Genomic DNA, 57,067 nt, shown 5'->3' on the forward strand with positions numbered 1-57,067 from the left:
TCTTCTGGTGGATCCGTCTTGTGCCAGTGCCCCCCGCGCTGACCGGATCGACCCCCATCGTGCTCGCCCGGCCACGACTTGCCCGGACAATTTTCTTTTCTGCTGTCTGTACTTTGCCGACCTTTTCTTCCAGTCAACAAACCAGCAAGGCCTACAATTTGACACCAAGTCAGTATCCGAGCAAAATTTCACGAATATTTTTTGCAATAATTTTCATATTTTGCTATTGCGGTCGCTCCACCTCAGGTACTTATCCGGACCCTGGACGCAGGCCATGCAAGGCTGCGCGAGCAACAGCGTGCGGATTCACGTTTACAGTGCCGCCCTGATCCATGCCCGACCCTTCAGACCTCTCAGGTGGCCTGCCGATGCGCTCCAAGTCCCGCACTTCCCTGTCCCGATCTTCCTCGGCCACGCTGACACCCTGGCTGCTGCTGTCGCTGCTGGTGATCGCCGCCGACCAGGCCACCAAATGGTGGATCCTGCAGCGCTTCCAGCTGGGTGACGGACAGGTCATCACCAGCTTCTTCAACCTGGTGCGGGTCCACAACACGGGAGCCGCCTTTTCGTTCCTGGCCCAGGCCTCTGGCTGGCAACGCTGGTTCTTCATCGGTCTGGGCATCGCTGCCTCGGTCATGTTCATCTGGATGATCAAGAACCATGCCGAGCAGCGCCTGTTCAGCTTCAGCGTCGCGATGCTGCTCGGAGGGGCCATCGGCAATGTCATCGACCGGGGCTGGCACGGCTACGTGGTCGACTTCCTGCAATTCCACTGGGGCTGGCTCGCCCCGGTCTTTCCCGGCGGCTATTTTCCGTCGTTCAACATCGCGGACTGCGCCATCACGGCCGGTGCGATCGGGCTGATCCTGGACGAGCTGTTGCGGGTGCGCCGCAGTTGACCGGTGCAGGCGGGCAGTTCGGGTGATGTCCCGATGGCGGCAAGGCCCGCAGGCTCCTATCGTCGGTCATCGAATCAGGAGTGCGCCCCGACATGAGCCCGACCCACCCTGCCGCGGACGACACGCTCCCCGACGACGCCACACCCACCCCACCCGCCGCCAGCGATGCGCCGCCGATCCGGCTGCGCCATGTCGGCTTCGGCGACCCGCTGCGCTGGCTGCTGCGGGGTCTGCACGACTACCTGGCCCACCCCGCCATCAGCCTGTTCTATGGCGTGTGCTTCATGGCCATGGGCTGGACGCTGATGAAGGTCTACGAAAACGCCCCGGCCTACACGATGGCGCTGTCCGCCGGGTTCCTGCTGATGGGGCCGTTCCTCTGCATGGGGCTCTACCAGATGTCGATGCGGCTGGAGCGCGGCGAGGTGCCCGACTTCGGCGACTCGCTGACCGCCTGGGACACCCGGACCGGCCAGATGGCCATCTTCGGCTTCGTGCTGCTGGTGCTGGAGATGCTCTGGGGGCGGGCCGCGATGGTGATCTTTGCCGTGAGCTTCGACGGCATGCCGGACCTGAAAGGCTCGCTGCTGGCCCTGCTCGATCCGGAGAACATCGGCTTCATCGTCACCTACCTCGGAGTGGGCGCCATCTTCGCCGGGCTGATCTTCTCGGTCAGCGTGGTGAGCATCCCGATGATGCTGGACCGCCAGGTGGACGCCATCACGGCCGGGCTGACCAGCCTGCGCCTGGTGCTGAACCAGCCGGTCGTGATGGTCTGGTGGGGGGTGCTGATCTCTGGGCTGACGGTCGTGGCGATGCTGCCGTGGTTCCTCGGACTGCTGCTGATCGGCCCGGTGGTCGGACATGCCAGCTGGCATGCCTACCGCGCCACCGTCATCGACGAAGCCAGCAGCGAGGCCGACAGCTCGGCCTGACACGGCGGTTCGCGGCACAGTTCACAGCGTCAGCACGGTGCAGCCAGTCGTGGCACGCGCTTCCAGATCCCGGTGGGCCTGTGCGACCTGCGCCAGCGGATAGCGCTGCGTGATCGGAATCCTCACCTCGCCGGAGCCGACCATCGCAAAAAGCTCCTCCGCCAGCGCCTGGGTGCCTTCGCGGGTGGCGATGTGGGTGAACAACGTCGGACGCGTGACATAGAGCGAGCCCTTGGCGCCGAGCACCCCGAGGTTGACCGGCGGAATCGGCCCGGACGCATTGCCGTAGGTCGCCAGCAGGCCGAACGGAGAGAGACAGTCCAGCGAGCCCTCGAAGGTGTCCTTTCCGATGGAGTCGTAGACGACCTTCACGCCACGCCCTTCGGTGATCTCGCGCACGCGGGCGGGGAAGTTCTCGCTGCGGTAGTTGATGGCGTGGGTGGCGCCGTGCTGCAGCGCGAGCAGGCACTTGTCGGGACTGCCGGCCGTGGCGATCAGGTTCAGGCCCATCGCGCGCGCCCACTGGCAAGCGATCAGCCCCACCCCGCCAGCGGCCGCATGGAACAGCACGAAGTCCCCCGCCTGCAGCCCGCCCTGCGGCTGCGTGCGGCGCAGCAGGTAGGCGGCGGTCATGCCCTTGAGCATCATCGCGGCCCCCGTCTCGTCGTCGATGCCGTCCGGCAGCTGGACGACACATTTCGCCGGCATCACCCGGACCTCGCAGTAGCTGCCCGGCGGCTGGCTGGCGTAGGCCACACGGTTGCCGGCCTGCAGATGCGTGACCCCGGCGCCCACCTGCTCGACCACGCCGGACGCTTCCATGCCGAGCGACAGCGGCAGCGTGTTCGGGTACAGGCCCGTGCGCTGGTAGACGTCGATGAAGTTCAGCCCGATGGCATGGTGGCGGATGCGGACTTCGCCCGGGCCGGGGTCGCCGACAGGCAGGTCGACAAGCTGCATCACGTCGGGGCCGCCGAAGGCGGAGATCTGGATGGCGAGGGGCATGGTGGAGTTCTCCTGTCAGTCCGGAAAGGGAGTGTGCAGCTTAAGGGATCGCCCCGCCCAAGGTGACCTTGGTCATGGTCCCGGGGGGAAATCGACGGCTATCCTCGATTGCATGTCGAACGCCAGCGAAGTCCTCCGCCGTGCCGCCCTGCAGCGACTGCTGAACGCCGCGCTGGCCGGTCCGGTCACGCTGGCCGCCTTGTCCGGCTGTGCACTGGGAGGGGCCATGGGCGGCAAGACCGCGGAGGCACCGCGCAAGCCGCTGCTGGCGGGGCTGCTGACGCCAGATCCGACCCTGCTGAACCTGCAGATCACCACCACCGCCGACGCCAACCCGGACGCCCGCCGCCGCGCCTCGCCGCTGGTGCTGCGCGTCTACGAGCTGTCCGGTCATGCGCTGTTCGACACGGCCGATTTCCTCGCGCTGTTCGAGCGCGACCGCGAGACGCTCGGCCCCGAGATGCTCGGCAAGCAAGAGTGGGTGATGCCGCCCGGCACGGTGCGGGTGCTCGACAAGACGCTCGCGCCCGAGGTCCGCCACCTGGGCATCGTCGCCGGCTACCGTGACCTGGAGCGGGCACGCTGGCGGCTGGTGGTGCCAGTGAAGGCGCAGATGCGCAACGCCGTGCGCGTGCGGGCCGACGCCCGGGCCGTCACGCTCGATCCGGCGGACGCCGGCGCCGCCCGATGAGCTGGCGCAACAAGGTGGTCTGGTCGCAGGGCATGTTCCTGCTGCCACACCATTTCCAGCAGGAGGCACGCTACCTGGAGCAGGTGATCGACAGCCGCGTGCGCGCCACGCAGTCCTTCGCCTGGGGCTACGGCGCGCTGGAGATCGACGAGGGCATGCTCGCGCAAGGCAAGCTCGGCATCGCCCGCGCCATCGGCGTGCTGCCCGACGGCACGCCGTTCTCGATCCCGCAGTGCGACCCGCCGCCACCGCCGCTGGACATCCCCGCCGACCTGAAGAACGAGGTCATTCACCTGACGCTGGCGCTGGCGCGGCGCGATGGCCCCGACGAAGTCGACCAGGGCCACAGTGCCGCGCCGGAGCTGGCCCGCTACACCGCGCTGACCGAGGCGCTGCGCGACAACACCGACGGCGCGGCCGAGCCCGAAGAGGTGCAGACCGGCCAGTTGCGGCTCAAGCTGCTACGCAGCCGCGACCTGACTGGCGCGCACACGGCGATGTCGGTCGCGCTGGTGCAGGACCGCACGCCCGAAGCCCTCGTGCGGCTCGACCGCGGCCACATCCCGCCCGCCTGGACACTCGACGCCAGCGCGCCGCTGCCCGCCGACCTGCGACTGGTGCACACGCTGGTGCGCCAGCGCGCCCAGGCGATGGCGCGCGACATGGGCCAGCTCAGCCACGGCACGTCCGAGATCTCCGCCTTCCTGATGCTGCAACTGCTCAACCGCCATGAGCCGCTGTGGCGCCAGATCGCCGAGGCGCCGACCGTCCATCCGCGCGCGCTGTTCGAGCTGGCACTGTCGCTGGCCGGCGAGCTGGCGACCTTCACCACCACCGGCCGCCGACCGCCCGACTTCCCGCTCTACCGCCACGACGACCTGCGCGGCTGCTTCACGCCGGTGTGGGACGCGCTGCGCACGATGCTGGCCTTCGAGCACGAACGGCTCGCGCAGCAGATCCCGCTCGTTGACCGCGGCCACAACGTCCACACCGCTGTGGTGCCCAGCCCGGAGCTGGTCCGCAGCGCGGCCTTCGTGCTGGCCGTGAACGCACAACTGCCGGCCGAGCAGCTGCGCCTGCGCTTCCCGGCGCAGAGCAAGGTGGGGCCGGCCGAACGCATCCGGCAGCTCGTCAACAGCAACCTGCCCGGCCTCGGGCTGCGCAGCCTGCCGACCGTGCCGCGGGAGCTGCCTTTCCACGCCGGCTTCCACTACTTCGATCTGGAGCGCAGCGGCGAGCTGTGGCAGACCTTTGCCCAGAGCGGCAACCTCGCGCTCTTCATCGCGGGCGAGTTCCCCGGGCTGGAGCTGGAACTGTGGGCGATCCGCTCGCCCGGCTGAGCTGAGCCAAGCACCCCCTGGAGGCTGCGATGACCGACCCGCGATCCGACGACCCATTCGCCACCGCCCCGGACGACCGGACGTTCATGATGCCCACGCCGGGCGCCCGGAACCGCTCCGCCGCGTCGGCCAACCCGCCGCCGAGCGCTGCGGGGCGCCCATTGCCGGAAGTCGCCCGCGACCTGCCACCACCCGAGACCGGGCTGAACCCGCTGCTCGCGCTGGCGAACCCGCTGCTGTGCATGGCGCCGCGGCTGCGCATGACCGCGCACGTCGCCGACCCGCAAGCTCTCAAGGACAGCCTCGCCCAGGCCATCCGCGACTTCGAGCAGCGCGCCCGCGCCCAGGGGCTGGCGCAGGAGCGGGTGCTGGCGGCACGCTACATCCTCTGCACCGTGCTCGACGAGGCCGCCGCCGGCACGCCGTGGGGCAGCGGCGGCGTCTGGGGCAAGCAAAACCTGCTGGTGACCTTCCACAACGAAGGCTTCGGCGGCGACAAGGTCTTCCAGCTCATGGCCAAGCTCGCGCAGGATCCGGCGACCAACCGCGACCTGCTGGAAATGGTCTACGCCGCGCTCAACCTCGGCTTCGAGGGCCGCTACCGCGTCATCGAGGGTGGTCAGGCGCAGCTCGAAGCCGTGCGCGACCGGCTGGCGCAGATCCTGAAGACCGCCCGCGGCGACCACGCCGCAGCACTCGCCCAGCACTGGCCCGTCCAGGCGCAGCGCAGCCGCCCGCTGCTGAGCTGGCTGCCGCTGTGGGTGACCGGGGCGCTGGCGATGCTCGCGCTGCTGGCGGTGTACCTGGGGCTGGCGTTCAGCCTCGGCGCGGCGTCGGACCCGGTGTTCGCGCGCATCGTGGCGCTGCGCCCGCCCGCGCCGGCGCCGACCCAGGTGGTCGTGGCCGCGCCCGCGGCACAGCCACGGCTCGCGGGCTTCCTGCAGCCCGACATCCAGGCCGGTCTGGTGGCCGTGCGCGACCTGGCGGACCGCAGCGTCGTCGTGCTGCGCGGCGAGGGTCTGTTCGACAGCGGCAGCGCAACGCTCAGCGCCGACCGCGAGGCCCTGATCCAGCGCATCGCCGAGGCGCTGGCCCGCGTCCCCGGCACCGTCGTCGTCACCGGCCACACCGACAACGTGCAGAGCCGCTCGCTGCAGTTCCCCTCGAACTGGCACCTCTCGGAAGCGCGGGCCGCCAGCGTGCGCACGCTGCTGCAGAACGACGGCGTGCCCGCCGAGCGCCTGCAGGCCCGCGGCAAGGGCGAGGCCGAGCCGGTCGCGCCCAACGACTCCGCCGCCAACCGCGCCCGCAACCGCCGGGTGGAAATCGAACTGCTGCTCACCAGCGCCAAGGCGGGGGGCTGACGCCATGAAAAAACTGCTGTCGTGGATCTTCCATCCCTGGCTGATGGCGGCCCTCGGGCTGCTGGCGCTGTCGGCGCTGGTCTGGTGGGTCGGGCCGATGGTGGCCATCGCGGGCCGGGAGCCGCTGGCGTCCGAGACGGTGCGCGCGGTGGTGATCGCCGCGCTGGTCGGCGGCTACCTGGCAGTAAAGCTGGCGGCGGCATGGCGCACGCGGCAGGCCAACAGCGCCGTGGTCGACCAACTGCTGCGCCCCGCCCCCGCCAGCGCCCAGGCCCCGCAGGAGCCCGCCGAGGTCAAGCTGCTGCGCGAGCGTTTCGAGCAAGGGTTGCAGACGCTGCGCCAGACCCGCTTCGACGGTGGCACCGCCAAGTCCAGCGCGGCGGGGAGCGTGTGGGACCAGCTCTCGGCCCGGGTTTCCAAGCGTTACCTCTACCAGTTGCCCTGGTACCTCTTCATCGGCGCGCCAGGCTCGGGCAAGACCACTGCGCTGCTCAACGCCGGCCTGCGCTTCCCGCTCGCCGGGCAGCTCGGCCAGACCCAGGCGCGCGGCGTGGCCGGCATCGCCGGCACGCGCAACTGCGACTGGTGGTTCACCGACGAGGCCGTGCTGATCGACACCGCCGGCCGCTACACCACGCAGGACAGCGACCGCGACGCCGACAAGACCGCCTGGGACGGTTTCATGGGCCTGCTCAAGTCGAGCCGGCCGCGCCAGCCGATCAACGGCGCCCTCGTCACCGTCTCGGTCAGCGACCTGCTCACCCGCAGCGCGGCCGACCGGGCGCGCGAGGCCGGCGCGGTGCGGGCACGGGTGCAGGAGCTGCACCAGCAGCTCGGCGTGCGCTTTCCCGTCTACCTGCTGGTGACCAAGTGCGACCTGCTGGCCGGGTTCATGGACTACCTCGGCACGCTCGACAAGGAGCAGCGCGCCACCCCCTGGGGCTTCACCTTCCCGCTCGATGCCCAGCAGCGCAGCGACCTCTCCGGCTTCCTCACCGAGTTCGACCTGCTGGAGCAGCGCCTGACCGACGGCCTGATCGACCGGCTGCAGCCCGAGCGCGACCTCGGCCGCCGTGCCCGCATCTACGCCTTCCCGCAGCAGTTCAACGCGCTGCGCCAGGTGCTCAAGGAGTTCGTGGATGAGGTGTTCGCGCCCTCGCCGTTCGAGGAGCATCCACTGCTGCGCGGCGTCTACTTCATCAGCGGCACCCAGGAAGGCACACCACTGGACCGCATGCTCGGCGGCCTGACGCGCAACCTGCAGCTCGACCGCGCCGCCATGCCGCCCAACCAGGCCAGCGGCAAGAGCTTCTTCCTAGAGCGGCTGCTGCGCGAGGTGGTGTTTGCCGAAAGCGCGCTCGGCGGCACCAACCTGAAATGGGAGCGCAGCCGCCACGCGCTGGCCCTGGCCGGCTATGTCGGCATCGGCCTGCTGTGTCTGATGGCGCTCGGCCTGTGGCTGCGCAGCCACCAGCTCAACCGCGACACCGTGGCCGCCGTCGACCAGCGCACCGAGGCCCTGCGCCTGGCGCTGCAGAGCGACCCGGCGCGGCTGTCGTCGGACGTGGTGGCGCTGCTGCCGCTGCTCGACCAGACACGGGCGCTGGTCGGACAGGAAGGCTCGCCGTGGGCCGCCCGCTTCGGGCTGGACCAGCGCCCCAAGCTCGCCGACGCCGCGCAGCAGACCTACGAGCGCATGCTGCAGGAGGCGCTGCTGCCCCGCATCGCGCTGCGGGTCGAGGAGCAGGTCGCCGGCAGCATGGACAACGCCGACGTGCAGTACGACGCGCTCAAGACCGCCGTGATGCTGCACGACCCAGCGCACTTCCAGTCGGACTGGATCCGCGCCTACCTGCGGGCCGACTGGGCCGCCAACCTGCCGCGCGAGGTCACCGCCGAACAGCGCACCAGCCTGCTCGCCCACCTTGATGCGCTGCTGGCCCGCGGCGCCGTCAGCTCGCCGATCAAGGCCAACGCGGCGCTGATCGCCCAGGCGCGCGCCCGGCTGACGCCGACACCGCTGGCCAACCGCGTCTACAACCGGCTGCAGCGCGTGCAGCTCGGCGCGGACATCCCCGACTTCACCGCCGTGCGCGCGGGCGGGCCGTCCACGCCGCTGGTCTTCACCCGCGCCAGCGGCAAGCCGCTCACCGAAGGCGTGCCGGGCTTCTACACCTACGAGGGCTACCACAAGGCGTTCAGCGGCGTGGTGAAGGACGCGACGTCGGAACTCGCCGCCGAGGAGACCTGGGTGCTCGGCGTGCAGGACAGCGCGCGGGCGGCGACGCTGAAGGATCCGCTGGCCGCCAGCCGGCTGGTGGACGATGTGCGGCGGGTCTACCTGACGGACTACACCAGCCGCTGGAGTGCGTTCATCGACGACCTGCGCATGCTGCCGACCGACAACCTGTCGAAGGCGGTGCAGATGTCCAAGGTGCTGACCGCACCCGACTCTCCGCTCAAGCCGCTGCTGCGCGAGATCGTGCGCCACACGACGCTGACGCCCTCGGCGAACCCGAACGCCTCGGTGATCGACCAGGCGGAAAAACGCCTGACGACGCTGGCGAAGGAGAAGGTGCTCGCCCCGATCCTGGGGGATGCGCAGGCCGCGTCGGTCGCGCGTGGCGACTCGCTGGAGAAGACGCTGGTCGATGACCGGTTCACCGCACTGCGCCTGCTGATGGCCTCGCCCGACGGCAAGGGGCCGGCGCCGATCGATGGCACGGTGGCCCTCATCAACGACCTTTACACCCAGCTCAACGCCACCGAAACCGCCGTGCAGGGTGGTAACGCGCCCCCGCCGTCCGACGTGCCGAACCGCGCCAAGGCGGAGGCGGGCCGGCTGCCGCCGCCGATGAAGGCATTGCTGCAGAGCCTGTCGGTCAGCGGCACGAAGGCCGCGCTGGACGCGACCCGCGGCAACCTGAGCCAGGCGGTGCGCTCGGAGATCACCACGTTCTGCCAGCAGGCCACCGCCGGGCGCTACCCCTTCGACCGGGGCAGCGCCCGCGACGTGACGCAGGACGACTTCGCCCGGCTGTTCGCGCCCGGCGGGCTGATGGACCAGTTCGTGCAGAAGAACCTGCTGACCTTCGTGGACACGACGACACGGCCGTGGAGCTTCCGCAAGGTGGACGGCACGAGCATGGGCGGCGGCCTGAGCGCGGGCGCGCTGCTGCAGTTCCAGCATGCGGCCGAGATCCGCGATGCGTTTTTCCGCGCCGGCGGGACGACGCCGTCGGTGAAGCTCGATTTCAAGCCGCTGGAGATGGACGCGACCATCACGCAGTTCCTGCTCGACGTGGACGGACAGACCGTCAAGTACGCCCACGGCCCGGCCATCCCCGGCACGGTGCAGTGGCCCGGGCCACGGGGCAATGCGCTGGTGCGGGTGGCGCTCAGCCCGGTGGCGAGCACGGGTACCTCGGGCCTGACGACCGAAGGGCCGTGGGCGCTGTTCCGGCTGTTCGACCGGCTGCAGCTCACCCCCGGCAACGGCCCCGAGCGCTTCACCGCCACCTTCAACCTCGACGGCCGCAAGGCCGTGTTCGAGGTCACCTCCAGCAGCGTGCAGAACCCGCTGCGGCTGGCGGCGCTGCGCAGCTTCTCGTGTCCGACGGGGCTGTGAACATGGCGGCCCCGGGCGAGGCCGTGGTCTGCGGCTGGTACGGCAAGCTGCCGGCGGTGGGCGACTTCGCCACGCGACGGCTGACGCCGGCGATGGTGGCGCGCTGCGACGCCTGGCTCAGTTCAGGGCTCGCCGCCAGCCAGCGCGAACTCGGCGACGGGTGGCTGGACCTGTACCTGACCGCGCCGATCTGGCGGTTTGCGTGGGGGCCGGGGCTCGCGGGCGACGAGGCCTGGCTGGGTGTGCTGATGCCGAGCGTGGACCGGGTCGGGCGCTACTTTCCGCTGCTGCTGGCCGCGCCCTGCCCGGTCGAATGGCTGGCGGAGGACGCCCTCGGGGACACGGCCGCGGAGTGGCTGGAGCGGCTGGCGGACACGGCGCAGGACTGCCTGCGCCCCGGTGCGTCGCTGGGGTCGCTGGAGGCCGCGCTGGCGGCGGACCCGCGACCCGTGATCGATGCGGCGACACCACAGCCACTGACACACCGCGCCGACCTGACCCGCCACAGCCTGTGGTGGACCCACCGGGACAACCGGCGGCGCAGCCCGGGCCTGCCCGACGGGTCGGCGTTCACCGCGCTGCTGCACGGTGACGACTGACGACCACCGCCCCGGCCCGGCGGTTCAGCCGACGATCATCACCACCGCGCTGTAGTTGTCCTGGTTCGACTCGTTGGCCTCCAGGATCAGGCTGCGCATCCGGTGCACCCAGTCGGCCGCATCGAGCGCATGCCGCCGCGTGCGGGCGATCGCCTCGGGCGTCACCACGTCCCACCAGCCGTCGCTGCACAGCAGGAAGGCGTCCCCCGCCCGCACCGGCAGCGGCGCCTCGGCCACATGCACCTCGATCGGCTCGGCCCCGCCCAGCGCGCAGAGCAACTGGTTCTTGCGCGGGTGGTGCTGCGCCGCTTCGGCGGTGAGGTAGCCAGCGTCCACCATCTGCTGCACCAGGCTGTCGTCGCGGGTCAGCGCCACGGCCACCCCGTCGCGCAGCCGGTACAGCCGGCTGTCCCCCACATGCGCCCAGACCACCTCGCTGCGCGCCCGGTCCAGGCACAGCGCGACCACGGTGGCGTGCATGCGGCGGCGGCCCTGCAAGTTGGCCTGTTCGGCGTTGAGGCGGGCATGGGCCTGCTCGATCGCGTCGCCGAGCCGGGCAGCGGACAGTCCCTCGCCCGCCGCGACGGCGCGCCGCATCGCCTCGTCGACCGTAGTGACCACGCGCCGCGACGCCTCGTCACCGCGGCTGTGCCCCCCGGCCCCGTCCGACAGCACCGCCCAGGCCAGCTCGCCGCCGGCCCCGATGCGCAGATCGTCCTCGTTGTGGTCACGGGCGCCAGCATCCACACAGGTGTGGACATCCAGCGGGAGGAGCGGGGGCGGCGTCATCGCGAAGATCCGTCTGCGGGGCGGGCGGCCTGGCGCGTGGCGTCCAGCCGGTCGAGCTGTTCTTCATAGGCCTGCAGGAAGGCCTTGCCAAACAGGGAATGGAAATCGTCCTTGGCGTCGTCGCTGACGGACTGGAAGTGCTGCAGGTACAGCTCCCACAGCCGCGCCCGCCGGTGCATCGGCAGCACGCTGTCGAACACCGACTGGCGGGTCAGCTTGGCTTCGAGCTGGTCGGGGGCGAAGCGGTCGAGCACGCCGTCGAGCGCGGCGCGCATGCCCGCCATCGTGCCCACCGCATGGCCGACCAGGTCGTCCATCGCCTGGTCGATCGCCTCCGGGCCAGCCAGGAAGCCGCGCAGGGGCGGCTGCAGCAACTGCTCCAGCGCCATGCGGCCATCGGGCGAGAACTTCAGCGGGTTGTTGTTGCGCGGCTGGATCATGGTGACCTGGGCGTGCAGCTCGGACTTGGTGGTGGCGCGGGCGGCCACGAGCTGCACCGTGCCGTCCACGCTGCGCCGCAGCATCTGGCCGATCGTGCGCATCAGCGCGGGGGTCGGCCCGCCGGGCATCGGCAGGGCAATGCCGGCGCCTTCGCAGAAAGCATCCCACAGCGGATCCGCGCCAGCACCTGCAGTTGCAGCCGCAGCCGCGACCGGAGAAGGACCACCCGAAGGCCCGACAGGCACGGACGCCCGAGACGGCCCAGGGGCAAGGGCTGGCACAGGAACAGGAACAGGCTCAGGCACTGGCACCGGTGCCGGCGGAGGAGCCGGTGCACCCCAGCTGCGCACATCGCCGAGCAGCTGGGTCAGCCCGGCGCCCGCGGCCGCGGCGCTGCGGGCTGCGGGCCTGGGCAAGGGCAGCGAGCCGTGCAGCTCCGGGGTCCGGTCGGCCACTGGCGGTGCAGAAGGCGGGGCGGATGGTGGACGCGCCGAGGCGGCCGGGGACAGGCGCAGGAAGTCGTCGACGGCATCGGTGCCCTTGACGGCCGGGCCGAGACCGAACAGGTCGTCCAGACCCGCCGCCGCTTGCCCATGCCCGACGCCCAGACGCCCTGCCCCGTCGAAACCCAGATCCTCTCCCAGATCAAAGCCCGAAGGCAGGGCGGCCGGCGGTGGCGCGGGTGGGGCAGCCAACGCGCCCAGGCCGTCAAACAGGCCGGGCAGGGGCGGAGCAGACGAGGACGGTGCCCCAGGCAACGCCGCCCAGGCATCGACAGAGAAGGGATCGACGGGGGGCACAGGCGGCGCCGGCAGGACAGCAGGGGCCGGGGCCAGGGCGGGAGCCGGCGCGGCCGTCACCTGCGATGTGCGGCTGACACGCAGCAGGTAGCTGCCGATCTGCAGATCGTCGCCATCGGCCAGCAGCACGCTGCGCCCGGATGGCACCGGCCGACCGTTCACCACGATGGGGTTGGCGTGGCTGACATTGCGCACCGCATAACCCCGCTCGTCGCGGCTGACCTCGGCCTGTACCCGCGAGATGTGGCGCTCCGGGTCGGGCAGCATCAACGTGCAGGTGTCCGAGCGGCCGATCGTGCCGCCCCGGTCATCGAAGACCCCGGTGATCGGCTGGGTCAGGGGCTGTCCGGCCAGGCTCACGGCCCGTATCAGCAGTCGCATTTTTCCTCCGGGTGGGGGGCAGAGCAGGATTCGGATTCCCAGTGTTGACCCGGCAGCAGCGGTCGGCAATCAACGAAAGTCATGCAGGCCCGCTGCGGGCACCTGGCCTGGGCGAAAACCAAAGTCACAAGACACCCGCGGCGCATGGGGCTATCCTGATTCGGCAGTCCTGCCCACTGCCACAGCCCCCTCCCCAACCTCCCAGCGCGAGACGAACCCGTGGAAGAAGACGGCACCCTGAGCATCGGCACCCGGTTGGGTGAATTCGAGATCCGCGGACTGGTGGGCGTCGGCGGCTTCGGCATCGTCTACCGCGCCTTCGACCATGATCTGGAGCGGGAGGTGGCGATCAAGGAATACATGCCAGGGCTGCTCGCCTCACGCACCGTGGGCGGGCAGGTGCAGGCCCGGGGTCGCAGCCACGCCGAGACGTTCGAGGCCGGCCGGCGCAGCTTCATGCTCGAAGCGAAGATGCTGGCGCGCTTCGACCACCCGGCGCTGGTCAAGGTCTTCCGCTTCTGGGAGGGCAATGGCACGGCCTACATGGTCATGCCGCTCTACACCGGCCAGACGCTGGCACAAGCGCTGAAGCAACTGCCCGGCCCGCCCACCGAGACCTGGCTCATGGGGGTGCTGGTGCCGCTGCTGGGCGCGCTGGAGGCGCTGCACAGCCAGCAGATCTTCCACCGCGATGTCGCGCCGGACAACATCCTGCTGCTGCGCAATGGTCGGCCGGTGCTGCTGGACTTCGGCGCTGCGCGGCAAGTCATCAGCGACCGCACGCAGACGCTGACCGCCATCCTCAAGCCCAACTACGCCCCGATCGAGCAATACGCCGAGGTGCCCAACCTGCGCCAGGGGCCGTGGACCGACCTGTACGCGCTCGGCGCCGTGGTCTACGCCAGCCTGACCGGCAAGCCGCCACCGCCCGCCGCCGCCCGCACGGTGCAGGACGAGCTGGTGCCGCTGGCGGACGTGGCCGCGCGGCTGGAGGCGGAACATGGCCAACACTACAGCGCCACGTTCCTCGATGCCTGGCAACAGACGCTGGCGGTCCGCCCGAACGAGCGGCCGCAGAGCGTGCAGGCACTGCTGCAGCTGCTCGGGCTGATGCCGAACGCCACCGGATTCGACCACGACAGCACCGTGATCGCGCCCGTGACCCGCCCGCCGGGCCGCGCGGTCGACGACAACCACACCGTGGTGGTGACCAGCAGCCCGTTCGACGCCGCTCCGCCACCACGGACAGGTCTGACGGCGCCGACCGGGCGCGACATGCGGATGGTGCCGCCAGGCGCGACGCAGCAGAACCCGACGGTCTCGCCCACCGTCTCGCCCACCCCCACGGCCGCGCCACCGGTCCCGCCCCCGCCCCCCCCGCCGCCCGCCGCCCCGCCCGCCCATTCGGACACCTCCCCTCGCTCCTCGACACACGGCGGCCTGGTCACGGCCGTCCTGGTGGCGGCCGTCGTGCTGGGCATCGGGGGCTACATGCTGATGAAACCCTCCCCCGGCGACAAGGGCCTGGTCGCCGCAGCGTCGGCGCCGACCTCCACCGCCTCGGCCCCGACGGCCCGGCCCGAGACACCGATCATCACGGAATACCCGGAAGCGGCCTCGGCCACTGGAGCCGGGACGCCTGCGCCGGTTGCGGTGAACGCCGCCAGCGCCGCGGTACCGGCAAGCCCGGCCGCCTCCAGACCCGACAAGGCCGCACTGGCCGCCGCCCGGGCAGAAGCTGCCTCCAGAGCCGCCGCTGCGGCCGCCGCAGCCGCCACCACTGCCAAGAAGCAGGAGCCCGACGCCCCCGTCACCCCGCCAGCGCCCCAGGTGGTCGACCGACCGGTCGCCCGCCCCGCGCCCAACGCCAGCGAAGCCCGCAGCAGCCCGCCGGCCGGCCCGCGCTCGCCCGACGAGGTCTGTGGCAAACGGCAGTTCCTGGCGCGCGAAATGTGCCACCAGGACGCCTGTGCAAACCCCGAATTCAGCCGCCATCCGATCTGCGTCGACCTGCGGCGCAAGGCCGAAGAGGACCGTCGGCGCGAGCTGTACGGCGGATGAACCATGGCGAGCACTGAACACGACCCGGACATGACCGTCCACCTGCCCGGCGCGGCGGCCCCGACGCCGGCTTGCGCGCTGAAACCGGGCGAGCTGCCCGACGATGACCAGGGCAACGCCTTGCCCGCCGGCACCCGCATGGGCGAGTTCGAGCTGCTGTCGATGATCGGCGAAGGCGGCTTCGGCATCGTCTATCTGGCGCAGGACCACTCGCTGCACCGCAAAGTGGCGATCAAGGAATACATGCCGTCGGCGCTGGCGGCGCGCACCCAGGCGATGACCGTCTCGGTGCGCTCGCGCCGCCACGCCGAGACCTTCGAGGCGGGGCTGCGCAGCTTCGTCAACGAGGCGCGGTTGCTGGCGCAGTTCGACCATCCGTCGCTGATCAAGGTCTACCGCTTCTGGGAAGCCAACGGCACGGCCTACATGGTCATGCCGCTCTACACCGGCCGGACCCTGGCCGCGACGCTGAAGGCGCTGCCCGCCCCACCCGACGAGGTCTGGCTGCGCAGCCTGCTGGCACCCGTGCTCGACGCACTGGAGGTGATGCACCGCGCCGACACCTTCCACCGCGACATCGCCCCCGACAACATCATGGTCCTGGAGGACGGCCGCCCGGTCGTGCTGGACCTGGGCGCGGCGCGGCGGGTCATCGGCGACATGACGCAGGCACTCACCGTGATCCTGAAGACCTGCTATGCGCCGATCGAGCAGTACGGCGAGATGCCCGGTGTCAAGCAGGGGCCGTGGACCGACCTGTACGCGCTCGGCTCCGTGGTCTATTTCGCGATCACGGGCCAGACGCCGCCGCAATCGGTGACACGGGTGATGACGGACAAGTACGTGCCACTGGCGCAGGCCGTGGCGGGTCACTACAGCCCGGCGTTCCTGGAGGCGATCGACGCCTGTCTGGCCGTGCTGCCCCAACACCGGCCGCAGAGCATCGCCGCGCTGCGTGCCCTGTTCGCCACACCGCCCTCTCCCGTGCCCTCTCCCACACCAGCGCCCACACCAGCCCCGACGATCACCCTCCCGGTCCCTGAACCCGCACCACCGCCCCGGCCGCAGACCGCCATGCCCGCAGGGCCGGCGCCGCAGGCTTCGCGTGGCCAGGGCCGTTGGATCGCGGGCGGTGTCGTGGCACTGCTGGGCGCAGGCGGACTGGCCTACACGCTGATGCGCCCCGCGGCATTGCCCGCCCCGGTGTCGATCGCCCCTGCCGCCCCGGCGACCGTCCTAGTCCCACAGCCGCCAGCCACTGCACCTGTGACAGTCCCCGAAGCCCCTGCGCCGGTGCCCCCCCCGGTGGCGCCCGTCGTTGCCGCGCCCGCCACGCCGCCAGCCGCACCCGTGACCAGACCCAGACCCCCAGCCCCCGCGCCCGCGCCCGCACCGGTCGACAAGGTGGCCAAGCCAGCCCCGGCACCCGCACCGGCCGCGCAGCGCACGGACACCGCATACCCGACAGAGAACGACAAGCCGCCCCTCTCCCCGCAGGGCTACTCCGAAGATCCGACCTGGTCACCCAACGGACGCCCGCCCAAGGTCGTCCGGGTCAACCCGCCCTCGCCCGACTATGTGACCCAGGTGAAATGCAACGACCTGCTGCAGAAGTCGGCACTCGGCGACCCGGTGACAGCGGCCGACCGGGAGTTCATCCGCAAGGAATGCCGCTGAGACCTCCCGCGGCGGTCACGGACTGGGCAAGGACGGCATCGGGCAGCCATTCAGCGCCAGTTCCGCGCGGGTCTGGTCGCGTGCCGCGGCGGCCCCCTCCAGCGTGCTGAAGATGCGCCAGGCCGCGCTCAGGCTCTTGCAAGCGCTCTCCATGTCGCGCTGTCGCCGGAAAAAATGTCCCGTGGTCTTCAGCACCTTGCCCAGCGACCAGTCCTCGGCCGGCTTGCCCTTCACGTGGGCAGCAATGCCCCGGTTGAGGAAACGCAGCGCCAGCTCAGGCGATTCGGTCTTCTGCACCTTCAGGAACTCGCCGATGCGCCAGGCGATCTCCACGGTCCGGCAAGCAGGGCCGTCGGCGCTGTCGCGCAGCAGCGCGTCCCACAGCCGCACAGACTCGCCCGACTCCCCAGGCCGGTACGCCTGCTGCGCCTGCTCCAGCCGCGCGGATTGGCTGACATCCGGCTGGCACGTCTTCGGTGGTCCCGCCGCCAGCACGGTCAGCGGCCAGGCCATCGCCACGGTCAACACCACTACCTCACGCATGTGCATGCCCGTCTCCCTCGGTGCGTCGCTCACAGGAACGTCAGTGTTCGCATCAGCAGCCGGCCGCCCTGCATGGCGTCGGTGCCGGTTTCGTCCAGATAGACGCCGGCCTTGAAATACTGGCCAATGTCGCGCCAGGTCGGGTCGATGGCAAAGTCGGCCCCGTTGATCCAGACCTTCATGTCGCGCACCCACACCTGCAGCGTCAGCCAGGTGTCCAGCGATGCGAACTTCATCAGCACATGGTTGTCGTAGCCCGTGCGGCTGTCGTCCGCGCTGCGCCGCAGCTTGGCACGCACCTGGTAGCCACCGGCCGCGACAGGCTCCACGATCACCAGCAGCAGCGGCGGCGCGTTGACCAGCGCACCACTGGCATCGGTCATGCGAAAGCCGTGGACCTGGGCCACGACGACCGAGCCGCGCCTTGGCGGCAACTGCGTCAGCCTGCATTCAACCGTCATCGTCACCGGCGAGCCGTCAGCAGTGGTCCAGCCGTCGTTGGTGCCGGACTGACGCTGGTGGCGGAACTCGGTGCGCGGGCTGTCGCTGGTCGTGCTGGACAGGGCCCCCGTGACCGGGCACCAGAACATCACGGCCGCGTCGGGACTGATTCCGGTGCCGTCCACGAACACGGCGCGGAAGAACTCGGATTCGTATCCCCGCGCCCCGGTCGCGGAAGGCAGGAGTTCGGCGGTCTTGAGCGTGCGGGCCGGGGCGCCGCCGGTCGTGCCGTCGGCCTTGACGGGCAGGGTCAGCGTGACGTGGGTGAGGTCGAGCAAGCTGGCGGGTGCGGAAGGCACAAGCGTCGGAGGCTCCGGAACCGGCGGCGACACGGGGGGATCCGCATTGGCGCCACCACCGCACGCCGGCAACAACCAGCTCGCGCCGGCCAGGGAGAGCAGATGTCGTCGCTGCATGTGCGGGAACTCCTTGCGGGACACGGTGGATCAGGACAGGAACGGCCATTGCAGCCAGGCCACCACGAGCCCGAACACCAGCGCGACCGTCAGGCGCACCCGGGCCGTGGTGGTCATCTGGTCGTGGCGCACGACATCCAGCGCCGCGAGCAGCACCATGGCCACGGCGACGAGCGACAGCGCGGTGGAGGCAGTGAGCAGTCCCATGGCCACGCCCTCAGCCCATGGCCTTCAGCCAGCGCTGCTGGCGCCACGCGGGGGCGGCGGTCGGGAACAGCTTGGTGCCGGGGGTGAGCAGGCAGGCCCATTGGGCGGCGGCGATGCGCTGGCGCTGGAAGCCGTCGCGCAGGACTTTCAGCGCGTGGGCGGGGCTGGGCGGCTCGCCGATGAAGAAGCGCTGGCCGGCGGGGAACCGGTGCTGCTGCGTCTGCCACCACGCCTGGACCTTGTCGGGATCGGGCCAGGGCAGGCCGTCGTCCTCGTCCATCGCGACGTTGTCGTCCTCGGGGTCGTCGTTCGGGCCGAAGTCGATGCCGGCGGGAGGCTTGCGGTCGAGGTCCAGCCAGGCGAGGTCGGCGCCGGTGATCATCGAGAACGCCTCGCCCGCCAGACGGGTCAGGCGCAGGTCGGTCATCTGGGCGATCAGCCAGGGGATGAAATGGGGGTCGCCGGTGATGCCGCAGCGGCGGATGAGGCGGCGTCGGGCCTGGGCTGCGGCGGGGGTGTCGGGTTTGGTCTGGGCGGCGCAGTGGCGCAGGTGCTGGTGGGCGGTGGGGAGATCGAGGGCTTTCAGGGCCAGTTCGGCGGCGGCGTCGCTGAAGGGATCTGTGCCTTCCGCCAGCTTGTTCAACAAAGCCAGCGCGGAACCGCGATCGCCCAGCATCACGGCAGAGCGGGCCGCCCAGAAGCGCGGCTCGGCGGGCTCGCTGTCGCGAAGGGCAGCGGCCTGCAGCAGCGGCAGCAGGTCCATGCGGCCGACATCACCCGCCACGCGGAAGGCTCTGTCGCGAAGTGGGGTGTCGGTGGCGGTGAAAGCGGCGTCGAGTGGAGGGCCGGGATCGACGCGGTGCAGGGCGCAAGCAGCTAAGGCGATGCGGCGTTGTAGCGGGTCGGAGGAAGTCAGCAACCCCCGGATGGGGTCACGCAATGCCGGAGCACCGACCCACCCCAACGCACCCAGCAAACCTCTCTCTGCCTCCGCACTATTTCTACTCAGCAACATAAGCGTGGCAATGGGAGTGCTACCGGCCAAAAATCCTTGAACGCCCAGCAAGAATATGTTCGCCGCACGGTACGACTCACAAGCCATGGCACAGTAAGCGGAGCCCAGACCCCCTGCAACGACTATACCGTCCAGACAGGCAGCAAGGCGATCATCAAGGCGCCGCAAATTAAGCAGCCGCACATGCGGCGCATGCTCTAGTCCAACCCTAACCTGGCGAAGGTCGACCACACCTTCCACCAATTGATTGGTTATTACAGAGATCGCGTGCACGTATTATCCAGCGCCAGACTCAAGCAATACGTCTCGAAAAAAAATACCTTTTACCCGCTTGGTATTCATTGCCGAAAGAAGAAGCCAAAAATTTCTCCAAAACATGCACAACTTCACCATGAACCAATCTACCCTCACGATAAAAACCTGTGCAATCCATGCCCGTCATAGCTTCAAACTTCTCTCTCAATGGCACAACCAATGGAGCCTGTGTAATATCAAAACTCCCGCAGCTCAACATTTTCAAGAAATGCTCAGAGAATTCCACGACACCTGATTTCTTACCAGCCCAAACGGTATCCTCTTCACTTTCGCACTGGTCGCGCAACTCCATATAACGCTGATACACAGCGCGCGCAAACGAATAGGCAGAACTCTCGGAACTTAGGCGACGAGCCAGTCGGCCAATGTCAGAAGAAACCAGACTCTCGCCAACATCTACCTCATGATGTCCCGCCATTGCGCCTATAAAGCCAAGATCATCCAGGGATGCAATAGGATCAAGCATATCTGCGATTGCAAATCCAATAGTTTCGTGCGCATCCGAACCGCTGCACAAACGCCATGCCGCCAGCATGTGAGGCACAAGCCAAAGGCTACCTGCGTTTCTAGCCCCTTGACATGCATAAATGCGAAGCCCATCTGGGCCTCTACGCATCACGTCGACCAAGCTCTCAAGATCTTCCTGTCGCCCAATATCTCCCGCAACAAGCAATGCAACCGGATTTATGTTGGTTTGGTGATCGCCTTGAAAATATCGTATCAAATTCTTCGCTGGGGAAAAATCACCAATTTTTGCCGCCTCTACAATCCGAGCAAGATCCAGCCACGGATCGGTAGCTTTCTCAGAAAATATCTGCGCTTTTTCATCCTCGGACAAATGGAAGTGATACCCCAATTTTGTCCAATTAAAAGCGCCTCTCGACACAAACCCAGGAATAATCATGCAACCCTCAGAAAATCATCAAGAAAGCAACGTCAATGCAATTCATCAACCCCAAAATTTCATGCAAGCACCATGTATATCAGAACTCATGTCCTCCAATGTCTTGCATGGCCCTGGCGCAACAGGGTGCACGTTACCCTTGCCGATTGGACATCCTCCTGCAGCCAAGGGGACGCGGTGAGCCATTTGACCTTGCCCATGTATATGCGGCAACGAATTTGGATTAGAAAGCGGATTTGCTCCAGCTTGGCTGTACTCAGCTCTCGGGCTTTTAGTGCTTTTAATTCCCTTGTAATACTTTGCACAGGGATCTGCTGTTGGCGGCTGTGCGGGCACAATACCAGGGCAATTATCTCGAGTAATTTTCAACCATTCTGCACCATCTGGATGCCCGGAGTAAAATTCGTCTTCACTTATCGAATCGCCATTCGCCTGCGCCTTTGAATGAACACTGCCACCACAACACTCGCACTTCGGGAGTGAATCTCCACCAGCGGCAACAGCAGACATGAAAGCTTCGTCAGTGTAAATTGTTGCGATTTGCCCTGGCTCGCTAGCGTGATTATGGGTCGTCAAATCAAACGCACGAACCACGTTTTCGCCCTCGACCACAACATCCATCGACCAAGCCTTGAAGTACACCTTCCCCGTGATCTTGTGCGTCACCACCCCTTTCATCGGCGCACACCCCGCCTCATCCCCCGTGCTCTTCTTGAAATAACTCTTGTTCTTGAGCATCACCTCCTGCCCGGAGATCTTCACCGTGGTGGAACCATCGCTCGTGTCCGAGGCCATCCCGGTGTTCGAATACGGGATCGGCACACCCGGCGGCGTCGCGGGCGTCTGCGGTGGTGTGAAGCACACATCCGGAAACGCGCAGATCGACTTGCCATCGGCCGCCTTGCAGGACACCTCCATGCCGTTGGCGTAGACCTGATTGGCCATGTCAGCGCCCCTGCCAGTGCAGCGTCAGCGCCGCCCGCTGGCCCGCATCATTGCCCATGTGCGCAACGATCGCCGGGCCTTTGGTGTAGCGCTTGCGGCACGCCGCGTCCGCCAGCGCCAGGATCGACACCCCCGCCACCGCACCCGGCTCACCCGTGCATTCGGCGGGGTGCCAGAGGTCGAATTCCTCCTTGCGCTGGCGCAGCGTGCGCGACAGGGCCAGCGCCGCCTCCTTGAAATAGAACTGCTCGCCCGACAGGTCGGTGATGCGGAAATCCATGTCGTGCATCGCCACGCCCGCCTCGGCCAGCGCCGCCTTGATCGCCGCCGACAGGCCCTCGGCGCGCAGCGGCTCGTCCGAGGTGAGGTGCGCCTTCTCGACGCCGAAGCCCAGCCCGGACACGATCAGCTCCTCCGCCCCGGCCGGTCGCCGCACCAGCAGCGCCCCCGCCCCCTCGCCCGGCATGAACCCGTTCGAGTTGTGCGGCGCGAGCAGGCGGTCTTCGCGCTCGTAGTGGCTGAGCGTCGGCCAGGTCAGCAGGCTGTCGGTCGCGGCGATCAGCACCTGCTCGAAGCCGCCCTCCCAGAGCAGCGCCCGCGCCTTGCGCAACGCCACCGCCACCGCCACCCGCCCGTGCGCGACCAGCGCCGACGCCGGGTGAAAACGGGTGTCCAGTTCGGCCCGCAGTTCGGTGAACAGACGATCCTCCAGCCCGTCCAGCCGCCCCGGCCGGTCAGCCTCGGCCACGCATAGCAGCAGCGGTAGCCCCGCCCACGCCGCGCGCGGCACCTCCACCAGCACCTCGTCCACCACCAGCGCCGCCATCTTCACCAGCTTGGTGCGGCCCCGCCACGGCGCGTCGAGCGGCACCTGGTGCGCCATGATCCACTCGCCATGCGAGTCGATGAAGCGCGTCTCGCTCGGGTTGGTCAGCTTGGCGCGGATGGCGGCACACGCCGCCGGCGCGCTCAGCCCGACCGACGTCACCAGCCCGGTGCGGCCGATCGCCAGCGGCTGCCCATGGGAGGGAGCGCTCATCCCGCAGTCTCCTCGGGCTCACGTGGCATCGGCACCATCACGACCGGGATCGGGAAGGCCACCTGCTCGCGCTGCTGCCACCACGCGCGGCCCTTCTTGCCCACCAGCACCTGCGCGATCTCGAACAGGTTGCGCTTGAGCGGCCGGTTGACGCGCCAGGTCATCGTGAAACGCTCCTGGTCCGGCTCGAACACGAGGGTGTCGAGCGTGGCGAGGTAGTCCTCTCGCCCGCCCCTCTTCGGGAACACATGCACCGGCGCGTCGAAGTGCGGCAGCATGAAATGGCGCAGGCCGTCGGGCGTCAGGTGGCGCATCGCGACCTCCATCGGCGTGCGGCTGTGCGGGATCTGCTGGTCGAGCGGTGCGGCCTGGAAATACCGTTCGTCGAAATCGTGGGGCAGGAACGGGAATTCGTGGTCCAGCCAGCGCTGGTCATAGGTGCCGGCGTACACCGACCGCGACGACCAGCCACGTCCCAGCGGGCCGAACGCCATCGGGGCATAGGCTTCGGTCGGCCACTGGACCGGCTCCCCGACCACCTCGGTGTTCGGCAGCGGGCGGCCATCGACCCACTCCGTTTTCAGGTGCCGATGAAAGCCGCGACCGACCGGGTTGGGCATGTAGGCGTCGTGCTCCGCCGGATCTTCGGACGCCTGATCGACCCCACCGAAGGCCACGTCATACGAGATCGGCTGCTGCACGAACGCCCGCGGATCGGACACGCGGATGCCCGTGAGCCCCGCCTGCCAGACGCGGTCACCGACGACATCGAAGCGCTTGAGCATCGGCCCGACGCGCAGGACCACGTCGGTGCGGTCGGTCGGCCGGCCCTGCGGCGCATGGGCACTGCCGACGAGCAGGACATCGCAGGCGGGCTTGCGTGGCGCGAAATCGACCTCCTGCACGGGCGCCGACAGGCCCGGCGCCCCCGTGAACGTGTCGGCCATCACCAGCGGCAACTGCTGCTCGTGCAGCCGCACCGCCTCGTCCGGCTTGGGCAGCACGAAGGTGCCCTTGATCACCACCACCAGCGACTCCCGCCCACTGGGCGCCAGCCCCAGGTTGTAGCCGGCCAGCATGCGGGTGGAGTTGATCAGTTCCATGGCTCCGTTGGCTCAGTTGAGCTGCACCGAGCCGCCCTTGATGCGGTTCACGCCGCTGGACCGGCTGGACACATAAGCCCCCTGGATCAGCACCTTGCCCGCCTTGGTCAGCGTGATGCTCGCCAGCCCGCAGCGCAGCACCAGTTGCTCGCCCGCGTTCACCACCAGCCGCTGGCCATCGGCCTCGACCTGCACCTGCGCCGGCGGGTCGGGCAGCGGCCACGCACCGGGCCCGCGCAGCACGCCGGTGACGATCGGCCGCGCCACGTCGCCGCGCTCGAACACCAGCGTCACCAAGCGCCCGATGTGCGCGCCGTGCAGGTCAACCGTGGTTCGGGCGCGCAGGGCCGCGTGCGGATCGACCTCCGGCACCCGCACCAGCGCCGTCTCGCTGCCATCGCCGCTGAGCGCCAGCAACTCGCCGGTCCACACGCCGTGCAGCGGTTCGACCGGACCAGCCGTGGCCTTCACCGCTTCGTTCACGGCGTCTATTTCCAGCGAATCCCATGCACTCATGGCGTGTGTGTCCCGGTTCTGAACCTAGTTCTGAAGAATCTTCGACCCCTTCATCACGATGTCGCTCGACGCCTTGACGTTGACCTTGCCCGAGCCGTCGATCGTGATGTTCTTGCCCTTGAGGATGATCGTCCCATCCTTCTTCATCGTGATGCTGGCGCTGCCGGTCTTGATCGTCACCGAGTCGCCCGCGTCGATGACGAGGTTCTTGCCGACGGTGAGCGCATCGTCCTCGCCGACGCTGGTGCTGCGGGCCTTAGCGACGCTGGTGCTCTGGGCGCCGCCGACGGTGACACTGCGGTCAGCGCCGACGCTGGTGGTCTGGGCCGCGGCGACCGTGGTGGACTGCGCCGCGCCAACGTCGGTGCTCTGGCTGGCGCCGACGGTGATCGACTGGCTCGCGCCGACCGCCGTGGACTGGCTGGCCCCGACCGTCACGCTCTGCATCGCCCCGATCGCCACCACCTGGGCCGCGCCGATCGCGATTTCCTGCGCGGCACCGATGGCGATGGTCTCGTTGATGCCCACGGTGTGCGTGCGCTGCAGCGCGACGGTGGCGGTCTCGCTCGCGCCGACCGTGATCGTGCGGTTCGCGCCGATGCTGATCGACTCGTTCGCCCCCACGGTCTCGGTGCGGTTGGCGCCGATCGCGATGGTCTCGTGGCTGCCGACCTGCTCCCGGCGGTTCACGCCGATGGTGATGGTCTCGTTGTTGTCCACGGTCTCGGTGCGGTCGTGCTTCACATGCACCGTCTCGTCGTGGTCGATCGTCTTCCTGCGGTCATGCCCGACCCAGTGTGTCTCGTCGTTCTCGACCTCGATGTCCTGGTTCTTCTCGGCGTGCAGCCACACCTGCTCCGCGCCCTTCTTGTCCTCGAAGCGCAGCGCGTTGGCGTTGCCGTAGCCGCCGCCCTTGCTTGACCGCGTCAGGATGCCCGACTGCGTCATGTTCGCCGGCAAGTCCCACGGCGGCATCTGCTCCGCGTTGTAGACCCGGCCCGTGATCAGCGGCTGGTCCGGATCGCCCTCCAGAAAGCTCACCACCACCTCCTGCCCGATGCGCGGGATGTGGATCGAGCCGAAGTTCTTCCCCGCCCACGGGTGCGAGACGCGCACCCAGCACGAACTCTTCTCGTTCTTCTGCCCGTAGCGGTCCCAGTGGAACTGCACCTTCACCCGGCCGTACTTGTCGGTGTGGATCTCTTCGCCGCTCGGCCCGACCACCACGGCGGTCTGTGGCCCCTGCACGAATGGCCGAGTGGTCACCCGCGGCGGGCGGAACTGCTGCGCGTGCGGGATGGCGCTGAACTCGCTCTTCACCTGCGTGCCGCCGGTGCTGCCGGACTCGTAGGCGTCGAGGTGAACGTGTGTGCGGGTGCTGACGACGAGGTAGTCGGTGTTCTGGTCATCGCGCGGATGGCGCTGCAACGTGAAGCGGCAGCCGTCCTTCAGGCCCTGTGCGTTGGTGCTGGCGGTGACGGTGATGTGCTGCGTCTGGTGCTCGTCGAGCCGGGTTTCGGCGTACTGCTCGCCCTCGACCGCCTTGATGTATTCGCCGGGGTAGTCGAACACCTCGTGGTCCGCCTGCTCGTGGCCGCGCACATGCGACTCGTTCACCCGCAAGCTCGCCGACGGCCGCTCGAAGTCGTAGTCGGTCAGCGCCACCTTGCCGGTCTGCACGCCGTGGGTGACCTGCCAGCCGGTGACGTGGTCATGGTCCGGCGGCGCCTGGTCCGGCTGGTCGTAGTAGTCGATCCGTTCCGTGCCCGGTGCCGGATCATGCGCACCGGCCGCGTCCACCAGCACCAGTGTGTGCCCGGCGTCATCGTGGCGGAAATGCCAGTAGATGCCTTCCTGCTCCAGTAGGCGCGCCACGAAGTTGTAGTCGCTCTCGCGGTACTGCACGCAGTACACCCAGGGCTGGTAGGTGCGGTACAGGTTGAACTCGAACTTCGCCACCGGGTGGTCGCCGAAGACTTGCTTGACGATGTCCGGGACCGTCATCTCCTGGAAGATCCGGCAGTCGCTGGTGCGCGTCAGGAACCACAGCCACGGCCGTACCGTCATCGCGTAGCCGTAGTGCCGCCCGCTCGGCGCGCCCATGCCGAAGCGGGTGCAGTGGCCGCTCCAGTGGCGCAAGCTCCCGTCCCGCAGCGTCAGTTCCACGCTCACCACCTGCCCCAGCAGCGCGTCCGGCGCCACGTCCGGCTTCTCGCTGAGCAGGTGGAGCTGCACCTCGCCGAGCACGCTCAGCCCGGACGTCGCCGTCATCGACTCGAACAACAGGTCGGTGGCGGGCAGCGGGCTCTTGAAAATGATCGGTGGGGGGCTCGGCATGGCGGCTTCGTGGCGTCAGGGCCATCGTCGGCCGCCCCTGCCCCGCGGTAAAGCGACCAAAGTCACTCGACCGTGAACGCCAGCGTCACCACCCTCAGTCCACCAGCGCCGCCACCCTCAGGTGATGCCGCCCGATCAGCCGGCCCGGCAGCCGGTACACGCCCGGCGGCGTGCGGCTGACGCCGAGCCCGGCCTGCGGGCTGACCTGCACACGCCAGCGACCGTAGAAGTTGAAGGTCAGCACATCGTCCGGCGTCGGGCGCAGTTCGGTGACGATGCCGATGCCCTCCGGCCGTGCGAAGCTGAACCGCACCTCGTCGCGCAGTCGGTCCTGCTCATCAAGATAGACCAGGTGCAGCGCTTCGTCGAACGGTGCGTCGTAGCCGAGCAGCAGCAGGTGCCCGCCCTGGCAGCGCATCTGCGCGATCAGGTCGGTGCCGTCGGTGCGGGGCAGCACCACACGCCCGCCATGCGACACGCGGCTCCATACGCACATCGGTTCGCCTGGGCCAGTCAAAGGGTCAAGGTGGAAATCGTCGCAGAACTCCAAGGCGCAGGCTCCGTGCATCCATCGTGCGGCGGCGTCAACCAACAAGGCGGATGAACTCGATTCGACCGCAACGGGGCGGTCAGGATAGCGTCGATCACGCACCGTCCTGACCGGGCGGCAAGGCAACGTGCAACCGCTGGTGACATGACTCCCCGTCACCCCTCGCGCTATCGCACAGGACTGAAAGGCGTCGGGTCAAAAAGACTGTCCATGCCAAGCACACTGCGCTTGGGCTCCTGCACAGGCTGGAGCAATGGGCACAAACCGAACACACGGATCGGGTCAATCCGTCCGGCAATGCCCTTGCCGAGCAGTGCTTGCGTGCGAATCTCGAAATGCAGGTGCTGCTCCCTGGCCGGCATGCCTCGGGCGTTGCCCGTGTCACCGGTCAAGCCGACACACTGGTTCTGGCGCACCCGATCACCCACCTTGACATGGAATTGCCGCAGATGGGCATACGCTGCGTAGAGCTTCGGATAAGGCGCGAGGGTCGGCACCAGTTCGATGATCAGCAAATCACCGAAGTCCCCGCTCTTCGGCAAGGCATGGACCACCTTGCCATCGGCGATCGCATAACACGGTGTCCCGGTGAGCGCAGAGAAGTCCCATCCCTGATGACACCGCGGGGTCAGCTTGCCAGCCACCATGGCGTAGCGCCCGACGTTGTCACCGAACAGGTTCTTGCGCTTTTCGGCCAAGGTTGAACCGCGAATGATGTTCTCAGCCAGCGGCCAGGAAAAATCGGACATGGCACCCTCCGTTTTGTCGCTTCATCAATCAAACGAATACTGAAAATCCCCGTCCGCCACGCTGAGCCGGACCCCCTGCAGCGCCTGCCCCTGCGTCAGCCGCGTCAGGTACTCCACCGAAATCCGCGGCAGCACCGTGTTCGTCAGGATCGCGTCGATCACCCGCCCGCCCGACTCGGCTTCGCTGCAGCGCGCCACGACCAGCTGCACCACGTCGTCGCCATACTCGAACGGGATGCCGTGGTTGGCCGCGATGCGCTTGCGGATGCGGCCGAGCTGCAGCCGCACGATCTGGCCCATCATCTCGTCGGACAGCGGGTAGTAGGGAATCGTCACCAGCCGCCCCAGCAGCGCCGCCGGGAAGACCTTGAGCAGCGGCGCGCGCAGCGCCTGCGCGATGGCCTCGGGCTCGGGCATCAGGTCCGGGTCGCTGCACAGGCCCATGATGAGGTCGCTGCCGACGTTGCTGGTCAGCAGGATGATGGTGTTGCGGAAGTCGATGTCGCGCCCCTCCCCGTCCTCCATCCAGCCCTTGTCGAAGACCTGGAAGAAGAGTTCGTGCACGTCCGGGTGGGCCTTCTCCACCTCGTCGAGCAGCACCACGCTGTACGGCCGCCGCCGCACCGCCTCGGTCAGCACGCCCCCTTCGCCATAGCCGACGTAACCCGGGGGCGCGCCCTTGAGCGTGGAGACGGTGTGCGCCTCCTGGAACTCGCTCATGTTGATGGTGATGACGTTCTGCTCGCCGCCGTAGAGCGACTCGGCCAGCGCCAGCGCCGTCTCGGTCTTGCCCACGCCGGAGGTGCCGGCGAGCAGGAAGACGCCGATCGGCTTGTTCGGGTTGTCGAGCCGGGCGCGCGAGGTCTGGATGCGCCGGGCGATCATCTCCAGCGCGTGTTTCTGGCCAATCACACGCTGGTTGAGCGTGTCGGCGAGTTCGAGCACCGCCTGCACCTCGTTCTTGACCATGCGGCCCACGGGGATGCCGGTCCAGTCCTGCACCACCGCCGCCACCGCCTGCTCGTCCACGGTCGGCAGGATCAGCGGCGCGTCGCCCTGGTGCGCGGCAAGTTCGGCCTGCAGCGCCTGCAACTCGGCCAGCGCGTCGGCGCGCTCGGCGTCGGTCAGCGGCGCGGGCGGGTCGGTCTGCACATCACCGGGTTGTGCGCGCAGGCGGGCGCGCAGCGCCAGCAGCCGATCGACCAGCGCCTTCTCGTGGTCGAAGCGGGTCTTCAGCTCGGCCTGCCGGACCTCTTCGGCCGCGATCGCCGCCTCGACCCGCGCCTGCCGGTCCGCGACCACCACGCCAATCGCCACCTCGCGCTCGATCAGACCGCGCTCCACCGTCAGCGCCTCCAGCCGGCGCTGGCTGTCCTCCAGCGCGGGCGGCGTCGCGTGCAGGCTCACCGCCACCCGCGCACACGCCGTGTCCAGCAGGCTCACCGCCTTGTCCGGCAACTGCCGCGCCGGGATGTAGCGGTGGGACAGCCGGACCGCCGCCTCGATCGCCTCGTCGAGCAGCACCACACGGTGGTGTTTCTCCAGCACCGTCGCCACGCCGCGCAGCATGTGGACCGCCCGGGCCTCGTCCGGCTCGGGCACCTGCACGACCTGGAAGCGCCGGGTCAGCGCGGGATCCTTCTCGATGTGCTTCTTGTACTCGGCCCAGGTGGTCGCAGCGATGGTGCGCAGCTTGCCGCGGGCCAGCGCGGGCTTGAGCAGGTTGGCCGCGTCGCCCGTACCCGCCGCGCCGCCGGCGCCGATCAGCGTGTGCGCCTCGTCGATGAACAGGATGATCGGCTTGGCCGACGCCTGCACCTCGTCGATCACGCTGCGCAGCCGGCTCTCGAACTCGCCTTTCATGCTGGCGCCCGCCTGCAGCAGCCCGATGTCGAGCACGTGAAGCTCCACCTCCTTCAACTGCGGCGGCACGTCGCCCTGCACCAGCCGCTGCGCGAAACCCTCGACCACCGCCGTCTTGCCCACGCCGGCCTCGCCGGTGAGGATCGGGTTGTTCTGGCGGCGGCGCATCAGGATGTCGACGATCTGGCGGATCTCCTCGTCGCGGCCGGTCACCGGGTCCAGCTCGCCCGCGCGGGCCTTCTCGGTCAGGTTGACGGCGTACTTCTTCAGCGCCTCCTGCTTGCCCATCGCGGCCGGGGCGATGGCGCCGCTGGCCTCGCCCGGCGCGGCGTCGGGGGTCTGCGCCGCGCCCGTGGCCTCCTCGGGCGAGCCGGCGACGATCTGCGCAAAGTCACGGCCGAGGACGTTGGCGTCCACGCGGTCGAACTGGCGGCTGATCTTCTGCAGGCGCTGGAACAGGCGGTCCGTCTTGAGCAGGCCGAACAGCAGGTGGCCCGTGCGGATCTGTGCCGCGCCGAACTTCAGCGTCGTGTAGACCCAGGCGCGCTCGACCGCGTCCGGCACCGACTCGGCAATGTCGGAGATGGTGGTGGCGCCACGCGGCAGGCGGTCCAGCGCGGTGGTCAGGTCCGAGGCCAGCCGGCCGGTGTCGAGGCCGAAGTGGCGCAGGATGCGGTGCAGGTCGCTGTCCTGCGCGTTGAGCAACTGCGCCAGCCAGTGCTCCAACTCCACATACGGATTGCCCCGCAGCTTGCAGAACACGAACGCACCCTCGATCGCCTGGTAGGCCATGGGGTGGAGCTTGCCGAACAGGGCGGCGCGGCTGATTTCAGACATGCGGATCTCCCGTGGATCGTTCAGGTTGGACCAGCCGGTCGGCCCGGTCCGGGTGCGGGCCGCGGCGGCCGAGCCAGGTGCTCAGGCCGAGCCGCGTGCGGTGGCCGCCGTGGCGCGTGCCGAGCCGCAGCGCGGGCACCTCGGCGCCGCGCAGCACCGGCTGCACATCCCACACCAGCGAGCGCCCGACAAATTGCCGCACCCACTCGCGCAGCGCCAGCAGCGCCGACGCCCCCGGCAGGAAGCGTTCGTAGTCCACCAGCGACAGCGGTCCGAGGCGGATGCGGAAGCGGTATTGCCGGTCCCAGACGCGGCTGCCAGCGACGACATCGACGCCGAGCCGGTTCCGGTGACCAGCCTCCCAGACCGACACCAGCCGCGTGCGGTCCTCGCGGCGCAGCGCCATCCAGTGGCCGATGTGCGGCAGCACGCGCACTGGCACGCGGAAATGGCTGGCCAGCAGCTTCTCCAGCCCCTCGGCGTTGCGCGGGCCGCGCATCAGGTGGGCGATGTGGTGGCGGCGGGCGTCGTCGGGAACATGCTCGGCGGCGGACACCCGCGCCGGAGAGCCCAGCCCGATGAAAGCACCCGACCAGCGCGCGAAATCGTCGTCGCCCGGCCGGTCGCGCTGCACCACCGGCTGCGCCTGTGCCCAGGCGCGGTAGAACAGCAGCAGCGCCCGGTGGTGGAACACATCCGCAAAACGGGCCAGCGTCGGGTCGTTGTGCTGGCGCAGCCGCTCGCGCACGAACTCAGTCAGGTGCAGCGGCATCGGCCCCATCGGTCCGAACAAGCCGAAGAAGCGCACGCCCAGCCGCGGCATCGGCCCCGCCCCCTGCTCCAGCGACGACAGCGCGGCCGGCGCAAAGTCCAGCTCGATGTCCTGCCCCAGCCGCACCGGCTCGACGCCGGGGCGCAGCGCCTCGCCCAGCCGGGGCGCGGCCGGGTGCAGCGCCTCCAGCCGGCGCAGCGTGTGGAAAAAATCGTGCGCCCACGGCTCGCTCGCCAGCGCGGTCCACAGCGCCTGCGTGTCGGCCGTGTGCGGGTCGGCGCTCACAGCAGTGGCGCCACACCACAGCGCGGCGGCCAGCGCATCAGCTCGCCCCGGGTGGTCGAGCGCAGCGTGGTTTCGGTGAAGCTGTTGATCGCGGCGTGGCGGGCGAAGAAGCGCTCCAGCACGCTGCCGAAGAGAAACGCGCTGCCGCCCTGGAACGCCAGTTCGTCCACCTCCACCGTCACCGCCACCCCGCTGCCGAAGGTCAGCGGCCCCGAGAACGGCAGCCGCCGCGTCACCGCCCGTGCCTCGACCGTCAGCAGCCCCTCGACCCAGCGCCGCCAGCCCGTGTCAGCCTCGTTGCCGAACAGCAGCAGCAGGCTGCGCAGCGCCGCCGCCGCGCGCCGCGGATCCTCGCCCGCGATCGTCAGGTGGTCCAGGCTCAGCAGGCTGACCAGCGACCAGCCGATGTGACCGCGCGGCAGGCGCTGCACCGGGCGCGTCGGCCCGCGCAGCGTCTCGACCCGCTGCACCGGCCCCGGCACCTCCAGCGTCCAGCGCCCCGCCCGCCCGGCCGCGTCCGCGCCGCCAACGCCCGACACCGTCTGCGCCGTCTGCACCGCGCCGGGCAGCAGCACCGGCAGGTCGCGGTTGGTCACCCACGCCGTCACCGAGAGCTGGCGCAGGTCGGCGGCGTGCGGCGCCTGCTGTGCATCGACCAGCGACAGGAAACACTCGGTGCCGACAAACGCCGTGCGCGGCCCCTGCTGGCGCTGGCGCTCGGACCAGACCCGCGGCTCGCGGCGCACGGTGTAGTAGGCGTCGTGGCGCGCCTCCTCGGTGTGGAAGGCGGCGTAGAGCGGCAGGAAGGTCTGCTGCGCCTGCGCGCCGCTGCCGTGGCCGGTGACGCTGTCGAGTGCGTGGACCTCGAAGTCCATCGGCCGGGTCCGGTCGGGCACGACGTGGTGTTCCCAGGTGCCTGGCGTGATGGCGATGCGGTCAAGGCGCTTGCGGAACAGGTTGATCGCGGGCGTGCAGAACAGCGCCAGCGCCTCCCGGTCGACCACCGCCTCCAGCGTGGGATCGCCCCGACCGAACAGCACCACCAGCTCCGCCTCGTTCCCGCGCACCGGCGCCAGCCGTGCGCGCAGCTCGTCCAGCGCGAAGAACAGCAGCCGCTGCGGCAAGGCGGCGTATTCCTGCAGCAGCCGGTGGCCCGAGAACCCGCGCAGCGTCTCAGGCAACAGCGCCTCGTCGTCGCCGAAGCCGAGCGCCCGCACCGAGGCCGCGCCGCGCCACTGCCGCCGCGGATCGACCGGGGGCTGCGCCGGTCCGGCCGGCGCCGCCCCGCCCACGACCCAGCTCCCCAGCGCCTGCCCCGTCACCAGCTCGTGCAGGCGCAGCGCCGTCTCGTCCGCCGCGCTCAGGTAGAACGCCAGCGTGTCCAGCGGCAACTGGTTGAGCGCCACGCCGTGGCTGCGCAGCCGGATGCGCAGCCCGCCGCGCACCTGCCGCCCGACCGGCAGCCGGTTCACCGGCAGGTCGGGCGCGTGGGTGAAGTACTGCACCGCCGCGATCTCCAGCGGCCACAGCGTCACCGCGTGCGCGGTGCGGAACTCGCAGCGGGTGTTCTGGCCGCGCGCGGCCTCGCTGTGCAGCGCCGTGCCCCGCGGCACCGCAAACCCTTTGGTCAGCGCCGGGTCGAGCAGGTCCGGCTGCATCCGCACCACCGCCATGCTCGGCACCGGCGCCACGAAGTTCGGGCACACCGTCTCCAGCAGGTGGCCGACGAGGCGCGGGTATTCGCTGTCGATCTTGAGCTGGATGCGGGCCGCCATGAAGGCGAAGCCTTCGAGCAGCCGCTCCACATAAGGATCGGCCACCTCGACGCCGTCCATCGTCAGCCGGCCAGCGATCTTCGGGAACTCGCGGGCGAACTCGGCGCCGACCTCGCGCAGGTGGGCCAGCTCCTCGTTGTAGCGGCGCAGCAGGCCCGGGTCCATCAGGCGCGCCCTCCGGTGCTCGCCGCACCCGCGGCTCCGCTCGGTGTCGCCGCCAGCACGCTGCGCCCGGTCTCGCGCACCTCGATCTGCCCGGCCTCCAGGTCCAGCCGCGTGCGCAGCAGCAGCTCCATCGGCACCGGCTGCGCCCACAGGTGGCCGCGGATCTCGAACTCGATGATGTTGTGCGTGTCCAGCACCGAGCTGAATTCGAGCGCCTTCACCGTCAGCGTGCCCGGCAGGATGCGCGGCTCGAAGCGCAGGATCGCCTGGCGCATCAGCCGCTCCAGCGTCGGCACATCCACCCGCGACGCAAGCTGCCCGGCCATCGGGGGCAGGCCGAAGTTCAGCACCGACTGCGCCGCCTGCGGGTGCTGGCGCGCGTCCTCGGTCGACAGCGGCTGCACGGCGTTGAGCAGCCATGCCAGGTCGCGCAGCACAGCGCCGCGCATCTGGCCCTTGTTCATCACCCGCGCCGCATCGGCGTCGGTGCGCACCGCGCGCTCGTGGTCGATCAGCCGATCCAGCAGGGCCGGCTGCAGCCTGTCCTGGATCTGCGTGGCCATGGCGCTCAGTGCCCCGCCGTCTCGGTCGGCTGCAGCACGAGTTCGCGCACGTCGAGCAGGCCCAGCTCCGGCCCGCTGCTGGTCAGCACCCGCTGCCCCACCCCGCGGTAGTGCTCCGGCGCGTGCTCGGGCGCCAGTGCATGCCAGTCGGTGCGGCGCGCCAGCTCCAGCGCGTCGTTGTGTGCGGTGTCAAGGTAGACGCCCAGGTCGGGACCGGCGTAGCGCGTCGGGATCAGCGCCACCGACTCGCCGCCGTTCGGCAGGAACAGGTGCGCCGGCATCCACACCAGGTCGCGCAGGTCCGTCGGCGGTTCCACCACGACCCGGCGCACCTGCGACAGTGGCAGCCAGCCATAGCGCCCGCGCAGCACCACCTCCAGCACCGGGCCGAGCCGCGAATCGGCGTCGGCGATCCAGTCGAAGGGCTCGCCGTTGAGCGTGCCGGCGGTGGCGGGCGCCTCGTCGAGCGCCCGCGCCCGCAGCACCGCGGCCGCCGCCCCATCGCCACGCGCATCGGCCGCCAGCGCCTCGATCAGCAGCCCCATCCACGACGCCGGCTCGCCGAACACCATCGGCGTGGCGCGCCCGGTCATCACCGCCTGGCGCACCACCTCGCACTGCAGTGCCTCGCGGTAGGTGTTGACCATCGCCAGCGTGCTGGCGTCGAGGTCGCCGCAGACCTTGAGCTGGTTGCCGGCCCGCTCCCACTGCTGCTGCACGGCCAGCAACTGGAACAGGAAGGTGCGCAGCCGCACATCGCCGGGCTGCTTGCGCACCTGCTGCTGCAGGGACATCAGCGCGGCGGAGAGGTCGCCTTGGACGAGCAGTTGTTCGGCAGAGGAAGGTGCGGTCATGGTTCAGACTTCATCGGTGAAGACATAGCCCGCGCCGCGCTGACCGGTGCGTTGCTGGGGCGTGTACTCGATCTCGACCTTGGTGAAGGCGACCGTGATGCGCTCGACCACGTCGCCATCCTCGATGCTGTCCAGGTCCACGTTGGTGATGCGGGCGTTCTTCAGCGTCATGCGGAAGAAGTCCTGCTGCCCCTCGCCGGCCTTGCGCATCGTCAGCCGCGCTTCCTTCACCTCGTCGTTGGTGGCCAGCGCGCTCAGCAGCGCGGTGCTGGCGGTGTCGGTGCCCTTGAGAAAGGTGAGGTTCTTGTACGAGCGGCGCGCCGTGGCCTGCACCGAGCCCATCGCCGTCGGCGCCGACACGCCCCACGACCACGCGCGCACGGTGATGTCGTCCTCGTGGCCGGGCGTGATGCACTCGCCCTTGACCTTGCCGGCGCGCCTGGTCTGGAGGTGGAGGTAGGTGTCGGTGGTCACGGTGTCGCCGCGCAGTTCAGCGCGTCTCGGTCGTCGCCAGGTTCCAGCCGAACTTCACCTCGCCGCCCAGCGCGCCCTTGTCGTCCTGTGGCTTGTAGGAAAACTCGATGTCCTTGTAGGTCATGGACACCGACTCGGTGATGTCGCCGCCCGACGAGCCGGCCGGGGCGATGTGGTTGATGAGGACTTCCTTCATCGTGATCTTGAAGAAGTCCTTCTGGCCTTCGCCGGACTTGCGGGCGACCACGACGACGGTGGCGAAGTGCTTGCCCTGGGCGCAGTGCTTGGCCAGGACCGGCGAGGCCTTGTCGTAGGTGTGCACGAACTGGAAGGGATGGCCTTCGCCCTTGCCCTTGCCGGAGCCGCCGCCCGACAGCGCCGAGCCGTTGGCCGCGCCCCAGCTCCAGGACAGCACTTCGATCTGCCCCTTGTGGTCCTTGTGGGTGGCTTCGCCATCGACGCCGTCGAACTTGATGTGGGTATCGGTTGCCATGGTGAGGATCCTCTGCTGTGTGGACTGTGTGGATGACTAAGTTCAGGCCTGCTTCTGGGAAGGCAGCTTGGAGACGAGGCGCAACGACACCGTCAGCCCTTCGAGCTGGTAGTGCGGGCGCAGGAAGAACTTGGACGTGTAGTAGCCGGGGTTGCCGGGAATTTCTTCCACCACCACCTCGGCGGCGGCCAGCGGCTTCTCGGACTTGGTGACCTCGGACGAGTTGGCCGGGTCGCCATCGACGTAGTTCATGATCCAGGCGTTGAGCCACTTGGCCATGTCGTCGCGTTCCTTGAACGAGCCCACCTTGTCGCGCACGATGCACTTCAGGTAGTGCGCGAACCGGCAGGTCGCGAACAGGTAGGGCAGGCGCGCGGCGAGGTTGGCGTTGGCGGTGGCGTCCGGGTCGTCGTATTCGGCGGGCTTCTGCAGCGACTGCGCGCCGATGAAGGCGGCGAAGTCGGAGTTCTTGCGGTGGACCAGCGGCATGAAACCGTTCTTGGCCAGCTCCGCCTCGCGCCGGTCGCTGATGGCGATCTCGGTCGGGCACTTCATGTCCACGCCGCCGTCGTCGGTCGGAAAGGTGTGCGTCGGCAGGCCCTCGACCGCCCCGCCCGACTCGATGCCCCGGATGCGCGAGCACCAGCCATAGAGCTTGAACGAGCGGTTGATGTTGGTCGCCATCGCATACGCCGAGTTGGCCCAGGCGTACTTGCTGTGGTCGGCGCCGGCGGTGTCTTCCTCGAAGTGGAAGTCCTCGACCGGGTTGGTCTTGGCGCCGTAGGGCTGACGGGCCAGGAAACGCGGCATCGCCAAGCCGATGTAGCGCGCGTCGTCCGACTCCCGCAGCGAGCGCCACGCGGCGTACTGCGGCGTCGTGAAGATCTTGGTCAGGTCACGCGGGTTGGCAAGTTCCTGCCACGACTCCATCTGCATCAGCGTCGGGCCGGCGGCCGCGATGAACGGCGCGTGCGCAGCAGCCGCGACCTTGGCCATCTCGCCGAGCAGCTCGACATCGGGCGGCGTGTGGTCGAAGTAGTAGTCGCCGACGAGGCAGCCGAAGGGCTCGCCGCCGAACTGGCCGTACTCTTCTTCGTAGACCTTCTTGAAGACGGGGCTCTGGTCCCAGGACGTGCCCTTGTAGCGCTTGAGCGTCTTGTGCAGCTCCTGCTTGGAGATGTTCATGACGCGGATCTTCAGCATCTCGTCGGTTTCGGTGTTGTTGACGAGGTGGTGCAGGCCACGCCAGGCGCTCTCCAGCTTCTGGAACTCTGCCTGGTGCAGGATCAGGTTGACCTGTTCGCTGAGCTTGGCGTCGAGCGCGGCGATCATCGCCTCGATCGAGCGCAGCACGTCGCCGTCGATCAGCGCGGTCTGCGCCAGCGCCTGCTGGGCCAGCGTCTGCACCGCCTGCTCGACGGCCGAGCGCACGTCGTCGCTCTTGGGCTTGAACTCCTTGTCGAGCAGCGCGGCGAAGTCGTTGCCCTGGTATTCCACACCGGCAAGCGCGGTGGCGACGGTCTGGGTATCGGTAGCGGTGTTGGCCATGTCGGTTCAGCTCCTGGGTCAGGCGGTCGGCTTGGCACTGGAGGCCAGCGCCTGCAGCAGCGCGGGGTCCTGGATGACCTGGGCCAGCAGCTCCTCGGCGCCGGTCTTGCCGTCCATGTAGGTGATGAGGTTGGAGAGCTGCTGGCGCGCCTGCAGCAACTGGTTGAGCGCATCGACCTTGCGCGCCACCGCTGCGGGCGAGAAGTCGTCCATCGACTCGAAGGTGATGTCCACCGACAGGTTGCCCTCGCCGGTCAGCGTGTTGGGCACCTGGAACGCCACCCGCGGCTTCATCGACTTCATGCGCGAGTCGAAGTTGTCCACATCGACATCAAGGAACTTGCGGTCCGCCACGGGGGCCAGCGGCTCGGCCGGCTTGCCCGACAGGTCCGACAGCACGCCCATCACGAACGGGAGCTGCACCTTCTTCTCGGCGCCGTAGAGTTCGACGTCGTACTCGATCTGCACGCGCGGGGCGCGGTTGCGGGCGATGAATTTCTGACTGCTGGTGGCCATGGGGCGTGTCCTCTCGGGGGTCAGGTGGTCAGGAACCGGTGGCCTCATCAAAGGACAGGCCGGCGATCTTCTCGACGGAATCCATGCCGTCCGGGGCAAGGTCGCGGATGATCTCGAAGAAGTTCTTGGTCATGAGACGCTGGGCGCGCTTGATGAGCAGCGGCGCGGGGTGGGACGGCTCGTTGCGCTCGATCCACTCGCACACGCGCTCCAGCATGCGGATCGCGTCGTCGCGGCTGGCGATCTGGCCCGGCGCGACCACGACACCCACAGCTGCGGCTGCCGCCGCAGGCCATGTACCGGCGGGTACCGGCACCGCAGCCACTGCCTCGGTCGGCGCCACCACACTGGCCGCTGCCCCGGCCGCCACGTCAGCGATGGCGCGCACCAGCAGGCGCAGCGGCTTGAATTCCGGGCTGGCCGTGCCGACCCGCTCGGTCAGCAGCGCATCGAGTTGCGCGACCTGCGCCGGCAGACCGGCCAGTCGGGCGGTGAACCCCGGCTCCGCCGCGTCCGCTGCCAGCAGCACGGGCGCCAGCGCGGCAGCCGACGGCAGCCGCTCGTCCGGCCCGGCCACCGCCTTGCCGCTGGCCAGCTCGATCATCCGGCCCGTCACGCCGCTGCGATCGCCCGGCACCCGCGCCGCCCGCACATCGGCCAGCACCGACATCAGGTCCGTCAGCGGCGCCAGCGCGTTCAGGCGCTCGGTCGGGTCGTCGCCGTCGGTGGCGTCGAGCTGCGGGTAGACGTGGTCCCAATGCCGCTCCAGCAGCCCAGTGACCAGCGCCAGCCCGTCCGACAGCGCGCCCAGGCCCTGCAGACGCAGGCTGGCACGGATCAGGTGAAGCGACACCCGCAGGTCACGGGTGCGCGCGAACAGCGCCAGCGCCAGCCGGCGCATCTCGCCCCAGTCGGGGTCTTCGGCCGGGATGACGGTGTCGCCGAACTGCTGCTCGGGCTTGCCACGGGCAGCGGTCTCCAGCAACTGGAAGGCCTCGTCGTCGTACTCCATGTCCGGCGGACCGCACGGCGCGGCCTCGTCCAGCGGCAGCAACAAGGCATCGACATCGAAGGCAGGCATGGCGGCGGGCAGTCAGACAGGCCTCAGACAGGCCTCCAGTGGGTGATGACCCAGTCTAGGCATTGCGCCCGATCCGAAAATCTGCCGAAAGTCACTTCCTCCCCAGCGCCTGGTCCCCGGCCCCAAGTCTCACAGCGTCATGCGCCGCAGCGCCGACATCAGCTTGCGCGGCTGCACCGGCTTGAACAGCAGCGGCACCCCGGCGGCCATCACGCGGTGCATCTCGTCGGCGGTGGTGTCGCCGGTGATGACCACGGCCGGCACCTGGCTGCCGCAGACCTCCCGCACCCGTGCCACCGCGTCGAGCCCGTCTTCCCCATCGGCCAGGTGCAGGTCCGACAGCACCAGGTCCAGCCCGTCGCCGAGCCGGCGGGCATGGGCCACGGCCTCGTCCACCGTGGCCGCCATGTGCGGCTCGTAGCCCCATTCCTCCAGCACCACGCACAGGCCCTCGCGGATGCTGTCCTCGTCGTCGATGACCAGGATGGTGCGGGCGGCATAGACCGGCAGCGGCACCGTGTCGGCCGCGGCGGTCACCCGCTCGACCTCGTCGAAATCGCTGGTGGACACGCCGAGCCGGAACACTGTGCCGCGCCCGGGACGGGAGGCGACCGTCAGCGTGTGGCCCATGAGCCGCACCAGCCGCTTGACGATGGCCAGCCCGAGCCCGAGGCCGCGCTGCCGGCGCCGTGTGCCATCGCGGACCTGGTAGAACTCGTCGAAGATGCGCGGCAGCTCGTCCGGCGCGATGCCGCTGCCCGTGTCCCAGACCTCGATGCAGATCTGCCGGCTGCGGGTGCGGGTGCGGGCCACCACCACCACGCCACCCTCGCGGGTGTGGCGCAGGGCGTTCTGGATCAGATTGCCCAGCACCCGCTCCAGCAACTGCGGATCGCTGCGCACCGACTTGCCCCCCGGCGAGAACCGCAGGCTCAGTCCCGCCGCCTCGGCCACGCCGGCGAAATGCAGGTGCAGCCGCCGGAACACGTCGCGCAGGGCGAAATACTGCAGGTTGGCCTCCATGGAGCCGGCGTCCAGGCGCGACATGTCCAGCATCGCGCCGAAGGACTGGTCCAGCGCCTCGATGGAGCGGACCATGTTGCGCACCAGCGCTTCATCCGGCCCGCCGCGCACGCGCCGCTCCAGCGTCGAGACAAACAGCCCGAGCGCGTGCATGGGCTGGCGCAGATCATGGCTGGCGGTGGCGACAAACCGGTTGGCGTCGTGCTGCGCCCGCACGGCGGCATCGCGCTCGCTGGCCAGCGCGGCACTCAGGTCGTCGGCGGCCAGCCGCGAACGGGTGGCGCGCTGCCAGACGTCGGCCATCTGGCGCTGCAGCCACAGCGCCAGCACGGCGGCCACCAGCAGCGTCATCCCCAGCCGCACTTCGCCCAGCCCCGCGCACACCAGCGCCGCGCCCCCCGCACTCCAGGCCGCCACCCGCGCCAGCGCCGGCAGCGCCGCCCAGACCGCTGCCGCATACAGACAGGCCAGCACCAGCACCACCGTCAGCTCCGGCTCCAGCCGGGACGCCACGGCCAGGTTGACCGACAGGTTCAGCGCCGGGGTCAGCACCGCCACCGCCATCATGCGCACCCAGACCCGGCGCTCCCGCCGCAGCGTGGTGCGGTGCAGCACCGCGCCGAACAGCAAGCGGCGCTGCATCTGCAGGCACACCAGCAACCACACCAGCGACCCGGCCGCACACAGCAGCACCAGCAGACGCTGCTGCAAGCCGCCTTGCCAGACCGCGAACAGCAGGTTCGACGCCGCCAGCACGAGCAGCACACCCGGCCCGCGGTCCACTGCCTCCACGAAGGCAGCATCCTGCAGGCGGCGCTCGATCGAGCGTCGCTCGCTGGCCGGAGGCTGCGGCGCGCTGCCCGACAGCGCAGCGTCCGGTGCCCCGGCAGGCCCGACCACCGTGAACCGCGCCACGCCGGACGCCGCAGCGGCGGGCGTCGGGGCCACGCTCAACGGAACAGGCTGATCAGGTGCGAGCGCGATTTCACGTCCAGCGCGAGCAGGAGCGACGAGACGTAGTTCTTCACCGTGCCGAGCGACAGGCCGGTGGCGGCGCTGATTTCCTGGTTGGTGCAGCCGGACAGCACCAGCTCCAGCACCTCCAGGTGCCGAGGCCCCAGCTCGGCGATGCGGTCGAACACCGCCGAGCCCGGCATGTGCGGGAACATCACCGACGACAGCCCGCCCGAGCGGCGCAGCCCGAGCCGCTCGTCACCGGGCAGCAGGGCCGCCAGCGCAGCCGTGAGGTCTTCCGCCGCACCCGTCTTGCGGATGTAGCCGCGCGCGCCCAGGGCGCGTGCCTGGCGGATCACGAATTCGTCCTGGGTGCCGCTGAACACCACGACCTGGGCGGCCGGAAAGGCCTCCATGAACTGCCGCAGGCCCTGCAGCCCCTTGCAATCGGCCAGATTCAGGTCCAGCAGCACGGCGTCGATGTCGCCGTGCTGCTGGTACAGCGCCATGCCATCGCGCAGGTTGTCGGCCTCCAGCCACTCGACCGGCACGCCACGCAGTTCGGCGCACAGCGTGCGCACCCCCACACGGATGAACTCGTAGTCGTCGATCAGCAGCAACCTGGCGGGCTCCGGTACGCTGCAACCGATGGGTTCGGTTCCGCCCATCACCCGCCCTCGGGCGCTGTTTGAACTGCTGACCATTTCCATTCCAATCCCCCAATCGAACTGCAACTGCTTGACACGCACGCGGCGCGCTTGGGCGACACTGTGCGTGCGCCATCTTTTCGCGGCATCCTCAAATTTGAGGGTATACGCCATGAACCCAGATCCAAATCCGGTAATTTTTCACTGTCAGCCACACTGCTTCCATGGCCCTCACTCCACGCCTGATCGCGATGCTCACCCTCCCTCCCCTGCTGTGGGCGGGCAATGCCGTGGTCGGCCGCATGACCGTGCCGCATGTGCCACCGATGCTGCTGAACGCGATGCGCTGGTCGGTGGTGCTGCTGGTGCTGCTGGTGGTCGGGCGCCAGGCCATCGCCACGGCGGAACGGCGGTCCGACATCTTCAAGCGCTGGCCCCACCTGGCGCTGATCGGACTGCTCGGCATGGGCGCCTACAACGCGCTGCAGTACCTGGCCCTGACGACCTCGACCCCGATCAACGTCACGCTGATCGCGGCCAGCATGCCGCTGTGGATGCTGCTGGTGGGCGCCCTGTTCTTTGCCGAACGGCCGCGGCTGTGGCAGGTGGTCGGCGCAGCGCTGTCGCTGGTGGGCGTGATGACGGTGCTGGGACGCGGTCAGCTGTCGACGCTGGCGGCGGTGCGCTTCGTGCAGGGTGACCTCTACATGCTGGCCGCGGCGGCGAGCTGGGCGGGGTACAGCTGGCTGCTGGCCCGCCCACCCGCATCGATGCTCGGCAACGCCCGGCCGCGGATCACCGAAGCCGACGGCCAGAGCCGCCCCTGGACCTGGCAGGAGTTCATGCTGGTGCAGACCCTGTTCGGCATCGTCTGGGCGAGCAGTGCGGCCGGGATCGAGGCGGTCGTGGCGCCGCGGCCGGTGGAGTGGTCAGCGGGGGTGGTGGCCGCGATCGCCTACATCGTGGTCGGACCGTCGCTGATCGCCTATGCCTTCTGGGGGCGGGCGGTGGCGGCGGTCGGCCCCACCACGGCGGGCATCTTCGCCAACCTCACGCCGCTGTTCGCCGCGCTGCTGTCCACCGCGATGCTCGGCGAAGCGCCGCACGGCTACCACGTCGTGGCGTTCGCGCTGATCGTGGCGGGGATCCTGGTGTCCTCGCGGCGCTGAAGCCGGCGCGGCCCGCCAGTCACGGTGCGCACAGGTCGCGCCCTGCCTCCAGCCCGCCATCCGGAGAGCGCACCCCGGCGCAGCCCAGCAGCGTCGAGAACAGGTGGTGATGGGTGACATCTGCGCCGCTGCCCTCTCGCAGGGACTGCGCCCGTGCCATGGCGCGGTGCACACCCGGCCCGAGTGCCGGATCCGCCATGGCAGACGGCGACGCCCACAGCAGCAGCGGCACCCGCAGCTGCTCGGGCGGTGCGATGGCCCGCGGTGTCGCATGGAAATGGCTATTTTCCCCGATCGACTCGCCGTGGTCCGAGGTGAAGAGCACCAATGCCCGCTTCGTGCGCAGCGTGTCGAAGAGTTCGCCCAGCACCCGGTCGGTGTAGAGGATGCTGTTGTCGTAGGCGTTGAGCAGTTCGTCGCGGGAGCAGAAGCGGTTTTCCATGTCGCACACCGGCTGCCAGCGCGCCTGCTCGGTCGGGTAGCGCCGGCTGTAGAGGTAGTGCGAGCCCTTGGTGTGCAGCACGATCGCCCGCCGTCCCGCCCCGCGCTGTTCGAGCGCGCGGGCGACCTGCGGCACCAGCAGGCCATCCAGGTCGGGCACTCCCGCGCCCGCCTCGGCCATGATGACCTCGCGCAGCTTGTAGAAATCCGGACGCACCCGCTGGTAATAACCGGCCTCGCCCTGCATGGCAAACAGGTCGATCGTGAAACCCAGCGTGCGCAGCACGGCAAAGACAGGCTGCTCCAGGATCTCGTCCCGCTGGTGCAGGCCGTCGCCGGGCATCACCCCGCCGGCACGCACGAACATGCAGGCCAGCGACAGCTTGGTCGACGTGTCACAGGCCGTCGCCCGGAAAGCGGCCAGACGCCCCTGGTCCTGCTCAGCCTGCAGCCGTGGGGTGGTCGGCCGGTGGTGACCGAGCACCCCGAAATGGTCCCAGCGCGCACTCTCGCCGATCACCACCACCACCTGCAGATCCTGCGGCAGGTCGGTGTCGAGGTAGCGGTGGCGGGTGGCCGGGTGGACCAGCGACGCCTCGCTGCGCCAGGCAGCCACTTCGTTGCCAACGACCATGGCGACGCCAGCCAGCCAGTTCATCGGCAGGTAGCTGTGCGCCATCACGCCAGTGAAGCTCGCGTGCAGGCCGCGGCCCCCCGTCTCCAGCTGGCGGGCCACCTGACGCAGGCCGGCCACCACCACCACCAGCACCAGCAACGCGACCCCCAACCGCAACAGCGTCGCAGGCCGGGACAGGGTCGGCAACCCCGCATGGGCCGGCCTGCGGCGGGTCATGCGCAGGAACCACCAGGCCGGCAACCCGGCCAGCAGCAGCACCCAGGCCGCCAGGAACATGCCCACCACCTCGCCGGACATGGCATGGTCGGTCGTCAGCACCGCCTTGACCACGCCATAGCCGATCACGACATCGAAACGGACCATGAAATAGGCGCACAGCACCGAAATCACCAGCGCCAGCATCCCCGTGATCTGCAGCGCACGGCGCCCCAGCAGCGCAGCCAGCCAGAGCAGAACCGACGTCACCGCCACCGGCAGCAGCAGCTCCAGCGCACCGCCGAGCCAGACCGTGCGCCAGGGAGCCGAGGCATAGACGGACGCCAGCCGGTCGGTCCAGACCACGAGGTTGAGAAGGCCCCCGATGAACAGCGCCAGCGCCCAGACGGGCTTGTCAGAAATGGTCAATTGCATGCACAACCCGTCACCAGTGCCCCGCGCACTTTCATGGCGTTCGAGTGGGCGGAGATCCTGACGGTTCCAGATCCGATCCCGGATCCGTGTTTACCCGAATGCTCGGCTGCGCCAATCCCCTAGCGCCAGCGCGCCAGCAGCGCCACGCCGACCAGCACCAGCAGCGTGCCCAGGCCCGTCCAGACGCTCATCGGCTCGCCCAGGATCAGCACGCCCATGGCGATGGTGCTCATCGGTCCCACCAGGCCCGTCTGCGCCGCCAGGCCCGCCCCGAGACGCTCGATGCCCATCATCACCAGGATGACCGGGGCAAAGGTGCAGGCGGTGGCGTTGAGCAGCGACAGCCACAGCACCGGCGTCGGCACCGCCAGCACCGACTCCAGCGGCCGCAGCACCAGGAACTGCCCGATGCACAGCACACAGGCCACCGTCGTGGCCAGCCCCGTCAGGCGCAGCGACCCAAGGCGCTGCACCTCCTGGCCGCTCTGCACCAGGTAGACGGCGTAGCTGAGTGCGCTGCCGAACACCAGCGCAGCCCCCAGCACCACGTTCGGCCCCAGATGCGTCAGCTCGCGGCCGAAGACCACCAGCACGCCGGCGTAGCTCACGCCCAGCGCCGCCCACTGGCGTGCGGTGACACGCTTGCCATGCAGCACCACGCCGAGGCACAGCACCAGCGTCGGATTGAGATAGAGGATCAGCCGCTCCAGACTGGCGCTGATGTAGGCCAGTCCGGCAAAGTCGAGAAAGCTCGCCAGGTAGTAGCCGGAGAACCCCAGTCCGAGCACCGCGACGAGGTCACGGCGTGTCAGCGCCGGCTTGCCGCGGCTCGACCACCACGCCAGCGCCACGAACAGCGGCAGCGCGAACAGCATGCGCAGCATCAGCAAGGTCACCGCATCGACCCCGTGCCGATACGCCAGCTTGACGATGATGGCCTTGCCCGAAAAAGCAATCGACCCGGTCAGCGCGAACGCCAGACCGGGCCAGAGTGTCGGGCGGCCTGCAACGGCCGCGGGGCTCAGAGCTTCTGCTGCTGCATGAAGTCGTCGAAGCCGGCTTCGGCGAAGCGGAACCACAGGTTCTGGTCGGCGCGGAACTTGGCGTAGTCGGCGTAGACCTTCTTCCAGTTCGGGTTCTTGTCACCGATCTCGGCGTACAGCGCCATCGATTCCTTGAACGCGGCTTCCATGACGTCCTTCGGGAAGCGGAACAGCTTGGTGCCACCGGACACCAGGTTCTTCAGCGCGGCAGGGTTGCGGCCGTCGTACTTGGCCTGCATGTCCACATGGGCGTAGGCGGCGGCGGCTTCGACGATCGCCTTGTACTCGGGCGTCAGCGCGTCGAAGGCCTTCTGGTTGATGAAGAAGTCCAGCTGCGGACCACCTTCCCACCAGCCCGGGTAGGCGTAGTTCGGTGCGACCTTGTTGAAGCCGAGCTTCTGGTCATCGTAGGGGCCGACCCACTCGGCGGCGTCGATGGTGCCTTTTTCCAGGGCCTGGTAGATTTCGCCACCCGGGATGTTCTGCGGCACGCCGCCCAGACGCTCGACCACCTTGCCAGCGAAGCCGCCGACGCGGAACTTCAGGCCCTTCATGTCGGCCATCGAGGCCACCGGCTTGCGGTACCAGCCACCCATCTGCGAGCCGGTGTTGCCGCCGGGGAAGTTGACGATGTTGTACTTGGCGTAGAACTCGCGCATCAGCTTCAGGCCGTTGCCCTCGTACATCCACGCGGTCATCTGGCGGCTGTTCAGGCCGAAGGGGATGGCGCAACCCAGCGCGAAGGTCTCGTCCTTGCCGAAGAAGTAGTACGGCGCGGTGTGCCCCATCTCGACGGTGCCGTTCTGCACGCCGTCGACCACGCCGAAGGCCGGCATCAGCTCGCCACCCGGGTGAACGGAGATCTGGAACTTGCCGCCCGTCATCGCGGCGACCTTCTTCGAGAACTCGTCGGCGGCGCCGTAGATGGTGTCGAGCGACTTCGGGAAGCTCGACGCCAGACGCCAGCGGATGTTGGCCTGGGCATGGACGATGGCGGGCGCAGCGCCTGCGGCGAGCACGCCGGCCAGACCGGTGTTGCGAATGAAATTGCGACGTTCCATGCGAAGACTCCTGAGATGGGTAGGAAGGGGACAGGAAAACAGTCCCGAAACTGCAGGCGATTCTAGGAAGCCGCCTGCAGCAAAACCACAAGGGTTACCCCTGCGCAATAGTACGTAGGGGTGATGGCACGCCCAGCCGCTGGCTCCAGTCGTGCATCTGGCGCGCCAGCTGCGGCTCGATCGGGATGCCGGTGTGGCGGCGTTCGGCCTCGCAGTCGTGTTCCGGGTCGCCGGGCATGCGGGGCGCGCCCGGCTCGGCGGCCAGCGCACGCGCCATCTGCTCGACCACGGCGGCCAGCACCGGCCCGCCCGCAAAGCGCATCGGATCGATCACCAGAAAAAACGCCCCGATGCGGCGCGGGGCATCCAGGTCCGCGAACATCGGCGGAATGTGCGGCCCGAACGGGTTGCCATGCAGCGGCCCGCTCAGCAGATCGACCATCAGCGCCAGCGCATAGCCCTTGTGGCCATACTCGGCGCCGCCCAGCGGGGTCACGGCGATGGCGGCGTTCGGGTCGGTGGTGGGCTGGCCATGGGCGTCGATGGCGATGTCGGGCGGCAACACATGGCCCTCGCGGCGGGCATTCATCACCCGGTTCCACGGAATCGAGGTCGTCGCCATGTCCAGACACACCGGCTCGCCGCCCGCACGCGGGAAGGCGATGGCGATCGGGTTGGTGCCGAAGAACGGGCGCTGGCCGCCGTGCGGAGCGGCGATGCTGTCGGCGTGGGTGAAGGCCAGGCCGATCAGGCCGGCGCGCGCCGCCTCGCGGGCATACAGGCCGACCGCCCCGCAGTGCGACGAGTCGCGCACGCCCACCGCCGCGATCCCGGTCTCGCGGGCGATGTCCATGGCCAGCCGGTTGGCGAAATGCGCCACCAGGATGCCCTGCCCCTGGTCGCCGTCGACCTGCGCGGTGGAGGCGCCCGTGCGCTCGATCCGCAGCACCGGCCGCGCCCGGATCGACCCCCGCGAGATCCGCTCGAAGTAGTGCGGCAGCCGGGCGATGCCGTGCGTGTCCACGCCCCACAGGCTGGTCTGCACCAGGCTGGCGGCGAGTTGCCGGGCATCGGGCGGTCGCAGCTCCAGCGCCTGCAGGCACTGCACCGCCCACGCGGTGAGGTCTTCGGCGGGCACGTACACGCTGCCCTCGGCGATCGGTTGCACCATCAGGATTCCTTGTTCACGCGCAGGTCTTCACATCACCGCGCCGAGTTGCCACGGCACGAACTCGTTCTGGCCGTAGCCGTGGGTTTCGCTCTTCGTGGCGCGGCCCGACGCGGTGTCGAGCATCAGCCGGAAGATGCGCTCGCCCGCCTCGTCGACGGTTTCCGCGCCGTCGATCACCGTGCCGCAGTTCAGGTCGATGTCGTCGGCCTGCTTGTGCCACAGCGCCGTGTTGGTCGAGAACTTCAGCGACGGCGACGGCGCGCAGCCATAGGCCGAGCCGCGCCCGGTCGTGAAGCAGATCAGGTTGGCGCCACTGGCCACCTGCCCCGTCGCCGACACCGGGTCGTAGCCGGGCGAGTCCATGAACACCAGCCCGTGCGCCGTCACCGGCTGCGCGAACTCGACGACCTCGACCAGATTCGTCGTGCCACTCTTGGCGATGGCGCCGAGACTCTTCTCCAGGATCGTCGTCAGCCCGCCCGCCTTGTTGCCGGCGGAGGGGTTGTTGTCCATGCGCATGGCGTGGCGCGCGGTGTACGCCTCCCACCACGCGATGCGGGCACGCAGCCGGTCGGCGACCTCGGCGCTGATAGCGCGGCGGGTCAGCAGGTGCTCGCCGCCATAGATTTCGGGCGTCTCGGACAGGATGGCCGTGCCGCCATGCCGCACGAGGCGATCGACCGCCGCGCCCAGCGCCGGGTTCGCGCTCAGGCCGGAGTAGCCATCCGAGCCGCCGCACTGCAGGCCGACGACGAGGTGGCGGGCCGGCACCGGCTGGCGCGTGACCCGGTTCGCCTCGGGCAGCATCCCGCGGATCAGCTCCACGCCGCGCGCCACGGTCTGCGCCGTGCCGCCCGTGTCCTGGATGCTGAACGCCACCAGCCGGGCGCCTTCCTGCAGGCCCTCCTGCGCGATCAGGCCCTGGATCTGGTTCGTCTCGCAGCCGAGGCCCACCACCAGCACCGCCGCGAAGTTCGGGTGCCGCGCATACCCACCCAGCGTGCGGCGCAGCACACGCAGCTCCTCGCCATCGCTGGCCGTCGCGCAGCCCATGCCGTGGGTCAGCGCGACCACGCCGTCCACGTTCGGAAACGCCGCGAGCGCCTCGGGTCGGATGTCGCGGCGGAACTGGTCGGCAATCGCCCGCGCCGCCGTGGCCGAGCAGTTCACCGAGGTCAGCACGCCGATGTAGTTGCGCGTGGCGATGCGGCCGTCCGCCCGCACGATGCCGTCGAAGGTCGCGGGCGTGGCCTCGAACGCGGTCGGCCGCGCGTCCACGCCGTCCTCGTGGTCGCGCGCGAAGTCGCTGAAGGCGAGGTTGTGGGTGTGGACGTGCTGGCCCGGCGCGATCGGCTGGGTCGCCGTGCCGATGACCTGCCCGTAGCGGCGCACCGGCTCACCCGCCGCGATGGCGCGGGTGGCGACCTTGTGGCCCGGCGGGACCAGGCCGGAGACGGTGACGCCCTCGCCTTCCAGCGCGGTGCCGCCGAGCAGTTGTGTGCGGGCGATGACGACGTTGTCGCTCGGGTGGATACGGATGAAGGGGGTGGACATGTCGAGGTGTCGATGCGTCGAGGTCGAGGCGTGGAAGGGAATGACGCTCAGGTCACGGCCAGCTCAGGCAGCGCATGCGCGAGGCCAGCTCCGGCGGCAGCGGGTCGGCCCCCGGCGCCGGGGCCAGCTGGCCGAGCAGGAAGTCGATGTCGTGCCCGCTGAGCCGCCGCTCATGGCCCACCTTGGGATCGAGGATGCTCACGACCCCGAGCGAAGGCCCCCGGCGTGGCGGGGCAAATGCGTTGGGGAGATCCCCGTCCAGCGAGGCCCCGATCAGCACGACCATGTGCGCACTCGGCGCGCCGTCGTCCAGCCGTCCGGTGTTGAGCAGCCAGGGCCGGTGGGTCAGGCGCAGCAGCGGCACCCAGAAATACGCGCCGCCCGCGCTGCCCATCGCCACGCGCATGTGGAGCGCGGACTCCATCGGCCGCATGCCCAGCGTGTGGCAGAAGAACGGGTTGATCTGCGGCTGCGGCAGCCCGGTGTCCGCCTCGAACACGTCCATCCAGTGGCGTTCGCGGGTGCGGGCGAGCAGGTCGCTGATCTGCTGGCGCACGGGCAAGGCGTCGGAGATCTGGCCGCGGTGGCGCAGCTTCCACATCATCGTGGCCACGGTGGCCCAGCAGGCATTGGGACTGGGCTGCTTCAGCGGCACCAGCCCCGCGCGCACGTCCATCGCGCGCTGCGTGGGCTGGTCGAAGTCCACCACCCCGGTGGGCCGGCCTTGCCCGAGGTGGGGCTTGATCGGCCCCTCGCCCGCCAGCACGTTGAGCATGCGCAGCGTCTGCCCGCCCGGATCGATGCGGCCATCGCGGAAACGCTGGTCGACGTTGTGCCGCTGGAACTGCTCGATGGCGGTCTGCAGCGGCGCGCTGATCGTGCGGTCCCGGATCGGCGCCATCAGCGGCGGGGTCGGCCCCCCGTCGGCCACCGCAACGCGGTTGAGCAGGGTCTGGACGGTTTCCTGGTCCGTGCGGGCGTTCAGGCCCTGGCGGCCGACGGCGGATTGCAAGGTTTTCATGGCAGCGTTCCCCTGGGTGTGAACCTGGATGGCGCGGCGTCGAAGACCGGTTGCGGATCGGCCGCGTCAGGCGTCGATCAACGCCGGGTTCCAAGCATGCACCGTCTGCTGCTGCTCGCCCAGCCTGTCGATGCCCAGCCGCATCACGTCGCCCGGCTTCAGGTAGACCGGGTTCGGCTTCTGGCCCATGCCGACGCCGGGCGGCGTGCCGGTGGTGATGACATCGCCGGGGTTGAGCGTCATGAAGCGGCTGAGGTAGCTGACGATCTGGGCGACGTTGAAGATCATCGTCGCGGTGTTGCCGGTCTGCATGCGCTGGCCGTTCACGTCGAGCCACATGCCCAGCGCCTGCACATCGCCCACCTCGTCGGCCGTCACCAGCCACGGCCCGATCGGCCCGAAGGTGTCGCAGCCCTTGCCCTTGTCCCAGGTGCCACCACGCTCGATCTGGTATTCGCGCTCGGAGACATCGTTGATGAGGCAATAGCCGGCCACATGCGCCAGCGCGTCGGCCTCGGCCACGTAGCGCGCCTTCGTGCCGATGACCACACCGAGTTCGACCTCCCAGTCCGACTTCACCGAGCCCTGCGGCAGCACCACATCGTGGTGGCAGCCGACCGCGCATTCGGTGGTCTTCTGGAACACCACCGGCTCCTTCGGGATCGCCATGCCGGACTCGGCGGCGTGGTCGGCGTAGTTCAGGCCGATGGCGATGAACTTGGTCATGCCGGTCCACGGCACCTGCAGCTCGCCTTGTTCGACCACTGGCAGCGTGGACACGTCCACGCTCGCCAGCGCGGCCAGCGATGCGGGCGACAGCGTGGCCGGCGTGATGTCGCCGATCAGCGCGGAGAGGTCACGGACCTGGCCGTCAGCGTCGAGCAGGGCGGGTTTCGGGTTGGCGCGGGGGCCGTGGCGGAGGAGTTTCATCGGATGTCCTTTCCACCCCCGTCATGCCCGCGAAAGCGGGCACCCACGCGGGGCTGTGACGGGGATTGTGTTGGTGGATCCTCGCATTCGCGAGGATGACGGGAGGTGGGGCGGCAGGCGGGACGGAAGGTGGATCAGTTCGACCAGCCGCCGTCGATCACCTGCGTCGTCCCGGTCGTGAACGACGACTCGTCGCTCGCAAGATACACGGCCAGCGCCGCGATCTCGTCCACCCGGCCCAGACGCCCCATCGGCTGGCGGGCGATGAAAGCGGCCTCGACCTGCGCCTGCGTCAGCCCGGAGGCGGTGGCCTGCGCGTCGATGCGGTCGCGCAGCGAGGGCGACTCGACCGTGCCCGGACAGATCGCGTTGCAGCGCAGCCCCTTGGTGATGAAGTCCGCCGCCACCGCCTTGGTCAGACCGATCACCGCCGCCTTGGTCGTGCCATAGACGAAGCGGTTCGGCGCGCCCTTCAGGCTGCCGGCGACCGAGGCGACGTTGATGATCGAGCCACCACCGTTGGCCAGCATGCCGGGGGCGAAGGCGCGGATGGTGCGGAACATCGAGCGCACGTTGAGGGTTATCGCGAAGTCCCACTCGGCCTCGGTGCAGTCGAGCACGGTGCCGGCGTGGACAAACCCGGCGCCGTTGAACAGCACGTCGACCGGGCCGTGTGCGGCCGCCGCCGCGTCGATCGCGGCCGGGTCGGTCACGTCGAGCACCTGCGTCGTGCAGCCGCATTCGGCCGCCAGCGCGTCGAGCGCGGCGGCGTTCACGTCGGTGGCGATGACACGGGCGCCTTCGCGGACAAAGGCGAGCGCCGTGGCGCGGCCGATGCCCTGGCCGGCGGCGGTGATGAAGGCGGTCTTGCCGCGGAGTCGGTCGGTCATGGCAATCCTCAGGTCGGAGTCGAGGGGGTCGGGCGCGGCACCAGGGCCACGCCGTTGAGCTGTTCCTGCGCCTCGATCAGCGAAGGCACGAATCGGTCACCGTAGCCGAGCACGCACGCCTGCACCAGCGACTGGTGGACCGCCTGCCCGATCCACGCCGGCACGCCCAGCCCCTCGGCGAGGTGGCCGTAATAGCGCACGTCCTTGCGCGCGTTGTCGAGGCTGAACTTCAGGCCGTCGAGCCGCCCGTCCAGCGCGGGCGCCATCATCTGGATCAGCCCGCAGTTCACCGGCCCGCCCGAGATCACCTCGATCAGCTTCTTCGGATCGAGTCCGGCGCGGGCGGCCACGCCAAGCGCCTCGGCGGTGGCGTTGCAGATCGCCTGGGCGATGAAGTTGTTCAGCAGCTTGACGGTGTGGCCCGCGCCGGGGCCGCCGACGTGGAAGACGTTCTCGGCGAAGCAGCGCAGCAGCGGCTCGATGCGCGCGAACACCTCCGGCTCGGCGCCCACCATCACGTTGAGCATCCCCGCCTCGGCCTGCACCGGCGAGCGCCCGAGTGGCGCATCGACCAGCACCACGCCCGCAGCCGCCGCCTGTTCGCGCAGCCGCGCCGTCGAGGCCGGCTCGCTGGTCGAGCAGTCCACGACGACCAGCCCCGGCCGCGCCCCGGCCAGCACGCCGTCCGCGCCGCCCAGCACCGCCTCCACCTCCGGCGAGCCGGTGACACAGAGGAACACCACCTCGCAGGCCCGCGCCAGCTCGGCCGGCGACGCCGCTTCGACGGCACCCGCTGCCAGCAGGTCCGCCACCGGCTCGCGCCGCTGGCGCAGCGTCAGCCGCAGCGTGTGGCCACGGGCCTGCAGGTTCCTGGCCATGCCGTGGCCCATCATGCCGCTGGCGCCGATGAATCCGATGTCTGCCATGTGAGGCTCCGCTGGTACGTCAGGACAGGTCGATGCAGGTCAGGCCAGTGCAGGACAGGTCAGTGGTTGTCCTTGGGCACCGCGCTGCCGCGCTTGCCGCGCAGGAAATCGAGGTCGGCGCCCTCGTCGGCCTGCAGCACATGGTCGATGTAGAGCTTCCAGTAGCCGCTGTCCATCGGCGGCACCGGCGGCGTCCACGCCGCGCGGCGCGCCTCCAGCTCGACGTCGTCCACATGCAGGTGCAGCCGCCGCCCGACCACGTCCAGCGTGATGAGGTCGCCGTTGCGCACAAGGGCCAGCGTGCCGCCGGCCGCCGCCTCGGGCGCGGTGTGCAGCACGACGGTGCCGTAGGCGGTGCCGCTCATGCGGGCGTCGCTGATGCGGACCATGTCGGTGATGCCCTTGCGCAGCACCTTGGGCGGCAGCGGCATGTTGCCGACCTCGGCCATGCCGGGGTAGCCCTTCGGCCCGCAGTTCTTCAGCACGAGGATGCAGGTCTCGTCCACGTCGAGGGCCTCGTCGTCGATGCGGGCGTGGAAGTCGGTCGAGTCCTCGAACACCACGGCGCGGCCGGTGTGCTGCATCAGCGCGGGCGTGGCCGCGCTCGGCTTGATGACCGCCCCGCGCGGCGCGAGGTTGCCGCGCAACACCGCGATGCCGGCGTTCGCCTTGAACGGCGCGTCGAAGGTCTTGATGACACGCGGGTCGAAGTTCTCGGCCGAGGCGATGTTCTCGGCCACCGTCTGGCCATTGGCCGTGACGATCTCCGTGTGCAGCAGGTGGGCGATCTCCTTCATCACCACCGGCAGCCCGCCCGCGTAGCAGAAGTCTTCCATCAGGTGCTGGCCCGACGGCTGCAGGTTCAGCAGACACGGCAGCTCGCTGCCCAGCCGGTCGAAGTCGTCGATCGACAGCGGCACGCCGATGCGCCCGGCGATGGCGATCAGGTGGATCACCGCGTTGGTGCTGCCGCCGATGGCCGCCAGCGTGCGGATGGCGTTCTCGAAGGCTTCGCGGGTGAGGATCTGCGAGAGCTTCTGGTCATCGTGGACCATCTGCACGATGCGCCGCCCGGCCTGGCGCGCCAGCACGTTGCGCCGCCCGTCCACCGCCGGATAGGCCGCGTTGCCCGGCAGGCCAACGCCGAGGGCTTCGACCATCGACGCCATCGTGCTGGCCGTGCCCATCGTCATGCAGTGGCCGTGGCTGCGGTGCATGCAGCTTTCGGCCTCGAAGAAGTCCTGGAGTTTCAGCGTGCCGGCGCGGACCTGCTCGCTCATGCTCCACACGCCGGTGCCCGAGCCGAGTTCCTGGCCGCGCCACTTGCCGTTGAGCATCGGGCCACCGGAGACGCCGATGGTCGGCAGGTCCACGCTGGAAGCGCCCATCAGCAGGCTCGGCGTCGTCTTGTCGCAGCCCATCAGCAGCACCACGCCGTCGATCGGGTTGCCGCGGATCGACTCCTCCACATCCATGCTGGCGAGGTTGCGGTAGAGCATCGCGGTCGGGCGCATCAGCGTCTCGCCGAGCGACATCACCGGGAATTCGAGCGGGAAGCCGCCCGCCTCGTACACGCCGATCTTGACCTGCTCGGCCAGCGTGCGGAAATGCGAGTTGCAGGGGGTCAGCTCGCTGAAGGTGTTGCAGATGCCGATGACCGGGCGGCCGTCGAACTGGTCATGCGGCACGCCCTTGCCCTTGACCCAGCTCCGGTAGGCGAAGCCGTCGCGGTCCTGGCGGCCGAACCATTGCTGGCTGCGGAGTTCCTCGGGGCGCTTTTTCTTGTTCGGGGTGGTCATCGGCGTGCTCGTTAATCCCGTGTCGGGCTAGGAAAGTGCGCGTCGATACTATGGTATGACGAATGACGACCGTCCCCGTGGAATCCCTTGGAGCCTGAGTTGAGCGAACACACCACCCCTTTGAACCCCTCCTTCGAAGTCCTGGCCGTGATGCGGATGAGTCCGCTGCTGGAGCCGCTGCTGCGCGCGCAGTTCACGGTGCACGACCGGCTGCACGAGTCCGACCCGGCCGCGTTCGAGGCCGTGGCGCCGCGCATCCGCGGCATCGCGGCCAGTGGCGAGAGCCGGGTCGGCGCCGAGCTGATGGACCGGCTGCCGGCGCTGGAGATCATCTCGGTGATGGGCGTCGGCTATGACGGCATCGACGTGGCGGCGGCGAAGGCGCGGGGGGTGGTCGTGACGCACACGCCGGACGTGCTGAACGACGACGTGGCCGATCTGGCGCTGGGGCTGATGCTGGCGGCGTCGCGGCAGTTGGTGGCGGCGGACCGGCATGTGCGCGAGGGGCGGTGGGCGGCGCAGGGGCCGATGCCGCTGGCGCGCAAGCTGTCGGGGTCACGGCTCGGCATTCTGGGCATGGGGCGCATCGGGCAGGCGATCGCGCGGCGGGCGCTGGCGTTCGACATGACGGTGGCGTACCACACGCGCACGGCGCGGACGGACGTGCCGTATCCGCATGTGGCGTCGGCGGTCGAGCTGGCGGCGCAGAGCGATGTGCTGTGCGTCATCACGCCGGGCGGGGCGGCGACGCGGCATCTGGTGAACGCCGAGGTGATGGCCGCGCTCGGGCCGCAGGGGCTGCTGGTGAACGTGGCACGGGGGTCGGTGGTCGATGAGGCGGCGCTGATCGAGGCGCTCGAATCCGGGGCACTGGGCGGCGCGGCGCTGGATGTGTTCGCGGATGAGCCGAATGTGCCGGAGCGGTTGCGGGCACTGCCGCAGGTGGTGTTGACGCCGCACATTGGCAGTGCGACGAACTCGACGCGGGGGGCGATGGCGGGGTTGGCGGCGGGGAATCTGAGGGCGAAGGCAGCTCGCGAGGCGGTGGTGACGGCGGTGCCGGAGTGTCGGTGAAACGCAGACCTACACTAGGTATCGTGTGATAGAATTTTTCATCTTCAGAACTTACTGTAAAGCCTTTGATAAGCTTCAAATCACTCAATAAAATTTGCATTTTAAATATATAGTAGCATCAAGAAAAAGTCATCATGAAAAAAGAATTTCACACAATTTATCAAGAATTATCCACAAACTATTACAAAGCAAAAATAAACAATAAACACAACAAAAGATCTTCCGCACAATCCACCAAAGAAAAATTGAAGGTCATAATCAATAGCGCAATTATTGAGCTTAATATACAAGACAAAATCAGGCCAGATGCGGTTCATTTTTTAATAATCAATTTCCATCAAATGATTGTTATGCCAATAACTGCGAAAATTCTTGCTAAAAAAATACTCCAAAATACCAGTTTATACAATCAAGATATAATGTGGCCCGCCATTCACGACGACATCAAAATAATTCTTGCCGATGCAGCACGCCAGTCCAATGAAATCACTGGCCATACGTTACTAAGCTCGGCAGCGAGGCAGTACGACAACATGAAAACATCTCGAATGGAAGTATGGGGATAAAATGAAGGAAGATCTACGTACCGCTGTCAGCTTATCTGTCACCTTGAGTGGCCAGTTAGTTCAAGCAACGGTTTCCCTTTTAACAGCACAAGTCGCATATGTGGCATATGCTTTAGCATCGAGAGAAACTGTACCAGTTTACTTTGAAGGCACAGCCTTTTTTACGCTTTTATTTTTCATCGGCAGCATTTATCTTTCAGGAAGGGCGATTACCAGGGCGATCGCATCTAAATTAGGACTTACGCAAGTTGAACTCAGTTAGCACAGAGCTTGGACTTTTGTAGCCATCTCAAATGTACGCCATCGGCACTGACGGTCGAGCTATTTCCTGCCGCATGTAATTCGACATCATCGCCTTCTTGATGCTGTAGATATTCGTCCTCATGTCTCTGGCCAGCGCGGACAGATGGTTCCACGCCAAGATGACACAGGCAATGTGATTCCTCTGCGCCCTGGCAGATCGACACTGGCATTTCTCCATGCCCAGCACCTGCTTGACCTCCCGGTGATACTGCTCGATCTTCCACCTGATCGCGCAGATCTCTCGCGTGTCGT

Annotated in this window: 51 protein-coding genes (1 of these 51 running past the window's edge); 13 read left to right on the top strand and 38 right to left on the bottom strand. The window is 68.8% G+C overall.

Translation table 11 applies throughout. The annotated features are described in order from the left end of the window. Positions 1-368: 368 nt before the first annotated feature. Positions 369-899 carry a signal peptidase II gene (gene lspA / locus U5O44_RS09750; protein WP_322588503.1) on the top strand — a complete coding sequence of 177 codons (531 nt, stop codon included), beginning with the start codon at positions 369-371 and terminating at the stop codon, positions 897-899. Positions 900-991: 92 nt separating this feature from the next. Continuing rightward, on the top strand, positions 992-1,834 hold the full coding sequence (locus U5O44_RS09755; RefSeq protein ID WP_322588233.1) for a DUF2189 domain-containing protein: 843 nt from the start codon (positions 992-994) through the stop codon (positions 1,832-1,834). A gap of 21 nt (positions 1,835-1,855) precedes the next feature. On the opposite strand, the gene U5O44_RS09760 is transcribed toward U5O44_RS09755, so the two are convergent. After that, positions 1,856-2,839, bottom strand: a complete 984-nt coding sequence (locus tag U5O44_RS09760; RefSeq protein WP_322588234.1) for a quinone oxidoreductase family protein — start codon at positions 2,837-2,839, stop codon at positions 1,856-1,858. A 112-nt stretch (positions 2,840-2,951) separates the two neighbouring features. On the opposite strand from U5O44_RS09760, the gene tssJ reads away from it, so the two are divergent. Genes tssJ through tagF form a run of 5 tightly spaced genes read left to right on the top strand, consistent with a single transcriptional unit; the run spans position 2,952 to position 10,461 of the window. Then, positions 2,952-3,530: a type VI secretion system lipoprotein TssJ gene (gene tssJ, locus U5O44_RS09765; RefSeq protein ID WP_322588235.1), complete on the top strand. Its 579-nt coding sequence runs from the start codon at positions 2,952-2,954 to the stop codon at positions 3,528-3,530. Then, positions 3,527-4,870: a type VI secretion system baseplate subunit TssK gene (tssK, locus tag U5O44_RS09770; protein WP_322588236.1), complete on the top strand. Its 1,344-nt coding sequence runs from the start codon at positions 3,527-3,529 to the stop codon at positions 4,868-4,870. The genes tssJ and tssK overlap by 4 nt, the downstream gene beginning before the upstream one ends. A 29-nt stretch (positions 4,871-4,899) precedes the next feature. Beyond that, positions 4,900-6,234, top strand: coding sequence for a DotU family type VI secretion system protein (locus tag U5O44_RS09775; protein WP_322588237.1), 1,335 nt, complete (start codon positions 4,900-4,902; stop codon positions 6,232-6,234). 4 nt (positions 6,235-6,238) lie between these two features. Beyond that, entirely contained in the window at positions 6,239-9,862 is a 3,624-nt protein-coding gene (gene tssM / locus U5O44_RS09780) for a type VI secretion system membrane subunit TssM (protein ID WP_322588238.1), read from the top strand. Between the two features lie 2 nt (positions 9,863-9,864). Next, complete coding sequence (tagF, locus tag U5O44_RS09785) at positions 9,865-10,461, top strand: type VI secretion system-associated protein TagF (RefSeq protein ID WP_322588239.1); 597 nt, start codon at positions 9,865-9,867, stop codon at positions 10,459-10,461. Between the two features lie 24 nt (positions 10,462-10,485). Here tagF and U5O44_RS09790 read toward each other — a convergent pair whose 3' ends face one another. After that, entirely contained in the window at positions 10,486-11,250 is a 765-nt protein-coding gene (locus U5O44_RS09790) for a PP2C family protein-serine/threonine phosphatase (RefSeq protein WP_322588240.1), read from the bottom strand. Further along, positions 11,247-12,872, bottom strand: coding sequence for a type VI secretion system-associated FHA domain protein TagH (gene tagH, locus U5O44_RS09795; RefSeq protein WP_322588241.1), 1,626 nt, complete (start codon positions 12,870-12,872; stop codon positions 11,247-11,249). The genes U5O44_RS09790 and tagH overlap by 4 nt, the downstream gene beginning before the upstream one ends. 219 nt (positions 12,873-13,091) lie before the next feature. On the opposite strand from tagH, the gene U5O44_RS09800 reads away from it, so the two are divergent. Together U5O44_RS09800 and U5O44_RS09805 are read left to right on the top strand one after the other, a co-directional pair. Then, positions 13,092-14,933, top strand: coding sequence for a serine/threonine protein kinase (locus U5O44_RS09800; protein WP_322588242.1), 1,842 nt, complete (start codon positions 13,092-13,094; stop codon positions 14,931-14,933). A gap of 3 nt (positions 14,934-14,936) precedes the next feature. Next, complete coding sequence (locus U5O44_RS09805) at positions 14,937-16,610, top strand: serine/threonine protein kinase (RefSeq protein WP_322588243.1); 1,674 nt, start codon at positions 14,937-14,939, stop codon at positions 16,608-16,610. Positions 16,611-16,625: 15 nt separating this feature from the next. Here U5O44_RS09805 and U5O44_RS09810 read toward each other — a convergent pair whose 3' ends face one another. From U5O44_RS09810 to U5O44_RS09925, 24 genes are all read right to left on the bottom strand, one after another. Then, on the bottom strand, positions 16,626-17,159 hold the full coding sequence (locus tag U5O44_RS09810; RefSeq protein WP_322588244.1) for a hypothetical protein: 534 nt from the start codon (positions 17,157-17,159) through the stop codon (positions 16,626-16,628). A gap of 23 nt (positions 17,160-17,182) precedes the next feature. Beyond that, entirely contained in the window at positions 17,183-18,070 is an 888-nt protein-coding gene (locus tag U5O44_RS09815) for a polysaccharide lyase family 7 protein (RefSeq protein ID WP_322588245.1), read from the bottom strand. A 30-nt stretch (positions 18,071-18,100) separates the two neighbouring features. Then, entirely contained in the window at positions 18,101-18,277 is a 177-nt protein-coding gene (locus U5O44_RS09820; protein WP_322588246.1) for a hypothetical protein, read from the bottom strand. A 10-nt stretch (positions 18,278-18,287) separates the two neighbouring features. Then, a complete protein-coding gene (locus tag U5O44_RS09825) occupies positions 18,288-19,565 on the bottom strand; it encodes a TIGR02270 family protein (RefSeq protein WP_322588247.1) in 1,278 nt (425 codons plus the stop codon). A gap of 19 nt (positions 19,566-19,584) precedes the next feature. Next, a complete protein-coding gene (locus U5O44_RS09830) occupies positions 19,585-20,511 on the bottom strand; it encodes a hypothetical protein (RefSeq protein ID WP_322588248.1) in 927 nt (308 codons plus the stop codon). A 45-nt stretch (positions 20,512-20,556) separates the two neighbouring features. Further along, positions 20,557-21,456, bottom strand: a complete 900-nt coding sequence (locus U5O44_RS09835; RefSeq protein ID WP_322588249.1) for a DUF4150 domain-containing protein — start codon at positions 21,454-21,456, stop codon at positions 20,557-20,559. Position 21,457: 1 nt separating this feature from the next. Next, the gene (locus U5O44_RS09840) at positions 21,458-22,495 is read right to left on the bottom strand and encodes a hypothetical protein (protein ID WP_322588250.1); all 1,038 of its coding nucleotides are present in this window, start codon (positions 22,493-22,495) and stop codon (positions 21,458-21,460) included. After that, positions 22,492-23,598 (bottom strand): DUF2169 family type VI secretion system accessory protein, encoded by a 1,107-nt coding sequence (locus tag U5O44_RS09845; protein ID WP_322588251.1) that lies wholly within the window; start codon positions 23,596-23,598, stop codon positions 22,492-22,494. The genes U5O44_RS09840 and U5O44_RS09845 overlap by 4 nt, the downstream gene beginning before the upstream one ends. Positions 23,599-23,610: 12 nt before the next feature. Further along, a complete protein-coding gene (locus U5O44_RS09850) occupies positions 23,611-24,114 on the bottom strand; it encodes a DUF6484 domain-containing protein (protein ID WP_322588252.1) in 504 nt (167 codons plus the stop codon). Positions 24,115-24,138: 24 nt separating this feature from the next. Continuing rightward, entirely contained in the window at positions 24,139-26,451 is a 2,313-nt protein-coding gene (locus tag U5O44_RS09855) for a type VI secretion system Vgr family protein (RefSeq protein WP_322588253.1), read from the bottom strand. A gap of 94 nt (positions 26,452-26,545) precedes the next feature. Continuing rightward, positions 26,546-26,947 carry a hypothetical protein gene (locus U5O44_RS09860; RefSeq protein ID WP_322588254.1) on the bottom strand — a complete coding sequence of 134 codons (402 nt, stop codon included), beginning with the start codon at positions 26,945-26,947 and terminating at the stop codon, positions 26,546-26,548. Between the two features lie 221 nt (positions 26,948-27,168). Beyond that, a complete protein-coding gene (locus tag U5O44_RS09865; RefSeq protein ID WP_322588255.1) occupies positions 27,169-27,750 on the bottom strand; it encodes a M23 family metallopeptidase in 582 nt (193 codons plus the stop codon). A gap of 24 nt (positions 27,751-27,774) precedes the next feature. Further along, complete coding sequence (tssH, locus tag U5O44_RS09870; RefSeq protein ID WP_322588256.1) at positions 27,775-30,450, bottom strand: type VI secretion system ATPase TssH; 2,676 nt, start codon at positions 30,448-30,450, stop codon at positions 27,775-27,777. Further along, the gene (tssG, locus tag U5O44_RS09875; protein ID WP_322588257.1) at positions 30,443-31,507 is read right to left on the bottom strand and encodes a type VI secretion system baseplate subunit TssG; all 1,065 of its coding nucleotides are present in this window, start codon (positions 31,505-31,507) and stop codon (positions 30,443-30,445) included. The genes tssH and tssG overlap by 8 nt, the downstream gene beginning before the upstream one ends. Continuing rightward, on the bottom strand, positions 31,504-33,447 hold the full coding sequence (tssF, locus tag U5O44_RS09880; protein ID WP_322588258.1) for a type VI secretion system baseplate subunit TssF: 1,944 nt from the start codon (positions 33,445-33,447) through the stop codon (positions 31,504-31,506). The genes tssG and tssF overlap by 4 nt, the downstream gene beginning before the upstream one ends. Then, positions 33,447-34,010 carry a type VI secretion system baseplate subunit TssE gene (gene tssE / locus U5O44_RS09885; protein WP_322588259.1) on the bottom strand — a complete coding sequence of 188 codons (564 nt, stop codon included), beginning with the start codon at positions 34,008-34,010 and terminating at the stop codon, positions 33,447-33,449. The genes tssF and tssE overlap by 1 nt, the downstream gene beginning before the upstream one ends. A 5-nt stretch (positions 34,011-34,015) precedes the next feature. Further along, positions 34,016-34,864: a type VI secretion system accessory protein TagJ gene (locus U5O44_RS09890; protein WP_322588260.1), complete on the bottom strand. Its 849-nt coding sequence runs from the start codon at positions 34,862-34,864 to the stop codon at positions 34,016-34,018. Between the two features lie 3 nt (positions 34,865-34,867). Then, positions 34,868-35,338: an Hcp family type VI secretion system effector gene (locus U5O44_RS09895; RefSeq protein ID WP_322588261.1), complete on the bottom strand. Its 471-nt coding sequence runs from the start codon at positions 35,336-35,338 to the stop codon at positions 34,868-34,870. Between the two features lie 16 nt (positions 35,339-35,354). Continuing rightward, a complete protein-coding gene (locus tag U5O44_RS09900; protein ID WP_322588262.1) occupies positions 35,355-35,831 on the bottom strand; it encodes an Hcp family type VI secretion system effector in 477 nt (158 codons plus the stop codon). 42 nt (positions 35,832-35,873) lie between these two features. Next, complete coding sequence (gene tssC / locus U5O44_RS09905; protein ID WP_322588263.1) at positions 35,874-37,379, bottom strand: type VI secretion system contractile sheath large subunit; 1,506 nt, start codon at positions 37,377-37,379, stop codon at positions 35,874-35,876. Between the two features lie 18 nt (positions 37,380-37,397). After that, entirely contained in the window at positions 37,398-37,895 is a 498-nt protein-coding gene (tssB, locus tag U5O44_RS09910; protein ID WP_322588264.1) for a type VI secretion system contractile sheath small subunit, read from the bottom strand. A 28-nt stretch (positions 37,896-37,923) separates the two neighbouring features. After that, positions 37,924-38,976: a type VI secretion system protein TssA gene (gene tssA / locus U5O44_RS09915; protein WP_322588265.1), complete on the bottom strand. Its 1,053-nt coding sequence runs from the start codon at positions 38,974-38,976 to the stop codon at positions 37,924-37,926. Positions 38,977-39,105: 129 nt separating this feature from the next. Next, positions 39,106-40,947 (bottom strand): ATP-binding protein, encoded by a 1,842-nt coding sequence (locus tag U5O44_RS09920; protein WP_322588504.1) that lies wholly within the window; start codon positions 40,945-40,947, stop codon positions 39,106-39,108. A gap of 2 nt (positions 40,948-40,949) precedes the next feature. Further along, positions 40,950-41,621 (bottom strand): response regulator transcription factor, encoded by a 672-nt coding sequence (locus tag U5O44_RS09925; RefSeq protein WP_322588266.1) that lies wholly within the window; start codon positions 41,619-41,621, stop codon positions 40,950-40,952. A gap of 203 nt (positions 41,622-41,824) precedes the next feature. Here U5O44_RS09925 and U5O44_RS09930 point away from each other — a divergent pair, with 203 nt between their 5' ends. Further along, on the top strand, positions 41,825-42,769 hold the full coding sequence (locus tag U5O44_RS09930) for a DMT family transporter (RefSeq protein WP_322588267.1): 945 nt from the start codon (positions 41,825-41,827) through the stop codon (positions 42,767-42,769). Between the two features lie 19 nt (positions 42,770-42,788). Here U5O44_RS09930 and eptB read toward each other — a convergent pair whose 3' ends face one another. The 10 genes from eptB to U5O44_RS09980 form a co-directional block, all read right to left on the bottom strand. Then, on the bottom strand, positions 42,789-44,477 hold the full coding sequence (gene eptB / locus U5O44_RS09935; RefSeq protein ID WP_322588268.1) for a kdo(2)-lipid A phosphoethanolamine 7''-transferase: 1,689 nt from the start codon (positions 44,475-44,477) through the stop codon (positions 42,789-42,791). A gap of 119 nt (positions 44,478-44,596) precedes the next feature. Next, positions 44,597-45,502: a DMT family transporter gene (locus U5O44_RS09940; RefSeq protein ID WP_322588505.1), complete on the bottom strand. Its 906-nt coding sequence runs from the start codon at positions 45,500-45,502 to the stop codon at positions 44,597-44,599. Further along, positions 45,499-46,581, bottom strand: a complete 1,083-nt coding sequence (locus tag U5O44_RS09945) for a TRAP transporter substrate-binding protein (RefSeq protein ID WP_322588269.1) — start codon at positions 46,579-46,581, stop codon at positions 45,499-45,501. The genes U5O44_RS09940 and U5O44_RS09945 overlap by 4 nt, the downstream gene beginning before the upstream one ends. 94 nt (positions 46,582-46,675) lie before the next feature. After that, positions 46,676-47,752, bottom strand: a complete 1,077-nt coding sequence (locus U5O44_RS09950) for an Ldh family oxidoreductase (RefSeq protein WP_322588270.1) — start codon at positions 47,750-47,752, stop codon at positions 46,676-46,678. A 27-nt stretch (positions 47,753-47,779) separates the two neighbouring features. Then, a complete protein-coding gene (locus tag U5O44_RS09955) occupies positions 47,780-49,306 on the bottom strand; it encodes a UxaA family hydrolase (RefSeq protein ID WP_322588271.1) in 1,527 nt (508 codons plus the stop codon). A gap of 52 nt (positions 49,307-49,358) precedes the next feature. After that, positions 49,359-50,327, bottom strand: a complete 969-nt coding sequence (locus tag U5O44_RS09960; protein ID WP_322588272.1) for a hypothetical protein — start codon at positions 50,325-50,327, stop codon at positions 49,359-49,361. Positions 50,328-50,393: 66 nt separating this feature from the next. Continuing rightward, a complete protein-coding gene (locus tag U5O44_RS09965; RefSeq protein WP_322588273.1) occupies positions 50,394-51,257 on the bottom strand; it encodes a fumarylacetoacetate hydrolase family protein in 864 nt (287 codons plus the stop codon). 134 nt (positions 51,258-51,391) lie between these two features. Continuing rightward, positions 51,392-52,147: an SDR family oxidoreductase gene (locus U5O44_RS09970; protein ID WP_322588274.1), complete on the bottom strand. Its 756-nt coding sequence runs from the start codon at positions 52,145-52,147 to the stop codon at positions 51,392-51,394. 8 nt (positions 52,148-52,155) lie between these two features. Continuing rightward, the gene (locus U5O44_RS09975; protein WP_322588275.1) at positions 52,156-53,073 is read right to left on the bottom strand and encodes an NAD(P)-dependent oxidoreductase; all 918 of its coding nucleotides are present in this window, start codon (positions 53,071-53,073) and stop codon (positions 52,156-52,158) included. Between the two features lie 59 nt (positions 53,074-53,132). Next, entirely contained in the window at positions 53,133-54,872 is a 1,740-nt protein-coding gene (locus tag U5O44_RS09980) for an IlvD/Edd family dehydratase (RefSeq protein ID WP_322588276.1), read from the bottom strand. A gap of 150 nt (positions 54,873-55,022) precedes the next feature. Here U5O44_RS09980 and U5O44_RS09985 point away from each other — a divergent pair, with 150 nt between their 5' ends. The 3 genes from U5O44_RS09985 (at position 55,023) to U5O44_RS09995 (ending at position 56,774) form a co-directional block, all read left to right on the top strand. Next, the gene (locus tag U5O44_RS09985; protein ID WP_416222164.1) at positions 55,023-55,946 is read left to right on the top strand and encodes a 2-hydroxyacid dehydrogenase; all 924 of its coding nucleotides are present in this window, start codon (positions 55,023-55,025) and stop codon (positions 55,944-55,946) included. Between the two features lie 134 nt (positions 55,947-56,080). Next, a complete protein-coding gene (locus tag U5O44_RS09990; RefSeq protein ID WP_322588278.1) occupies positions 56,081-56,512 on the top strand; it encodes a hypothetical protein in 432 nt (143 codons plus the stop codon). A gap of 1 nt (position 56,513) precedes the next feature. Further along, on the top strand, positions 56,514-56,774 hold the full coding sequence (locus tag U5O44_RS09995; protein ID WP_322588279.1) for a hypothetical protein: 261 nt from the start codon (positions 56,514-56,516) through the stop codon (positions 56,772-56,774). A gap of 27 nt (positions 56,775-56,801) precedes the next feature. On the opposite strand, the gene U5O44_RS10000 is transcribed toward U5O44_RS09995, so the two are convergent. Further along, positions 56,802-57,067, bottom strand: the end of a protein-coding gene (locus U5O44_RS10000; protein ID WP_322586630.1) for an IS701 family transposase. It continues 748 nt past the right edge of the window; only the last 266 of its 1,014 coding nucleotides appear in the window; its start codon lies beyond the right edge, outside the window; its stop codon occupies positions 56,802-56,804.

Source organism: Sphaerotilus sp., assembly GCF_034519685.1.
Classification (GTDB): Bacteria; Pseudomonadota; Gammaproteobacteria; order Burkholderiales; family Burkholderiaceae_C; genus Sphaerotilus.

Excerpts from the sequence above, each read along its gene's own strand:
- lspA (WP_322588503.1), top strand. The coding sequence starts at position 369 with ATGCGCTCCAAGTCCCGCACTTCCCTGTCCCGATCTTCCTCGGCCACG.
- U5O44_RS09755 (WP_322588233.1), top strand. The coding sequence starts at position 992 with ATGAGCCCGACCCACCCTGCCGCGGACGACACGCTCCCCGACGACGCC.
- U5O44_RS09760 (WP_322588234.1), bottom strand. The coding sequence starts at position 2,839 with ATGCCCCTCGCCATCCAGATCTCCGCCTTCGGCGGCCCCGACGTGATG.
- tssJ (WP_322588235.1), top strand. The coding sequence starts at position 2,952 with ATGTCGAACGCCAGCGAAGTCCTCCGCCGTGCCGCCCTGCAGCGACTG.
- tssK (WP_322588236.1), top strand. The coding sequence starts at position 3,527 with ATGAGCTGGCGCAACAAGGTGGTCTGGTCGCAGGGCATGTTCCTGCTG.
- U5O44_RS09775 (WP_322588237.1), top strand. The coding sequence starts at position 4,900 with ATGACCGACCCGCGATCCGACGACCCATTCGCCACCGCCCCGGACGAC.
- tssM (WP_322588238.1), top strand. The coding sequence starts at position 6,239 with ATGAAAAAACTGCTGTCGTGGATCTTCCATCCCTGGCTGATGGCGGCC.
- tagF (WP_322588239.1), top strand. The coding sequence starts at position 9,865 with ATGGCGGCCCCGGGCGAGGCCGTGGTCTGCGGCTGGTACGGCAAGCTG.
- U5O44_RS09790 (WP_322588240.1), bottom strand. The coding sequence starts at position 11,250 with ATGACGCCGCCCCCGCTCCTCCCGCTGGATGTCCACACCTGTGTGGAT.
- tagH (WP_322588241.1), bottom strand. The coding sequence starts at position 12,872 with ATGCGACTGCTGATACGGGCCGTGAGCCTGGCCGGACAGCCCCTGACC.
- U5O44_RS09805 (WP_322588243.1), top strand. The coding sequence starts at position 14,937 with ATGGCGAGCACTGAACACGACCCGGACATGACCGTCCACCTGCCCGGC.
- U5O44_RS09810 (WP_322588244.1), bottom strand. The coding sequence starts at position 17,159 with ATGCACATGCGTGAGGTAGTGGTGTTGACCGTGGCGATGGCCTGGCCG.
- U5O44_RS09815 (WP_322588245.1), bottom strand. The coding sequence starts at position 18,070 with ATGCAGCGACGACATCTGCTCTCCCTGGCCGGCGCGAGCTGGTTGTTG.
- U5O44_RS09820 (WP_322588246.1), bottom strand. The coding sequence starts at position 18,277 with ATGGGACTGCTCACTGCCTCCACCGCGCTGTCGCTCGTCGCCGTGGCC.
- U5O44_RS09830 (WP_322588248.1), bottom strand. The coding sequence starts at position 20,511 with ATGATTATTCCTGGGTTTGTGTCGAGAGGCGCTTTTAATTGGACAAAA.
- U5O44_RS09835 (WP_322588249.1), bottom strand. The coding sequence starts at position 21,456 with ATGGCCAATCAGGTCTACGCCAACGGCATGGAGGTGTCCTGCAAGGCG.
- U5O44_RS09840 (WP_322588250.1), bottom strand. The coding sequence starts at position 22,495 with ATGAGCGCTCCCTCCCATGGGCAGCCGCTGGCGATCGGCCGCACCGGG.
- U5O44_RS09845 (WP_322588251.1), bottom strand. The coding sequence starts at position 23,598 with ATGGAACTGATCAACTCCACCCGCATGCTGGCCGGCTACAACCTGGGG.
- U5O44_RS09850 (WP_322588252.1), bottom strand. The coding sequence starts at position 24,114 with ATGAGTGCATGGGATTCGCTGGAAATAGACGCCGTGAACGAAGCGGTG.
- U5O44_RS09855 (WP_322588253.1), bottom strand. The coding sequence starts at position 26,451 with ATGCCGAGCCCCCCACCGATCATTTTCAAGAGCCCGCTGCCCGCCACC.
- U5O44_RS09860 (WP_322588254.1), bottom strand. The coding sequence starts at position 26,947 with ATGTGCGTATGGAGCCGCGTGTCGCATGGCGGGCGTGTGGTGCTGCCC.
- U5O44_RS09865 (WP_322588255.1), bottom strand. The coding sequence starts at position 27,750 with ATGTCCGATTTTTCCTGGCCGCTGGCTGAGAACATCATTCGCGGTTCA.
- tssH (WP_322588256.1), bottom strand. The coding sequence starts at position 30,450 with ATGTCTGAAATCAGCCGCGCCGCCCTGTTCGGCAAGCTCCACCCCATG.
- tssF (WP_322588258.1), bottom strand. The coding sequence starts at position 33,447 with ATGGACCCGGGCCTGCTGCGCCGCTACAACGAGGAGCTGGCCCACCTG.
- tssE (WP_322588259.1), bottom strand. The coding sequence starts at position 34,010 with ATGGCCACGCAGATCCAGGACAGGCTGCAGCCGGCCCTGCTGGATCGG.
- U5O44_RS09890 (WP_322588260.1), bottom strand. The coding sequence starts at position 34,864 with ATGACCGCACCTTCCTCTGCCGAACAACTGCTCGTCCAAGGCGACCTC.
- U5O44_RS09900 (WP_322588262.1), bottom strand. The coding sequence starts at position 35,831 with ATGGCAACCGATACCCACATCAAGTTCGACGGCGTCGATGGCGAAGCC.
- tssC (WP_322588263.1), bottom strand. The coding sequence starts at position 37,379 with ATGGCCAACACCGCTACCGATACCCAGACCGTCGCCACCGCGCTTGCC.
- tssB (WP_322588264.1), bottom strand. The coding sequence starts at position 37,895 with ATGGCCACCAGCAGTCAGAAATTCATCGCCCGCAACCGCGCCCCGCGC.
- tssA (WP_322588265.1), bottom strand. The coding sequence starts at position 38,976 with ATGCCTGCCTTCGATGTCGATGCCTTGTTGCTGCCGCTGGACGAGGCC.
- U5O44_RS09925 (WP_322588266.1), bottom strand. The coding sequence starts at position 41,621 with ATGGGCGGAACCGAACCCATCGGTTGCAGCGTACCGGAGCCCGCCAGG.
- U5O44_RS09930 (WP_322588267.1), top strand. The coding sequence starts at position 41,825 with ATGGCCCTCACTCCACGCCTGATCGCGATGCTCACCCTCCCTCCCCTG.
- eptB (WP_322588268.1), bottom strand. The coding sequence starts at position 44,477 with ATGCAATTGACCATTTCTGACAAGCCCGTCTGGGCGCTGGCGCTGTTC.
- U5O44_RS09945 (WP_322588269.1), bottom strand. The coding sequence starts at position 46,581 with ATGGAACGTCGCAATTTCATTCGCAACACCGGTCTGGCCGGCGTGCTC.
- U5O44_RS09950 (WP_322588270.1), bottom strand. The coding sequence starts at position 47,752 with ATGGTGCAACCGATCGCCGAGGGCAGCGTGTACGTGCCCGCCGAAGAC.
- U5O44_RS09955 (WP_322588271.1), bottom strand. The coding sequence starts at position 49,306 with ATGTCCACCCCCTTCATCCGTATCCACCCGAGCGACAACGTCGTCATC.
- U5O44_RS09960 (WP_322588272.1), bottom strand. The coding sequence starts at position 50,327 with ATGAAAACCTTGCAATCCGCCGTCGGCCGCCAGGGCCTGAACGCCCGC.
- U5O44_RS09965 (WP_322588273.1), bottom strand. The coding sequence starts at position 51,257 with ATGAAACTCCTCCGCCACGGCCCCCGCGCCAACCCGAAACCCGCCCTG.
- U5O44_RS09970 (WP_322588274.1), bottom strand. The coding sequence starts at position 52,147 with ATGACCGACCGACTCCGCGGCAAGACCGCCTTCATCACCGCCGCCGGC.
- U5O44_RS09975 (WP_322588275.1), bottom strand. The coding sequence starts at position 53,073 with ATGGCAGACATCGGATTCATCGGCGCCAGCGGCATGATGGGCCACGGC.
- U5O44_RS09980 (WP_322588276.1), bottom strand. The coding sequence starts at position 54,872 with ATGACCACCCCGAACAAGAAAAAGCGCCCCGAGGAACTCCGCAGCCAG.
- U5O44_RS09985 (WP_416222164.1), top strand. The coding sequence starts at position 55,023 with ATGCGGATGAGTCCGCTGCTGGAGCCGCTGCTGCGCGCGCAGTTCACG.
- U5O44_RS09990 (WP_322588278.1), top strand. The coding sequence starts at position 56,081 with ATGAAAAAAGAATTTCACACAATTTATCAAGAATTATCCACAAACTAT.
- U5O44_RS09995 (WP_322588279.1), top strand. The coding sequence starts at position 56,514 with ATGAAGGAAGATCTACGTACCGCTGTCAGCTTATCTGTCACCTTGAGT.